The 57,462-nt window shown below is 53.2% G+C and carries 53 protein-coding genes, 1 tRNA gene and 2 pseudogenes (1 of these 56 only partly in view); 35 read left to right on the top strand and 21 right to left on the bottom strand.

Features of this window, described 5'->3' with window-relative positions; all coding sequences use genetic code 11:
• The 6 genes in view from ABDW13_RS12780 to ABDW13_RS12755 are tightly spaced (at most 30 nt apart) and all read left to right on the top strand, a layout consistent with a single transcriptional unit that may run on beyond the window.
• Window positions 1-579 carry the 3' portion of a chemotaxis response regulator protein-glutamate methylesterase gene (locus ABDW13_RS12780; protein WP_343552925.1) on the top strand. The gene continues 468 nt to the left of window position 1, outside the view, so the window shows 579 of its 1,047 coding nt (coding positions 469-1,047); its start codon lies off the left edge, out of view; it ends in the stop codon at window positions 577-579.
• A gap of 30 nt (window positions 580-609) precedes the next feature.
• Window positions 610-996, top strand: a complete 387-nt coding sequence (gene cheY, locus ABDW13_RS12775) for a chemotaxis response regulator CheY (protein ID WP_343552924.1) — start codon at window positions 610-612, stop codon at window positions 994-996.
• A 5-nt stretch (window positions 997-1,001) separates the two neighbouring features.
• Entirely contained in the window at window positions 1,002-1,640 is a 639-nt protein-coding gene (gene cheZ / locus ABDW13_RS12770) for a protein phosphatase CheZ (protein ID WP_343552923.1), read from the top strand.
• An 18-nt stretch (window positions 1,641-1,658) separates the two neighbouring features.
• Window positions 1,659-2,810, top strand: a complete 1,152-nt coding sequence (gene flhB, locus ABDW13_RS12765; protein ID WP_343552922.1) for a flagellar biosynthesis protein FlhB — start codon at window positions 1,659-1,661, stop codon at window positions 2,808-2,810.
• Window positions 2,803-4,896: a flagellar biosynthesis protein FlhA gene (flhA, locus tag ABDW13_RS12760; RefSeq protein ID WP_343552921.1), complete on the top strand. Its 2,094-nt coding sequence runs from the start codon at window positions 2,803-2,805 to the stop codon at window positions 4,894-4,896. The genes flhB and flhA overlap by 8 nt, the downstream gene beginning before the upstream one ends.
• Complete coding sequence (locus ABDW13_RS12755; protein ID WP_343552920.1) at window positions 4,893-5,303, top strand: flagellar protein FlhE; 411 nt, start codon at window positions 4,893-4,895, stop codon at window positions 5,301-5,303. The genes flhA and ABDW13_RS12755 overlap by 4 nt, the downstream gene beginning before the upstream one ends.
• 49 nt (window positions 5,304-5,352) lie before the next feature.
• On the opposite strand, the gene ABDW13_RS12750 is transcribed toward ABDW13_RS12755, so the two are convergent.
• Entirely contained in the window at window positions 5,353-5,730 is a 378-nt protein-coding gene (locus ABDW13_RS12750; RefSeq protein ID WP_343552919.1) for a DUF1090 domain-containing protein, read from the bottom strand.
• Between the two features lie 589 nt (window positions 5,731-6,319).
• On the opposite strand from ABDW13_RS12750, the gene ABDW13_RS12745 reads away from it, so the two are divergent.
• Window positions 6,320-8,332, top strand: coding sequence for a hypothetical protein (locus ABDW13_RS12745; RefSeq protein WP_343552918.1), 2,013 nt, complete (start codon window positions 6,320-6,322; stop codon window positions 8,330-8,332).
• 90 nt (window positions 8,333-8,422) lie between these two features.
• Here ABDW13_RS12745 and ABDW13_RS12740 read toward each other — a convergent pair whose 3' ends face one another.
• From ABDW13_RS12740 to ABDW13_RS12725, 4 genes are all read right to left on the bottom strand, one after another.
• On the bottom strand, window positions 8,423-8,851 hold the full coding sequence (locus tag ABDW13_RS12740) for a hypothetical protein (RefSeq protein ID WP_343552917.1): 429 nt from the start codon (window positions 8,849-8,851) through the stop codon (window positions 8,423-8,425).
• A complete protein-coding gene (locus tag ABDW13_RS12735; protein ID WP_343552916.1) occupies window positions 8,829-9,245 on the bottom strand; it encodes a polymorphic toxin type 44 domain-containing protein in 417 nt (138 codons plus the stop codon). The genes ABDW13_RS12740 and ABDW13_RS12735 overlap by 23 nt, the downstream gene beginning before the upstream one ends.
• A gap of 3 nt (window positions 9,246-9,248) precedes the next feature.
• Entirely contained in the window at window positions 9,249-9,734 is a 486-nt protein-coding gene (locus ABDW13_RS12730) for an Hcp family type VI secretion system effector (RefSeq protein ID WP_343552915.1), read from the bottom strand.
• A gap of 292 nt (window positions 9,735-10,026) precedes the next feature.
• A tRNA-Leu gene (locus tag ABDW13_RS12725) sits at window positions 10,027-10,111 on the bottom strand.
• A 272-nt stretch (window positions 10,112-10,383) separates the two neighbouring features.
• On the opposite strand from ABDW13_RS12725, the gene ABDW13_RS12720 reads away from it, so the two are divergent.
• Entirely contained in the window at window positions 10,384-10,899 is a 516-nt protein-coding gene (locus ABDW13_RS12720) for a DUF2501 domain-containing protein (protein ID WP_343552914.1), read from the top strand.
• Between the two features lie 48 nt (window positions 10,900-10,947).
• Here ABDW13_RS12720 and ABDW13_RS12715 read toward each other — a convergent pair whose 3' ends face one another.
• Window positions 10,948-12,324, bottom strand: a complete 1,377-nt coding sequence (locus tag ABDW13_RS12715) for a PLP-dependent aminotransferase family protein (protein ID WP_343552913.1) — start codon at window positions 12,322-12,324, stop codon at window positions 10,948-10,950.
• 102 nt (window positions 12,325-12,426) lie between these two features.
• Between ABDW13_RS12715 and ABDW13_RS12710 the strand changes: the two genes are divergently transcribed.
• From ABDW13_RS12710 to ABDW13_RS12695, 4 genes are all read left to right on the top strand, one after another.
• The gene (locus ABDW13_RS12710; protein ID WP_343552912.1) at window positions 12,427-13,032 is read left to right on the top strand and encodes an NAD(P)H-dependent oxidoreductase; all 606 of its coding nucleotides are present in this window, start codon (window positions 12,427-12,429) and stop codon (window positions 13,030-13,032) included.
• A gap of 14 nt (window positions 13,033-13,046) precedes the next feature.
• Entirely contained in the window at window positions 13,047-13,526 is a 480-nt protein-coding gene (locus ABDW13_RS12705) for a carboxymuconolactone decarboxylase family protein (protein ID WP_343552911.1), read from the top strand.
• A 95-nt stretch (window positions 13,527-13,621) separates the two neighbouring features.
• The gene (locus ABDW13_RS12700) at window positions 13,622-14,257 is read left to right on the top strand and encodes a hypothetical protein (RefSeq protein ID WP_343552910.1); all 636 of its coding nucleotides are present in this window, start codon (window positions 13,622-13,624) and stop codon (window positions 14,255-14,257) included.
• Between the two features lie 135 nt (window positions 14,258-14,392).
• Window positions 14,393-15,070, top strand: coding sequence for a MarC family NAAT transporter (locus tag ABDW13_RS12695; protein WP_343552909.1), 678 nt, complete (start codon window positions 14,393-14,395; stop codon window positions 15,068-15,070).
• 53 nt (window positions 15,071-15,123) lie between these two features.
• Here ABDW13_RS12695 and ABDW13_RS12690 read toward each other — a convergent pair whose 3' ends face one another.
• From ABDW13_RS12690 to ABDW13_RS12680, 3 genes are read right to left on the bottom strand one after another with little or no spacing between them, the layout of a single operon-like run.
• Window positions 15,124-16,374 (bottom strand): cytochrome c, encoded by a 1,251-nt coding sequence (locus ABDW13_RS12690; RefSeq protein ID WP_343552908.1) that lies wholly within the window; start codon window positions 16,372-16,374, stop codon window positions 15,124-15,126.
• Window positions 16,375-16,378: 4 nt separating this feature from the next.
• On the bottom strand, window positions 16,379-18,148 hold the full coding sequence (locus ABDW13_RS12685) for a GMC family oxidoreductase (RefSeq protein ID WP_343552907.1): 1,770 nt from the start codon (window positions 18,146-18,148) through the stop codon (window positions 16,379-16,381).
• Window positions 18,149-18,185: 37 nt separating this feature from the next.
• Window positions 18,186-18,917, bottom strand: a complete 732-nt coding sequence (locus ABDW13_RS12680) for a gluconate 2-dehydrogenase subunit 3 family protein (RefSeq protein ID WP_343552906.1) — start codon at window positions 18,915-18,917, stop codon at window positions 18,186-18,188.
• Between the two features lie 532 nt (window positions 18,918-19,449).
• Between ABDW13_RS12680 and ABDW13_RS12675 the strand changes: the two genes are divergently transcribed.
• The 8 genes from ABDW13_RS12675 to ABDW13_RS12640 all read left to right on the top strand — a co-directional run bounded on the left by ABDW13_RS12675 (window position 19,450) and on the right by ABDW13_RS12640 (window position 29,069).
• Complete coding sequence (locus ABDW13_RS12675; protein WP_343552905.1) at window positions 19,450-21,018, top strand: ABC transporter substrate-binding protein; 1,569 nt, start codon at window positions 19,450-19,452, stop codon at window positions 21,016-21,018.
• A 178-nt stretch (window positions 21,019-21,196) separates the two neighbouring features.
• Entirely contained in the window at window positions 21,197-22,699 is a 1,503-nt protein-coding gene (locus ABDW13_RS12670; protein ID WP_343552904.1) for a helicase HerA-like C-terminal domain-containing protein, read from the top strand.
• A 23-nt stretch (window positions 22,700-22,722) separates the two neighbouring features.
• Complete coding sequence (locus ABDW13_RS12665) at window positions 22,723-24,000, top strand: DUF445 domain-containing protein (RefSeq protein ID WP_343552903.1); 1,278 nt, start codon at window positions 22,723-22,725, stop codon at window positions 23,998-24,000.
• Window positions 24,001-24,236: 236 nt separating this feature from the next.
• Entirely contained in the window at window positions 24,237-24,950 is a 714-nt protein-coding gene (gene deoC, locus ABDW13_RS12660; protein WP_343552902.1) for a deoxyribose-phosphate aldolase, read from the top strand.
• 42 nt (window positions 24,951-24,992) lie between these two features.
• On the top strand, window positions 24,993-26,510 hold the full coding sequence (locus ABDW13_RS12655) for an FGGY family carbohydrate kinase (RefSeq protein ID WP_343552901.1): 1,518 nt from the start codon (window positions 24,993-24,995) through the stop codon (window positions 26,508-26,510).
• Window positions 26,507-27,838 (top strand): L-fucose:H+ symporter permease, encoded by a 1,332-nt coding sequence (gene fucP, locus ABDW13_RS12650; protein WP_343552900.1) that lies wholly within the window; start codon window positions 26,507-26,509, stop codon window positions 27,836-27,838. Before ABDW13_RS12655 ends, fucP begins: the two co-directional genes overlap by 4 nt.
• A gap of 2 nt (window positions 27,839-27,840) precedes the next feature.
• Window positions 27,841-28,230: a VOC family protein gene (locus ABDW13_RS12645; RefSeq protein WP_343552899.1), complete on the top strand. Its 390-nt coding sequence runs from the start codon at window positions 27,841-27,843 to the stop codon at window positions 28,228-28,230.
• A 77-nt stretch (window positions 28,231-28,307) separates the two neighbouring features.
• Entirely contained in the window at window positions 28,308-29,069 is a 762-nt protein-coding gene (locus ABDW13_RS12640; RefSeq protein WP_343552898.1) for a DeoR/GlpR family DNA-binding transcription regulator, read from the top strand.
• Window positions 29,070-29,121: 52 nt separating this feature from the next.
• On the opposite strand, the gene lptG is transcribed toward ABDW13_RS12640, so the two are convergent.
• Window positions 29,122-30,198, bottom strand: a complete 1,077-nt coding sequence (gene lptG, locus ABDW13_RS12635; protein WP_343552897.1) for an LPS export ABC transporter permease LptG — start codon at window positions 30,196-30,198, stop codon at window positions 29,122-29,124.
• Complete coding sequence (gene lptF, locus ABDW13_RS12630) at window positions 30,198-31,298, bottom strand: LPS export ABC transporter permease LptF (protein ID WP_343552896.1); 1,101 nt, start codon at window positions 31,296-31,298, stop codon at window positions 30,198-30,200. The genes lptG and lptF overlap by 1 nt, the downstream gene beginning before the upstream one ends.
• A 268-nt stretch (window positions 31,299-31,566) precedes the next feature.
• Between lptF and pepA the strand changes: the two genes are divergently transcribed.
• The 4 genes from pepA to ABDW13_RS12610 all read left to right on the top strand — a co-directional run bounded on the left by pepA (window position 31,567) and on the right by ABDW13_RS12610 (window position 37,043).
• A complete protein-coding gene (gene pepA / locus ABDW13_RS12625; RefSeq protein WP_343552895.1) occupies window positions 31,567-33,078 on the top strand; it encodes a leucyl aminopeptidase in 1,512 nt (503 codons plus the stop codon).
• Window positions 33,079-33,153: 75 nt separating this feature from the next.
• A complete protein-coding gene (locus ABDW13_RS12620; protein ID WP_343552894.1) occupies window positions 33,154-33,615 on the top strand; it encodes a DNA polymerase III subunit chi in 462 nt (153 codons plus the stop codon).
• Between the two features lie 2 nt (window positions 33,616-33,617).
• The gene (locus ABDW13_RS12615; RefSeq protein ID WP_343552893.1) at window positions 33,618-36,473 is read left to right on the top strand and encodes a valine--tRNA ligase; all 2,856 of its coding nucleotides are present in this window, start codon (window positions 33,618-33,620) and stop codon (window positions 36,471-36,473) included.
• A gap of 66 nt (window positions 36,474-36,539) precedes the next feature.
• The gene (locus ABDW13_RS12610; RefSeq protein WP_343552947.1) at window positions 36,540-37,043 is read left to right on the top strand and encodes a GNAT family N-acetyltransferase; all 504 of its coding nucleotides are present in this window, start codon (window positions 36,540-36,542) and stop codon (window positions 37,041-37,043) included.
• 147 nt (window positions 37,044-37,190) lie between these two features.
• Here ABDW13_RS12610 and miaE read toward each other — a convergent pair whose 3' ends face one another.
• Window positions 37,191-37,952, bottom strand: a complete 762-nt coding sequence (gene miaE, locus ABDW13_RS12605) for a tRNA isopentenyl-2-thiomethyl-A-37 hydroxylase MiaE (RefSeq protein WP_343552892.1) — start codon at window positions 37,950-37,952, stop codon at window positions 37,191-37,193.
• A gap of 60 nt (window positions 37,953-38,012) precedes the next feature.
• A complete protein-coding gene (gene rraB / locus ABDW13_RS12600) occupies window positions 38,013-38,435 on the bottom strand; it encodes a ribonuclease E inhibitor RraB (protein WP_034826466.1) in 423 nt (140 codons plus the stop codon).
• 162 nt (window positions 38,436-38,597) lie between these two features.
• On the opposite strand from rraB, the gene argF reads away from it, so the two are divergent.
• The 4 genes from argF (at window position 38,598) to ridA (ending at window position 41,725) form a co-directional block, all read left to right on the top strand.
• Entirely contained in the window at window positions 38,598-39,608 is a 1,011-nt protein-coding gene (gene argF, locus ABDW13_RS12595; RefSeq protein WP_343552891.1) for an ornithine carbamoyltransferase, read from the top strand.
• Window positions 39,609-39,848: 240 nt separating this feature from the next.
• Window positions 39,849-40,784, top strand: coding sequence for an aspartate carbamoyltransferase (pyrB, locus tag ABDW13_RS12590; protein WP_343552890.1), 936 nt, complete (start codon window positions 39,849-39,851; stop codon window positions 40,782-40,784).
• An 11-nt stretch (window positions 40,785-40,795) separates the two neighbouring features.
• Window positions 40,796-41,260, top strand: coding sequence for an aspartate carbamoyltransferase regulatory subunit (gene pyrI / locus ABDW13_RS12585; protein WP_343552889.1), 465 nt, complete (start codon window positions 40,796-40,798; stop codon window positions 41,258-41,260).
• A 78-nt stretch (window positions 41,261-41,338) separates the two neighbouring features.
• Window positions 41,339-41,725, top strand: a complete 387-nt coding sequence (gene ridA, locus ABDW13_RS12580) for a 2-iminobutanoate/2-iminopropanoate deaminase (RefSeq protein WP_061718232.1) — start codon at window positions 41,339-41,341, stop codon at window positions 41,723-41,725.
• A 155-nt stretch (window positions 41,726-41,880) separates the two neighbouring features.
• Here ridA and ABDW13_RS12575 read toward each other — a convergent pair whose 3' ends face one another.
• Entirely contained in the window at window positions 41,881-44,265 is a 2,385-nt protein-coding gene (locus tag ABDW13_RS12575; protein ID WP_343552888.1) for a family 20 glycosylhydrolase, read from the bottom strand.
• Window positions 44,266-44,534: 269 nt separating this feature from the next.
• On the opposite strand from ABDW13_RS12575, the gene nrdD reads away from it, so the two are divergent.
• Together nrdD and nrdG are read left to right on the top strand one after the other, a co-directional pair.
• A complete protein-coding gene (gene nrdD / locus ABDW13_RS12570; RefSeq protein WP_343552887.1) occupies window positions 44,535-46,673 on the top strand; it encodes an anaerobic ribonucleoside-triphosphate reductase in 2,139 nt (712 codons plus the stop codon).
• Window positions 46,673-47,134: pseudogene (nrdG, locus tag ABDW13_RS12565) on the top strand (anaerobic ribonucleoside-triphosphate reductase-activating protein); the annotation flags it as partial. The gene nrdD and the pseudogene nrdG, both read left to right, overlap by 1 nt.
• Here nrdG and ABDW13_RS12560 read toward each other — a convergent pair.
• Together ABDW13_RS12560 and ABDW13_RS12555 are read right to left on the bottom strand one after the other, a co-directional pair.
• Entirely contained in the window at window positions 47,129-48,166 is a 1,038-nt protein-coding gene (locus ABDW13_RS12560; protein ID WP_343552886.1) for a permease, read from the bottom strand. The pseudogene nrdG and the gene ABDW13_RS12560 overlap by 6 nt on opposite strands.
• 176 nt (window positions 48,167-48,342) lie before the next feature.
• Window positions 48,343-48,771 carry a YhbP family protein gene (locus ABDW13_RS12555; protein ID WP_343552885.1) on the bottom strand — a complete coding sequence of 143 codons (429 nt, stop codon included), beginning with the start codon at window positions 48,769-48,771 and terminating at the stop codon, window positions 48,343-48,345.
• Window positions 48,772-48,851: 80 nt separating this feature from the next.
• Between ABDW13_RS12555 and ABDW13_RS12550 the strand changes: the two genes are divergently transcribed.
• Complete coding sequence (locus tag ABDW13_RS12550; RefSeq protein ID WP_343552946.1) at window positions 48,852-49,139, top strand: GIY-YIG nuclease family protein; 288 nt, start codon at window positions 48,852-48,854, stop codon at window positions 49,137-49,139.
• Here the strand turns inward: ABDW13_RS12550 and ABDW13_RS12545 are convergent.
• Window positions 49,123-49,629 carry an N-acetyltransferase gene (locus ABDW13_RS12545; protein ID WP_343552884.1) on the bottom strand — a complete coding sequence of 169 codons (507 nt, stop codon included), beginning with the start codon at window positions 49,627-49,629 and terminating at the stop codon, window positions 49,123-49,125. The genes ABDW13_RS12550 and ABDW13_RS12545 overlap by 17 nt on opposite strands.
• Complete coding sequence (locus ABDW13_RS12540; protein WP_343552945.1) at window positions 49,623-50,147, bottom strand: SCP2 sterol-binding domain-containing protein; 525 nt, start codon at window positions 50,145-50,147, stop codon at window positions 49,623-49,625. Before ABDW13_RS12540 ends, ABDW13_RS12545 begins: the two co-directional genes overlap by 7 nt.
• A gap of 202 nt (window positions 50,148-50,349) precedes the next feature.
• Between ABDW13_RS12540 and ABDW13_RS12535 the strand changes: the two genes are divergently transcribed.
• From ABDW13_RS12535 to ABDW13_RS12525, 3 genes are all read left to right on the top strand, one after another.
• Window positions 50,350-51,345 carry a peptidase U32 family protein gene (locus tag ABDW13_RS12535; protein ID WP_343552883.1) on the top strand — a complete coding sequence of 332 codons (996 nt, stop codon included), beginning with the start codon at window positions 50,350-50,352 and terminating at the stop codon, window positions 51,343-51,345.
• Window positions 51,346-51,354: 9 nt separating this feature from the next.
• On the top strand, window positions 51,355-52,239 hold the full coding sequence (locus tag ABDW13_RS12530) for a U32 family peptidase (RefSeq protein ID WP_343552882.1): 885 nt from the start codon (window positions 51,355-51,357) through the stop codon (window positions 52,237-52,239).
• 117 nt (window positions 52,240-52,356) lie between these two features.
• Window positions 52,357-53,367, top strand: a complete 1,011-nt coding sequence (locus ABDW13_RS12525) for a luciferase-like monooxygenase (RefSeq protein WP_343552881.1) — start codon at window positions 52,357-52,359, stop codon at window positions 53,365-53,367.
• Between the two features lie 16 nt (window positions 53,368-53,383).
• On the opposite strand, the gene ABDW13_RS12520 is transcribed toward ABDW13_RS12525, so the two are convergent.
• Window positions 53,384-54,283: an AraC family transcriptional regulator gene (locus ABDW13_RS12520; RefSeq protein WP_343552880.1), complete on the bottom strand. Its 900-nt coding sequence runs from the start codon at window positions 54,281-54,283 to the stop codon at window positions 53,384-53,386.
• A 183-nt stretch (window positions 54,284-54,466) separates the two neighbouring features.
• Between ABDW13_RS12520 and ABDW13_RS12515 the strand changes: the two genes are divergently transcribed.
• The gene (locus ABDW13_RS12515) at window positions 54,467-55,213 is read left to right on the top strand and encodes a glucose 1-dehydrogenase (RefSeq protein WP_343552944.1); all 747 of its coding nucleotides are present in this window, start codon (window positions 54,467-54,469) and stop codon (window positions 55,211-55,213) included.
• A 68-nt stretch (window positions 55,214-55,281) separates the two neighbouring features.
• On the opposite strand, the gene ABDW13_RS12510 is transcribed toward ABDW13_RS12515, so the two are convergent.
• Window positions 55,282-57,177 (bottom strand): DEAD/DEAH family ATP-dependent RNA helicase, encoded by a 1,896-nt coding sequence (locus ABDW13_RS12510; protein WP_343552879.1) that lies wholly within the window; start codon window positions 57,175-57,177, stop codon window positions 55,282-55,284.
• A 177-nt stretch (window positions 57,178-57,354) separates the two neighbouring features.
• Window positions 57,355-57,462 (bottom strand): annotated as a pseudogene (locus ABDW13_RS12505) (lipoprotein NlpI); the annotation flags it as partial.

Here is a 57,462-nt window from a genome sequence, read left to right as displayed (position 1 = left end):
AATCTGATTGCGATTGGCTCATCGACCGGCGGCACCGAAGCGCTGCGCCGCATGCTGGAACCCATGCCAACCAACTGCCCTGGTATTGTCATCGCCCAACACATGCCTGCGGGCTTTACCCGTTCATTTGCCCAGCGCATGGATTCGCTGTGCCAGATTTCAGTGCGTGAAGCGCAAGATGGCGAACCGTTATTAGCAGGCAATGCCTTGATTGCACCGGGCGATCTGCACATGAGCGTGGTCCGCCGTGCTAAGGGCTATGAAGTTCAACTCAGCGATGCTGAACCGGTCAACCGCCATCGTCCTTCGGTGGACGTGCTGTTTGATTCGGTGGCGCAGCAGGCGGGGAAACATGCCAGTGCCGCGATTCTCACTGGAATGGGCAGCGATGGTGCGCGTGGACTACTGGCGCTACGCCAGGCCGGCGCTTATACGCTGGCACAAAGTGAAGCCAGCTGCGTGGTGTTCGGCATGCCGCGTGAAGCGATTGCGCTGGGCGCCGCCTGTGATGTGCTCGATCTCGATCACATCAGTCAGCGTCTGCTGGACAGTTTTAGCTGTACCAAATTACGTCATTAATCGATTAACAACGTTCAGGAGACACCTTAAATGTCAGATAAAAACTTGCGTTTCCTGGTGGTGGATGACTTTGCCACCATGCGACGCATTGTCCGTAACCTACTGCAAGACCTGGGCTACAAGAACATAGAAGAAGCTGAAGATGGTCAGGACGCCCTGAACAAACTGCGCGCTGATGTGTTCGATTTTGTGGTCAGCGACTGGAATATGCCGAACATCGACGGCCTCGAGCTGCTGAAAACCATTCGTGCCGACAGCGCCATGGCCAAACTGCCGGTGCTGATGGTGACCGCCGAAGCCAAACGCGAAAACATCATTGCGGCCGCACAAGCGGGTGCCAATGGTTACATCGTCAAGCCGTTTACTGCCGCCACGTTGGAAGAGAAGCTCGGCAAAATCTTTGAAAAACTTGGGTAATAGCCATGGATCCAGAATTAAATTTGCAGGCAGATGATCCCAAAGATCTGTTTCTGCGTATCGGCCAGCTGACGCGTTTGCTACGTGACAGCATGGCTAACCTCGGCCTTGAACAGGCAATTATGGAAGTGGCAGATGCCTTTCCTAACACCCGCGATCGCCTCAACTATGTAGTGGGTAAAACCTCGCAGGCCGCCGATCGCGCATTAACCAGCGTGGAAGTGGCGCGCCCCTTGCAGGACGCAATGAGTGAGAACGCCGGTGCACTCAGTGAACGCTGGGATGCGTGGTTTGCCAATCCCCAGCCGCTGGAAGATGCTCGTGAGCTGGTGAAAGAGACGCGCGCGTTCCTGCATCAGGTGCCAGAGATGACCCAGCAAACCAATCGCCAGCTGACTGAAATCATGATGGCGCAAGATTTCCAGGATCTCACTGGCCAGGTGCTGCAAAGCCTGATGGTGGTGATATCTAAAGTAGAAACTGAGCTGATTAGCGTGCTGGTGGAAAACATGGGTGAGCGTGAAGCGCGGGCCATTGAAGGTGAAGATCAGCTGAAAAACGGCCCACAAATCAACGCCACCGCGGAAGGTATTGCGGCTTCTCAGGAACAGGTTGATGACCTGCTGGAGTCCCTCGGCTTCTGATGATGCCAGGCGAACGCCATGTCTGAAGAGAGTGATAACGAAAAAACGGAAGACCCCACACCCCAGCGAAAACAGAAAGCGCGGGAAGAGGGGCAGGTTCCGCGATCGCGTGAGCTCACCACCCTCGCGATGTTGCTGGTTGGCTGCAGCTTGATGCTGGCGGGCGGTGATTTTCTGGTGGGGAAATTGATGCACCTGCTGCACAACGGCCTGACCTTTGATCGCCTGTTGGTACGCGATCCCCAACATATGCTGGATCAAGCCGGAGCGTTACTCGGTATCGCTTTTTTGGCGTTGTTACCGCTGGTGGGTGGTTTGTATATCACCGCCGTCAGCGCACCGTTGATCATTGGTGGCCTGAATCTGAGCGGCAAGGCAATCAAGCTCAACCTGAAAAAGCTCAACCCGATAAGCGGCATCAAACGTCTGTTCTCCGCGCAGATGCTTTCGGAAATGGTGAAAGCCATTCTCAAAGTGTCACTGGCGGGTATCGGCGGCGGCCTGTTTCTGCTGCACAACAAGAGCAAGTTTATCGGGTTGATGTTTGAACCGCTGGGTATGGCATTAAGTGATATCAGCAGCATCCTGATTGGTTGCATGCTGGTCATCATCCTGTCGCTGATTCCAATGGTGGCGTTTGATGTGATTTATCAGCTGTGGAGCAACTGGAAAAAGCTGCGCATGACGCGTCAGGAAGTGAAGGACGAGTTCAAGAAGCAGGAAGGTGATCCACAACTTAAAGGTCGTGTTCGCCAAATACAGCGTCAAATGGCGCAGCAACGCATGATGACCGATGTACCGACCGCCGACGTAGTGGTCAACAACCCGACACATTATTCGGTGGCGTTAAAATACCAGGAAGGCAGCATGGGCGCGCCGGTCGTCGTCGCGAAAGGCAGTGGTCTGATCGCCCTGCGCATCCGTGAACTGGCAGAAGAGAGCCGTATTCCGATGCTGGAAGCCCCGCCACTGGCGCGTGCGTTGTACCGCCATTGCGAACCCGGCGCGCCAGTACCCACTGAACTGTATAACGCCGTAGCTGAAGTTTTAGCTTGGGTTTATGGCCTGCGCCGCTGGCGTAAAGGCTATGGCATTCGCCCGCAGCAACCAAAAGATCTGCCGGTTCCGGCGGCGCTGGACTTTGCACAAGAGAGTGAGAGTGATGGCTAATATCGCCACAAAACTACGTTTACCTGGTCTGAAGGAGACCCAATGGCAAGTGCTGGCCGGTCCAGTGCTGATCATGACCATCCTTGCGATGATGATCTTGCCGCTGCCCACCTTCGTGCTGGATCTGTTTTTTACCTTCAACATTGTCCTGTCGATCATGATTCTGTTGGTGGCGATGTTCACCCAGAAGACGCTGGAGTTCTCGGCGTTCCCGACGGTGTTGCTGTTTTCGACGCTATTGCGTCTGGCACTGAACGTCGCATCCACCCGTGTGATCCTGATGCACGGCCACACCGGTTCTGCCGCTGCGGGTCAGGTGGTTGAAGCTTTCGGCCACTTCCTGGTCGGCGGCAATTTTGCCATCGGCATCATCGTCTTCATCATCCTGATTATCATCAACTTTATGGTGATCACCAAAGGGGCGGGACGTATTGCTGAAGTCGGCGCGCGCTTCACTCTTGATGGCATGCCCGGCAAACAGATGGCGATCGATGCCGATCTTAATGCCGGTTTGATTGGCGAAGAAGAAGCCAAACGCCGTCGTAAAGAGGTGACACAGGAAGCCGATTTCTACGGTTCGATGGATGGTGCCAGTAAATTTGTGCGTGGTGATGCGATCGCTGGCCTGATGATCATGGCGATCAATGTGATTGGCGGTTTGATTATTGGCGTAATGCAGCACGACATGTCGGTTGGCATGGCAGGTGAAACTTACACCTTGCTGACCATTGGTGATGGTCTGGTCGCGCAGATTCCCGGCCTGGTAATCTCTACCGCCGCGGGCGTGGTTGTGACACGCGTGGTTAACGATCAGGATGTCGGCGAGCAGATGATTGGTCAGCTGTTTAGCTCGCCACGCGTGCTGATGCTGGCGGCTGCGGTGATCGGCCTGCTGGGCATGATTCCAGGTATGCCGAACTTTGTTTTCCTGCTGTTCACTGCGGTGCTGCTGGGCGTGGCCTGGTGGATGCGCGGCCGTGAAGCGGAAAATAAAGCCAAAGGTTCGAACACCAGCGATATCTCGCTGCCGGAAGCGGAAACCGCGCAGGTCAACGAAGCCACCTGGTCTGATGTGCAGATGGAAGATGAGCTTGGCCTCGAAGTGGGCTATCGCCTCATTCCAATGGTTGATCAGGAGCAAAACGGTCAGTTGCTGACGCGTGTGCGCGGCATTCGTAAGAAATTCGCGCAGCAGATGGGCTTCTTGCCACCCGCGGTGCATATCCGTGACAACCTGGATCTGCCGCCAACACGCTATCGCATCTTGCTGAAAGGCGTGGAGATTGGTCACGGCGAGATCCAACCGGATCGCTGGATGGCGATCAATCCTGGCTGCGCGGAAGGCGATGTGCCGGGCACGGTGTGTACTGAGCCGACCTTTGGTCTGCCTGCGTTGTGGATTGATGAAGTGCATCGCGAACTGGCGCAAACACTCGGTTACACGGTAGTTGATCCGAGTTCGGTGGTGGCAACGCATCTGAATCATTTGATCTCAACGCATACCGAAGAACTGTTTGGCCGCCAGGAAGCACAACAGTTGCTGGATCAGCTCACCAAGCATGCGCCGAAGCTGGTTGAGGATTTGATTCCTGCGGTGATCAGCCTGACGACGCTGCATAAGGTGCTGCAAAATCTGTTGTCAGAACGTGTGCCAATCCGCGATATGCGCACCATCATTGATACGTTGGCGGAGTTTGCCACCAGCAACAGTGATGCTGATGAATTAACGGCGCGCGTGCGTGCACGCTTGTCACGCGCCATCACGCAGCAATGGTTCCCCGGTGAAGAGGATGTGCAGGTGATCGGTCTGGATCTGTCGCTGGAACAGTTGCTGGTGCAAGCGACCCAGAGCGGTAGCGCCATCGAACCCGGCATTGCTGAGAGTTTGATGAAGCAGACCGAACAAGCCTTGATGCATCAGGAAGGATTGGGTGCGCCGCCGGTGCTGCTGGTAAATCCATCACTGCGTCTGATGCTGTCGCGTTATTTGCGCCGCATCTTCCCGCAAATGGCGGTGCTCTCCAGTCAGGAAATCAACACCCAGCGCAACGTGCGCATGACGTGGGTGATTGGTGGCAAAGCATGATGCGTCGCCTGCTGCTGCTGAGTTTAGTGATTTCGCCACTGGCATTGGCAAGCGACGGTTCTTGGAGCAGCCAGAGCTTTGGCGGCATGATGACGCGCGGCCAGCAAGTGGTCAAAAGCCAGCCGGTGCACCCTACTTCGGCACTCCCGGCGGGCGCAATCGCCAAACAGTTGACGTGGAAGATCTCGCCAGATGGCCCCACGCCGATGGGTTTTATGATCAAAGTGTGCGGCGGCAATCGCTGCCTGCCATTATCAGGATTGAGCGGCGAAATGCCGTTGCCGGTGAGTTTCCCGGCGGGCGGACCGCTGCGTTTTGAATATTACTCATCGGTGCGAGGTAATTTATCGCCACCGCTGACGCTATTGAGTAATCAAGTCACCGTGGAATATCGGTTACGAAAATAACAAAAAACCGCGGCAATAACCGCGGTTTTTCTGTGCTGCATCGCAGATGTTACTGCGCTAACGCATCCTGCGCTTCTTTCAACTCTTCACGCGCTTCAGCCAATTTACGCTGCTGTTTTTCAATCTTTTTGCTGCTACCTTCAGCTTGCGCCTTGGCTAAATCCTGCTCGCGCTCCTGTACTTTCAACTGCTTCTCAGCCACTTTTTCCTGGCGCTGTTTCAGCAAGCTGCTCTCGGTGCAGTGCTCGTTGGTTTCACGCAGCGCTTTTTCCAAACCCGCAACACGTTCCGCATTGCCATGTTCACGCGCCATCGCCAGCTCTTGTTGGATATCTTGCTTCTTAGCTTCACATCCGGTTGCTGCTTGCACGGAAGTGATGGTTAACGCCGAGAAAAGAATCGACAGGGTAATCAGGGTGTTTTTCATGATGAACTCTTGGTTGAAATCGTTGGGCGCTATTATACGAAGAGTTCTTAACAGGATCTTAAAGGCGAGGTCTTGGTTAATGGGGAAATGCCGCCTGGATTGATGTGGATCAGCTTTGAACAATTAGTTCGTTTGCAGCCGCTAATTGCAAACACTAAATATACCGCGTAGCATTGTTAGCTCGGATGGTTACAGGGATTTTGGCAACGAAATCGCATCCCACTTCCTGATTACAGGTTCGTCCATGACGGTAAAGTGTCCTGACCCGCTGCAAAGCGGCTGAGACCCCCGCAAAATTTCCTCTTCTGCTAAAGAACATGTTTTCCTTGGTTTTGGCAGCAGAATGGAAAGTCATTGTTTAAAGCTGTTATTCGCTTCCTTCTACTACTCGCATTGCGCAGACTTCTGGAAATATCCATTGCGACTTTAAACACACGTAACGATTTATTGGCAACAGGCACGCTCAACGATCCCGGTTCGGTTCTGGTTAAGAAAGCGTAGAGGTTGTGCGTTTCTAGCTGTTAGCTATTAAATATGTAAATATATACCATCATTAAAAATCAACATAATAACTCAAGGATAGAGAAAGATGAAATTATATGATTCAGCATATATACTTAAGTTAGCAAAAGACCCTATCCTTTTTAAGAATAAATTCATCTCTTATCTAAAAAATGACAATGCAAATGTAAATGACGCACTAAATATCATTAGAATTTCAGGCATCTATTACAAAAGAAATTCATCACTCAGTGTTGAAAAACTTAATGAAAAAATGACACCATATTTTAGATTGTTAATGGAAAAATTCCCAAGTGATAATGAAATAATACTTAAAGAAAATAATCAATACAAAAAAATGTGTCATTTATATAACCAATTCTTTGAACATTTAAAGATAAATAATATATGGGGAAATGGAATATCAGAAAAAGAACTTTTTATAATATCTCTTTTTTCCGAAAACTTTATTTCAATTTATATTGCCATACTCGGCAGAACCCCTCATAAAAAATTAAAAAAAATATTACCTTTTGTTTTTTACCCATCAAATATCCCTCGAGGAGATGACTTTACACACCATGATATCAAAACGCTAAGCAGAGCGATCGATGAAATAGTTCATTACACTGGGAAAATTTTCTCATTAGCATTTTCAAAATCAGAGAAAAAAATGGATATTGACGAAAAAATTTCCATGCCTGATTTCGTTAAAATGTTAGATGTCTATGAAAGTTGGAATCGCTATGATTCATTATCTAGAACCACTGATTTTTTCAGGCTATGTAATGCAGAATTAGCGTTGATAAATGAAAATGAACTCAAAATAGAAGTTTGTGAAGATAATCTTTACCGCGACTATGAAGTTTCTAGGTCAAGAGTAATGATGAAAAGCATGGAAACTTATGAATATTTAAATAACTACATATCTAAAAAACCAAGCTTTATTAGTGAGATAAGGAAATGGGCTCCATCATATTTAACTAAAAATGATATTTACCATGCAATGCTATTGACCAGCTTTGAAAACATAAGCCCTGAAAATATGTTTGAAAGCTATGGTGGGATTAGTATATTCGATTGGGTGCATGCTTATGAAGCTTTGGTTTCACTTGCAATAAAAGAACATAAAAAAAGATTAAAAAGAAAAAATAAACTGTCGAATCAATCTAACTGGCTGATCAGAAAAAGTAGGGAAGATTGGATTTTGTTTTTCGAAAAAGAATCTCTATCTCACCAATGTTCAAAACTATTAGTAGATTATTTCACTTTCACTAAGGAATCATTGGATATTAATGACTGTCCATTAATCCCATGTAATGATGGTTTTTTTATAATGCCAGCTCTTCTTTCTACTAGCTCATCTAGTCGTTCATTACTATCATTATTCAATGCTAAGAAAATTAGCACATCAATAAAGGGAAGGTTTCATGAAGATGAATTCATTAGTCTTGTAAATTCATCTGGAATAACAGCTTTAAATTTATCGTCTCACAACGATTATGAATGTGATTGCGTAATAATCATAGATAATTACATAGTCTTCGTAGAGCTCAAATCTAATGGTCAACCAATTTTCTTCAATAAATATTATCAAAATGCTTACGATATTTTAGGTGATACTTTTCATATCAAAGAATTTAGCAGAAAAAAACGGTCTTTCACGGAACAAATCAACAGATATTCTGCTCATTACCTCACTCATCTTGTAGAAATAAGAAAAGCCTTTAACTTACCCTATACATGGAAGCATGAAGGAGTGATTAAAATAATAGTCACCACATCACCTTTAGGTGGGAAATATTTTGCAAATGGCTGCTATGTGGTAGATCAACTATCTTTAGATAGATTTTTTAAACGCATCAAAGGAGTAATTAATGACGAAAACTTACGCAAGGAAAATTCAGCTGAATTGGAAAAATATAAATTTTGCGAAGGAAAAATAACCATAAATAAATTGACAGGATATCTAGAGTCACTTCCATCTATAAGTATATTTAGGAAAAGTGTCAATAAATTAACATATGATTTTAATGTGGGTGAAGTTAAAGTTAGTTATCCATATTATGATGCTTGGCCAGACTTTTATTCAAAACAGTAAAGAATAATATATAACAGCTAAAAGAAGGAATTATAAAAACCCACTAGACACATCGCTTCAGACCATAAAAATAACAAGCTTGAAACTTCCTCAGTATGGTGCGGCAGTAATAACGGCAGGTATTTTATAAATAGAATCATTGTATCTATATGCAGGGTTGTTATTAAATGAATAAATACGCCCTTTAATATTTAAATAAATCACTCCGTTTTTTATTTTATCTAATGCTTTACTATCAGAAGTAATGAGAAATGGCGAAGCCGTATCCATCAAGCTTCGTTTAAAGTCCTCATCACTTTTACTTCCATCGTATAAATAAAATCTGTACGAAAAACCCGTTGTCGCACCAGCATTGGCTTCTGTAACATATAGATTAGCCAGATTATTCACTTTCTCCTTATAGACTATTGTCTGCTCGAGTGGAGATACTTTCAATAATAGATAAATACCATACGCGATCAATCCGAATAAAACGATACCAAAAAAATAAACTCTTTTAAAATCCAGCGCGCTTAGCATAATCAATCCCTGCCCTTATCCAATATTGGTCTTCAGGATCGTCACCATAAGGGCTGAAACCATACCAACTTCCAAACTCAATATTGCTTGTTCCAGCGCGACTTTGCGCCCACCCAGCAGCCCTCAATAGCACTGACTCGGTTATACCAGCCGCATGTCCAACAGCGCCATAATTAAAATTACCAAAATTAGCATACTGCCTGCCATTTTGATTTTTATAATCCCAGGGACCATGGCCTTTTACCTGACTGTAAAACCATGCATATGTCATGGCAGACGGTCCTTTGTGCAAACGAGCCAACATCATATTATTGACGATTGAAACACCAGGAGGAGTGAAAGAGATAATATCAAATGGAGGCTGCGGAGATGCAGCCATAGTAGGATAACGCATGAATTATGGTCTCTCATTCCAACTATCAGAGAACATAATATTGCCGTCACAATATTTCCACGTTATTTTTTCGTAGGCGAGTTCAACGCATTCCAGATGGTTGTGCTTCTCTTTTTCAGGATCTTTGGTATCGTGCATTACTGGTGAAACACCAATGATTTTCACGCTTTCTATTAAAATATTGAAATATTCTACTTCCTGTCCAGCATCATTAATATGATACCACTTGAATTCTGCTGAAGTTAAATTTTGCCCAGTAGAAACAGCCTTATAAAGATAAGGAGAAGATGCATCAAACTCTTTTTGAATAATTATCGGCGCATGCTTACGTGTGCCAGTCGGCTTACCGGTTTGTGGATCGGTTGGCAGCCTTACATTATGAGAAAAACCGGTGACTTCGATACTACCTTCGCGATTTTGCACATCAACGGAGCCACGAATATCGGCACCACCGTCATCTTTAAGCCAGAGATTTGCTGGAATTGGCATTTTACTCGTCCTTATGTTTTTCATCCCTTACGACAAAGGTATACACAAAAACAAATAACACACAGTTAATTTATGGTTTTGATCTGAGGTTTGCACTCTGCATCACATTTTATTTAATGAAATGTTTGACCTGCATTTCTAGTGAACATGTGCTTCACGTAGCTTTAAAAAGTGACATGAGGAGTAATCAGCGAAGATTTCTCAAACAGGTTAGTTTGAGGTGAAGGTTAGTGACGAAATTTAGGCAAAAAAAAAGCCGCTCGTAAGCGACTTGATTTTTTGCATCAATCGATGGTGCCGAAGGCCGGACTCGAACCGGCACGTATCTCTACGGTTGATTTTGAATCAACTGCGTCTACCGATTTCGCCACTTCGGCACTGAAGAGGATGCGGAAAACGTTGGGGATTATACCGTTACGAGCCGAGTGCGCAACAGGAATCGTGATGGATATGTGCTAAGCGTTGAAAAAAACGCCACTTTGCGCGCAAATGCTTGTTAATTCGTCAATATGGCTATTTTTAAGCCCGCCACAAAACCCAGAACAGTCCCAATCTTCCCTAAACCCGCCATTTATCTGGAACTTTCCTAATTCAAACCTCTCTTAACCAAAACTGACGCAGTCAGAACATAAAAGACAACGAGGTTGAGATGAAATTACAAGGCAAGATTTGGGGATTGGGCATCGCGGCAATCATGGTAGCGGGAAGTGCATCAGCGGCAAGCTGGCAGGATCAGCTGAGCAGCGCGGCATCCCAGCTGTCTCAGCAGAACAATAGCACCAGCAACACCGGCACCAATACAGCACCAAACAGCGGATTGTCACTCTCCTCACTGACGGGCTTGCTGAATGGCGGCGATAAAGCGGTGAGCTCGAATAGCATGACCAACGCCGCAGGCGTGATGTCCTACTGCGTGCAGCACAACGAGGTGGATAATAACGTGAGTTCGGTGAAAGACCAGGTGTTGAGCAAGCTCGGTCTAAGCAGTCCAACCGCGCAAGCGCAGAAAACCGATTATCAGCAAGGTTTGGCCGGTTTGCTGAATACCGGCAACGGCCAGCAGCTGAATCTGCAAAGCCTGAGCAGCTCGCCAATGGGTGAGAAGCTGAAAACCAAAGCCTGTGATGTGGTGCTGAAGCAAGGCAAAAAATATATCGGCATGTAAGGACGCGCCGGTATCAAGGCGCGAGCTGTCCCTCGCGCCTTTTCTTTTTTAAAGCAGCAATGCCCGCGTCTCTGCCTCCGCGCGCTGAAGAAGCGCACTGGCTTGCTCCACCGAGCGAATATTGGTGTAGCCAATCACTAAGCCATAACGTTTTTGCGTCTGCATATACCAGCCGGAAAGTGGCAATACCCGTAACTGATGTCGCTGCCAAATCTCCGCCAACTCTTTGTCCTGCGTGCCACGCTGCAAAAAAGCCACGATATGCATGCCGCCATCGGTAAGCTCAAATTCGAATACGTCCGGGAAGCACACTTGTAATGCTTCAAGCATCATGCGGCGGCGTTGCTGATAAAGTATGCGCATCTTTTTGATGTGACGATAGAAGTGCCCTTCGCTGAGGAACTGCGCCAGAATTTTTTGTGGCAACAGCGACATGCCGGTTTCAAGGATCTCGCCGAGTTCGCTAAAGCGCGCAATGGTCTCTTTTGGCATCACCAAATAGCCCACGCGCATCGCTGGCATCATGGTTTTGCTGAAGGTGCCGGTGTAAATCACCCGATCGTGCACATCAAGGCTTTTCAGCGCCGGAATCACCTTGCGCGTGTAGTGAAACTCGCCGTCGTAATCATCTTCGATAATCCAGCTGTTATTTTGCTGCGCCCACTCCAGCAGTTGATGTTTGCGCGGCAGCGATAAGGTCACCGCCAGCGGGCTGTGATGGGTTGGCGTAACCACCGCAAAGCGTGCATCAGGGTGATAGCGCAGCAGGTAATCAACATCCATTCCCTGACGATCGACCGGCACATAATGCAGATTGGGTGCGATGCGCTTCAGCAGTTTTTGTCCGAAGAAATAACCGGGATCTTCAAACATCACCTTGTCGCTGGGCTGCGCCAGCACAGCCAGAATCAGCCGCAGATTGGCGCGATAGCCGCTGGTGATAAAGATCTGTTCCGGCTGGCAGTTCAGCCCTCGCGAAATATTGAGATAGCTGGCGATGGCCTCGCGCAGCGGTTGATGCCCCATGATCGGCGGCAATACCATCTCATCGGGCCGCAAAGTGCGCGCTGCTTTTGCCGAGATCAGCAGCCATTTTTTATGCGGGAACGCATCCAGCGCAGGAATCCCCAGCCGCAATTCACCTTTGGTTTCACGCAAGCTGTGATCGCTGGTAGGTGGCGCTGTCGCAGTTTCGGGTTCAGCGGCCGACGCCAATACCAAATCGGGATTCACCCGCGTGCCCTTCGCACCCTGGCTGACGAAATACCCTTCACCGATCAGGATTTCATACGCCGTTTCCACCGTTTTGCGCGCCACCTGCAACTCACTCGCCAACGCACGAATCGCGGGCACGCGATCGCCCGGCTTCAAGCGGCCTGCAACAATGTGCTCACGATACAGCGCATAAATCTCTTTGTAGCCCACGCTATGTCCTATCTCTTTTCACGGTTTTTGGCCCTTTTCACTCAGACATAGAAGTTTAAGATGCACGCATTCACGATTCAATGCGGTTTGAGGAAGAGAGTAATGAAACTGCTGCACATCCAAGTCAGCCCCGATTTAGCCGGTTCGGCGTCACGCATCGCATCAGCGCGTTTGGTGGAAAAACTGCGTGCTCAGCATGCCGATCTCGAGGAGACGGTGCTGGATTTGGCGCAACATCCGCTGCCACACCTTGATGCCTTCACCATTGGCGCGTTCTTCACCCGTCCAGAGGAGCGCACTGATGCGCAACGTGCCGCCATTCAGACCTCAGAACAACTGGTGGATCAGCTGTTTGCCTGCGACACGCTGGTTATCTCATCGCCGATGTGGAACCTCGGTTTGCCTTCGGTGTTGAAAGCCTGGTTCGACCATATCACCCGCGCCGGACGCACCTTCGCCTTCACGCCGGATGGCTGCAAAGTCGGCCTGGTGAACGGCAAAAAAGTTTATAGCGTGGTCGCCAGCGGCAGCGTATTTGCTCACGGCCCATTTGTACAGGATGACCAATTTACGCCGTACATCCGCGTGGCGCTGGAATACATCGGCATCACCGATGTGGAATTTATCCGCGTTGATGGCACACACGATCCCATCAGCCGCGCCACTGCTCTCCCAAACGCTTTACAAATCATCGACCAATTATTCTGAATGAGGACAACATCATGACCGCACGTGTTAACCATTTTAAAAACATTCCGGCGCTGGTAAAAACCCTGGGCGACGCCACGGCGGCGCTGGGGAAATGTTCACTCGATGCCACCATCAAACATCTGGTGGATCTGCGTGCTTCACAGCTGAACCAGTGCGCGTTCTGCGTGGATATGCACGTCAAAGAGGCCAAAATTCACGGCGAGCGCGAGCTACGTTTACATCACGTGGCGATCTGGCGCGAATCGCCACTGTTTACCGCCAAAGAGAAAGCGGCGCTGGCGTTGACCGAAGCCCTGACGCGTCTGGGCGATCACGGCATTGATGACGTGTTGTACAACGAGGTACGTGAGCACTTTTCCGAGGTCGAGACCAGCGAACTGACGTTCTGCATCGCCGTGATTAATACGTGGAACCGCCTGATGGTGCTGTCGCAGATGAATCCGGGCGCGTTGGACAGCGCTTACGGTCTGGATCGTGCTGATTTGCGTTAATTTTTACCGCCAGTAGCCGATGCTGCTGGCGGCACCATGTTCATCTGCGCTGCCTGAGGCTATAGTGAGATTTTGCACCACACAGGACAGCGCACATGAAAGGCATCAACATTGCGATTTACTTCGATCCCGACCAGATTCACATCTGCGTTCACCAGCAAGATGATAGCTATCTCAGCCAAACCTTCATTTACGATGACAGCGTAATTGAAGAGATTTATCAGTGGCTGGAGCAGTTCACGCCTAATCGCACCCACATTTGCCTGATTGAGCACGATACCGCCGATATCCTCGCCGATGAATTAGTGGATAACGGTTATCACGTCCATCAGGTGACGCAGCACGATCTCCTGACCTGGTTTGCCAACGAACCGCCTGCCGAGCCGGACGGTTCGCCGGTGCGCGCGCTGCTGCGTTATCTGGAAAACGAAAGTCCTTCTGAATACCAATCTCGCACACCACAAATTGAAGCGTTGATGGATCTGCTGGACGAACTCGACGATCTGGAAGGTGTGGATGAAGTCGAAGACGAAGACAATCTGCCGGACGATGTGTTGCGCTTAATGAAGCAGAAGAAAATCAGCGCCGCCGATGCGGCACAGCGCCTGCTGCCGGATGTGAATGAGCGTATTCGCGAGCATTTAATCAATTTCCCCGAACTGATGACGCCAGAGCTGCTGGAAGATTTCTTCCCCGAGCTGCTGGAAGCGCTGGAAACGCCGAAGCATTAGTCAAAGCGCGCATTGACCGTAGCGGCGCGATTTATCGCGTTGTTTTGACTTGTTGCCCATCCAGGCATTGCGCAATAAATTGCGCCGCTACGCATCGTGCGATTATCTACTCGTTTTTCATCTGGGGATGTTTGCATGTTAGAGCTGTTTAAAGCCATCGGGCTGGGATTGGTGGTGATTCTGCCGCTCGCCAATCCGCTTACCACCGTGGCGCTGTTTCTCGGCCTCGCGGGTGATATGAATTTCCAGGAACGTAATCGCCAGGCAATGCAGGCCTCGATCTACGTGTTCCTGATCATGATGGTGGCGTGGTACGCCGGCAACGCGGTGCTGCACACCTTCGGCATTTCAATTCCCGGCCTGCGCATGGCGGGCGGATTGATTGTGGCATTCATCGGTTTCCGCATGCTGTTTCCCGCTAAACCCATCGGGCATTCGGTTGAGGCTGAGCATAAGCAGGACGAAATGGATGCCAGCGAAAGCCCGCGTGAAAGCGTGAATATCGCCTTTGTGCCGCTGGCGATGCCAAGCACCGCAGGTCCCGGCACCATCGCGATGATCATCAGTTCGGCCTCGACGGTGAAAGCTGGTGTCGATTTCCCCAATTGGGTGGTGGCAGTCGCGCCAACGCTGACGTTTTTAGCCGTGGCGGTGATTTTGTGGATTTCGCTGCGCAGTTCCGGCGCCATCATGAAATTGGTCGGCAAAGGCGGGATTGAAGCGATTTCGCGTTTGATGGGCTTTTTGCTGGTGTGTATGGGCGTGCAGTTTGTGATTAACGGCGTGTTAGAAGTGATTCATACCTTTCATTAAGTTTTCGAAAAAAAACCAGGTCGCCTTGAATGGCAACCTGGTTTTTTATCTCATTACTTCAACGTTTTACGCACATCGGCAACCTGCTCTTTGGTCACCGCTGGCGCATTGTTGCTCCAACCTTGACGCACGAAAGTTGCCAGCTTGGCGACTTCATCATCCGTTAAGCGATAAGCAAACGGTGGCATCGCCAACGTTGACGGCGCTTTCTCGGTTGATGGCTGCTGCGCACCGGCCAGAATGGTGTGGATCAAACCGCTTGGATCTTTGGCATTCACAATTGTCGCCTGATCCAATTCCGGGAAGATGCCAGGCGCGCCTTTACCGGTGACAAAGTGGCACGCGCCACAGTTGTCGATGTAGAGACGCTCACCTTCGGTCAGATTCTTCGCTGCCGTCAGTTTCGCTTCGGTTGCCTGTTGCTTGGTGACGTCATACGCCTGCAACGCCGGATTACCGCCGATGAACTTCAGATACGACGCAATCGCTTTGAGGTCAGCATCGGTCATGTGCGAGCTGGAGTGCTCAATCACCGACTTCATCTCACCGCCAACGGCGGCTTTGTCGTTACGACCGGTTTGCAGGTAATCCACGATCTCCTGCTCGCTCCAGCGCGGCAAGCCACGCAGCGACGGCACATCCCAGTTATTCAGGCTGCCACCGGCAAGGAACTGATCGTCGCCGCTATCCAGCGCTTTCTCGTTCATGCCAAGGCCGCGAGGTGTATGGCAACTGCCGCAGTGGCCAAGGCTTTCGACGATGTAGGCACCGCGATTTACCTCTTCCGATGCACCACCAATCGGCTGGAATGGCTTATCAGAGGTGAACGCCCAGTTCCAGAAACGCATGCCCCAGCGCTGGCTGAACGGGAAGCTGAGATCGGTTTTCGGCGGCTGCTCGCTGCTCGGCTTCACACCTTTCATGAAGTAAACGTACAGCGCATGAATATCAGCATCGCTGATCTTGGCGTAATCCGGATACGGCATCGCTGGATACAGGCGCGAACCGTCCGGCAGTACGCCTTTGCGCACCGCGTCGGAGAACTGCTGCTCGCTGTAATTGCCGATGCCGTGCTCTTTGTCCGGCGTGATGTTGGTGGAGTAAATGGTGCCGAGATTCGACTCAATCGCCAGGCCGCCCGCGTAATCCCCTTTGCCAGAAACGGTATGGCATGCCATACAGTCGCCGAGACGCGACAGGTATTCACCCTGCTTGATCAATTGAGCTTCATCTTCCGCGTGCGCCTGGAGAGCAAAGCTGCCCAGCAGCACGGCGTTGGCGATTAACAATGATTTTAATTTCATGCGCTTATGCCTGTACCAGTGGACCGGGATTTTTCAGATAATGTTCTTTGATTGCTTGTGCCGCCATCAAGGTGATCGCGCCGATGGTATCGGTCGGGTTCGCCTGGAAGTTTTGCGGGAAGGCGTTGCCGCCTGGCACAAACACGTTATGAACATCCCAGCTCTGCAGGTACTTGTTCAGTGCAGAGGTTTTCGGGTTATCGCCCATCACCGCGCCGCCGACGTTGTGCGTCGAAACGTATTTGGTGAGGTCGAAATCCGCGCCCATCGGCAGGAAGCTCATGCTCATGCTATCTGGGTTCAGCTCTTTCGCGATGTTGCCGACGATGCCTTTCAAGTGCTGTTGCAGCTTGAGTTCGTTCTCTTTCCAGTTGAAGGTCATACGCAGCAGCGGCAGACCGCGATGGTCGGTGTAGTGTGGATCGAGATCCAGATAGATATCGCGGTACGACTGGCACGTAGTGGTGATGCTGATCTTCATCGAGTGGTTGTACCACTGCTCCAGACCCTCTTTGTAGCCCATGCCCCAGCTTGGCGTGCCTTTCGGCAGTGAAGTGGCGATTGGCGTACCGGTGGCTTGCGAACTGTGGATTTTCGCGCCGCCAAGGAAGCCCAGGCCTGGACCGTCGAAGTTGCCTGGTGAGATGTCGTTGAACATCTGGCCGGTGGCGCCTGCGGTAGCGTAAGAGTTGAAGTTTTTATCTTTGAAGAACAAGGTCGCGCCGCCGTTCGACAGGAACGCGTAGTTACGTCCTACCACACCTTCTTCGGTGATCGGGTTATACGGCTTGCCGATGCCAGACAGCAACATCAGGCGCACGTTGTACAGCTGGAAGCTGGACAGCACCACGATTTTCGCCGGCTGGAACACTTCGTTGCCATCAACGTCGAAGTAAATTACGCCTTTGGCGGTTTTCTGATCATCGTGCAGTACCACTTTCACCACTTCGGCGTGCACTTCGTAAGAGAAGTTCGGCATGCGCTTCAGTGAATCCATCACCGCCGTTTGCGGCGAGGCTTTCGAGTAGTTCAGGCACGGATATTTCGAGCAGTAGCCGCAGTAGTTACACGGTGCGATCTGGTTGCCGTACGGGTTTTTCCACGCGCGGGATACGCACGCAGACGGGTTCGGGAACGGGTGATAACCGAGTTTGGTGGCGGCTTCTTTGAACATCACGTTGTTCAGCGTGTCTTCCAGCGCTGGCAACGGATAAGGTTCAGAACGCGGGCCTTCAAACGGATCACCGCCTGGCAGAATCTGACCGCGCAGGTTGCCGGTGTTACCGGATTGACCGCAGATCAGCTCAAACTTGTAGTAATACGGCTCGATCTCTTCCCAGGTGAACGGGAAGTCCATCACGCGCATATCTTCCTGCAAGATGCCCGGCTTATAAGCTTCATCGACGTACGTTTTCAGCTTGATGTCGGTTGGCGTTGGACGAATCAGTACCGCCGTCCAGTGCATGCCTGCGCCGCCGACGCCGGTGCCTGGCGCAAACGCGCCCCACTTACGGGTTGGCAACGCGGTTTGGTTGCTGTTGTAACGCACGGTGACCGCCACTTCTTTCGGTGTCGCGAACACTTTGTTACGCACGTTATAAGCGTATTCATCGGCCGGTTTCGGATAAGCGAAGTCGGGATAATCGCGCTCGCCGCCGCGCTCTAACGCGCGCACTTCCAGCCCGGCCATCGCCAGCTCGATGCTCATCAGCGAGCCTGCCCAGCCGAGGCCGCATACGACGACGTCGACTTCTTTCTTGGTAATCTGTGCCATGTTAATCCTGTCTCATAAACCAAAAACGGGGGTGTGCTTACGCGCGTTCACCCAAGAGGCTGACCGGTCCCAGCGGGTACGGCACGTTGTGCTGCTTCACCCATTCGGTGAAACTGGCGCGTGCACCCGGGAAGCCGATGGCGATCCAGGCTTTCATGCCTTTGTTGCCGCCGTACATTGGGTCGGCGAGGTAACCGTGTTTGGTATCCGAGAGCAGTTGGCTAAAGAACTGCGAGGCTTTCAGGTTCGGTTCGCCCAGTGCGGCGAAGTCGATACCGTCGTTTTTGTTCACTTTGGTCAGGACCGCATCTTTCTCTTCCAGCGACAGTTCATGGAACGGTTTCTGGTAGGTTGCTTGCGTCCACTGATCCACCAGCTTGATGCCGGTGTGATAGATCTCTTGCGGCGTGAACGGAATTTGATAACCCATAGTGGCTGGCGCATGCACGTCGAACGGACCTTGCATGTAGATTTCCCCGCCAAATTCCGGGCTGTGCAGTTGCTGATCGATAAAGATCGGCACGTTGGTTTCCAGTGCACCCGGCGCTTTACCCTTGCCGCCCGCTGGAATTAAACGATCCGCCGCGGCGAGAATGAATTGCCACTCATCAGCGCTGAAAAAGATCGGTTTATAGTCGGCGAGTTCCGGTGCTGCCATTTCTGCTGCTTGCGCCGCAGTTAATCCCTTAAATACCAGGTCACTTAATGGCAAAGCCAACAGCGAACCCAGCAAAAACTTACGTCTGGTGGTCGGTTTATTTAGAAGCATGGCGTGACAGCTCTCACTTGCTAAGAAAGATAATTATTTTTGTTAATGGCTTTATTCATCGGTAAAGAACCTGGCAATATTAGGGATACAGATATTTCTGAATGTAAAAATTCAATTAAGGATGTGTTTTGATGAAAATCAATCATCATGTTGAATTTAGGTTAAGGCTTGGTGAAAGGCTTTCGATGCGGGATTTGCGGGTTTAACCGTACAAATGTTGGGATTTAGCTATTAATTAGTGGGCAATTGACCAGGAATTATCGCGCCAGGTAATAATCGCTGAAATGAATCAATGAAAAAAAATCATACTTCCATACCAGAGAACTGTTCTCATTTATAACATCTTATTTACTTAATTGACTACGCCATGAACGATCTATTTCCGGGAAATGACAAGTGGCGCACAAAATTAAGCCAATAATACCCGAATGTAATCAATTGTTATTTCCGGCATAGCTCAGAACAAAGCGGCATTTTTTCCTGAGTATCAGCAGCGATACAGTCTGGATATCAATCATTCAGGATAAAAATAATGCGTTTACTCATTTTGTTAGCCGCCTTGTGGAGCAGCAGTTTCGTGGTGCACGCGGCGACGCCGAAAGATACTTTAGTCGTCGCCGTGCCGCTGGATGGCATTATCAGCTTCGATCCTGCCGAGAGTTTTGAAACCGTCAGCAACAGCGTACAGCGCAATATCTATCAGACGTTGGTAGAAGCGGATCGCAATTCGCCGCAGAAACTGGCGCCGCTGCTCGCCACCTCATGGCAAGCAGGCAGCACGCCACACAGTTTAGTCTTCACTCTCCAGCCCAACGCGCACTTCGCCAGCGGCAATCCGGTCACCGCGCAGGATGTAATTTTCTCGCTCACCCGTGCGGTGCAGCTCAACAAAGCGCCCTCTTTCATCCTCGCCGAATTTGGCTGGACCAAAGAGAACATTGCCAGCCAATTCAAGGTGCTAAATGACCATCAACTGGAGATTCAATGGCCAGCGCAGATTGGTCAAAATCTGGCGCTGCGCTTGCTGACTGCGCCAGTGGCTTCGGTAGTGGATAGCAAAACCGTGCAGCAGCATGTCGCGAATAACGATCTGGGCAACGGCTGGCTGCACACAAACTCAGCCGGTAGCGGCGCGTTCGTTATTCAGCAATATGTGCCGCAGCAGGCGCTGGTGTTGAGCGCCAATAAACAGGCTAGTCCGCAGCCCAAACTTCAGCGCATTCTGCTGAAAGGCGTGGCGGATGCTGGGGCACGTCGTTTGTTGATTCAGCAAGGCGATGTGGATGTGGCGTATCAGCTTGGCCCGGACCAGATTGATGCGTTGAAGAGCGACAAAAATCTGCGCATCGAAGCCTTCCCGTCCAGCCTGGTGTATTACCTTGGCTTCAATACCCAAGATAAAGCGCAACCGGCGTTGGGCAATCCAGCGCTGTGGCAAGCGGCACGCTGGTTGGTGGATTACCAAACCGTATCGCACGATTTGCTGAAAGGCCAATACCGCATTCATCAAAGCTTCCTGCCGCAAGGCTTTGACGGCGCGCTGGACGATCAGCCGTTCCACTATGATGTGGCCAAAGCCAAACAAATTCTCGCGCAAGGTGGCATTAAGCCAGGCACCAAATTTTCGCTGACGGTGATTAATCAGCCGCCCTACATTGATGTGGCGCAGGCGCTGCAAGCCAGTTTCGCCAAGGCGGATGTACAGATCGAGTTGCAACCAGTGGCGGAATCGGAGTTGTGGAGCAAAATGCGCGGCCGCGATTTCCAGTCGATCTTCATTTATTGGGGTGCGGATTATGTCGATCCCAATACCAACGCCAGCGCCTTTGCCTATAACGTGCCGGGCGGATCGAAAACGTTGGCGTGGCGCGTCGGCTGGGATATACCTGAATTAAGCGCCAAAACCCGCGCCGCCGCTGGTGAAAGCGATGCCGTGAAACGTCGCGCGCTGTATACCGAGTTGCAAAAGACGGTGCAGCAGAATTCGCCGTTTGTGGTCACGCTGCAAGGTGCGCAGCAGGTTGCAGTGCGCAATAACGTCAATCATGTGCAGCAAGGGATTGGTGTGAGTTTGCTGTTTTTTGATACGGTGCAAAAGTGATTTAGAGGGTGCGGGCTGCCCCTCATCCCAACCTTCTCCCACAAGTGGGAGAAGGGGCCGTCCGAGCGATAAATGTGAGATTCGCGCCACCTCACCCTTTTCGGCACAATCTTCATCCCACCTCGCGCGTCGCTTGCTATCCTTTCTGGCATAACCTATTGCCGGAGAGTGAAAAATCATGAGCACCCCGTTACTGATTGCCCAAACGCCCGACGTTCAATTGCACCTGCTCTCCAACATGGCCAACCGCCACGGTTTGATCACCGGCGCGACCGGCACCGGTAAAACCGTGACGCTGCAAAAGTTGGCGGAATCCTTCTCGGATATCGGCGTACCGGTGTTTATGGCGGATGTGAAAGGCGATCTCACCGGCGTTTCCGCCGCTGGCGAAGGTTCCGAAAAGCTGTTGGCGCGGCTGGCTAAAATCGGCGTCACCGATTGGCAGGCGCAAAAAAATCCGGTGATGGTGTGGGATATTTTTGGTCAGCAAGGCCATCCGGTGCGTGCCACGGTGTCCGATCTCGGTCCGCTGCTGCTAGCGCGCCTGCTCAACCTCAATGAAGTGCAATCCGGCGTGCTGCAAATCATCTTCCGCATCGCCGATGACCAAGGTTTGTTGCTGCTGGATTTCAAAGATCTGCGCGCCATGACGCAATACATCGGCGACAACGCTAAAGGTTTCCAGACGCAGTACGGCAATATCAACAGCGCGTCGGTTGGTGCGATTCAACGCGGTTTACTGGCGCTGGAGCAGCAAGGTGCCGAGCACTTCTTTGGCGAACCGATGCTGGATATTCGCGATTGGATGCGCTGCGACAGCAATGGTAAAGGTTTCATTAATATCCTGTCGGCGGAAAAGCTCTACCAAATGCCGAAACTCTACGCCACTAGCCTGCTGTGGCTGCTGGCTGAGCTGTATGAACACTTACCGGAAGCTGGCGATCTGGATAAGCCGAAGATGGTGTTCTTCTTCGATGAAGCGCATCTGCTGTTTACCGATGCGCCGCCGGTGTTGCTGGAAAAGGTGGAACAGGTGATTCGCCTGATTCGCTCCAAAGGCGTCGGCGTCTACTTTGTTACGCAGAATCCGTCCGATATTCCTGAAAACGTGCTCGGCCAGCTCGGTAATCGCGTGCAACACGCGCTGCGCGCTTTCACGCCGAAAGATCAAAAAGCGGTAAAAAGCGCGGCAGAAACTATGCGCGCTAATCCGGCGTTTGATACCGTCGAGGCGATTCAGGCGCTCGGAACTGGCGAAGCGCTGATATCGTTCCTTGATGAAAAAGGCAGTCCTTCAATGGTGCAACGGGCGATAGTGATCGCGCCCGGCTCGCGCATGGGACCGGTGACGCAAGATGAGCGCAATGGCCTAATCAACAACTCGCCGCTGTACGGTAAATACGACACCGAAGTGGATCGCGAATCGGCGTTTGAGATGCTGCAAAAAGGTGTGCAGGCCACCACGCAGCAAGCCAACGCGCCGGAAGCCAAAGGCAACAATGTCGAAGTCGATGACGGCATTCTTGGCGGGCTGAAGGATATTCTGTTTGGCACCACCGGCCCGCGCGGCGGCAAGCGCGACGGCGTGGTGCAGAGCGTGGCAAAAAGCGCGGCACGTCAGGTGACTAATCAAATTATTCGCGGTGTTTTAGGCAGTTTACTCGGCGGTCGTCGTCGTTAAATCCCATGGATTGATAGGGAGTTATGGATAAATTTCAACAACTCAAACGCAGTAAGCGTTTAGCGCTGTCGCTGCTGCTGATTGCGGCAGCGATTTTTGTCATCACTCTGTTTCTGCCACCCAACTTCTGGGTGCTCGGCGTCAAGGCAATTGCCGAAGCGGCGATGGTCGGAGCGCTCGCTGATTGGTTCGCGGTGGTAGCGCTGTTTCGCCGTGTGCCGGTGCCGTTTATCTCGCGTCACACCGCCATTATCCCGCGCAATAAAGATCGCATCGGCGAGAATTTGGGCCGCTTCGTGCAGGAGAAATTCCTCGATACCGATTCGCTGCTGGCGCTGATTCGCCGCCACGATCCGTCGCAAATGCTGGCGCAGTGGCTGAACACGCCGGGCAACGCCGATCGCATTGGCCGCCATTTGTTGCAGGTGATGCGCGGCTTTCTCGATCTCACCGACGATCAACGTATCCAGCGTTTCCTGCGCCGCGCGGTGCATCGCGCGCTGGATAAAGTCGATCTCACCCAATCCAGCGCGTTGTTGCTGGACAGCTTAACCAAAAACAATCGCCATCAGGAGTTGCTGGATGCGGCGGTGCAACAGTTGCTGCGTCTGCTGCACAAACCCGGCACGCGCGAGTTTATCGCCACGCAGATTGTGCGCTGGCTGAAGCGTGAACATCCGATCAAAGCCAAAATGCTGCCGACCGAATGGCTGGGCGAGCACAGCGCCGATTTAGTGGCAAACGCCGTAGATTCGATTCTCGATCAGGTGGCGCTGGATCAGGGACATGAGCTGCGTTTGGGCTTTGATCGCGCAGTGCATCGGCTGATTGATCGTCTGAAAAGCGATCCCGAAATGGCTGAACGTGCCGAAGTCATCAAGAACTGGCTTAAAGAAGATGAGTCGTTCAATCGCTATATTGGCGAACTGTGGCAGGACATGCGCAGTTGGTTGAAAGAGGATTTGAACAGCGAAGATTCACGCGTGCAGGAGCGCGTGCGGTTGGCGGCATTGTGGTTGGGTGAGACGCTGGCCGCCGATGAAGCGCTGCGTGCCTCAATGAATCAGCATCTGGAAGATGCCGCACGCAGCGTGGCGCCGGAGTTTGCAGCGTTCCTGACGCGTCATATCAGCGATACAGTGAAGAGCTGGGATGCGCGCGATATGTCGCAACAGATTGAATTGAATATTGGCCGCGATTTGCAGTTTATCCGCATCAACGGCACCTTGGTCGGCGGGACAATTGGGCTGATTTTGTATTTGCTTTCACAATTGCCAGGATTGATTCAACAATTGCATTAATTCACCACATTCTGCGATTTGTAGCGGCGCGATTTATCGCGCGACCTGATGTGGCACTTTGCCCATCCAGGCATTGCGCGATAAATCGCGCCGCTACGGAATTGTGCGATCTTTCTTTCCTGTACTTACTTTCATCTATTTTCACTTCACAGATCACAAAATCCACCACTCGCGATTACTTTCACATTTACTTTCATTTACTGTCACTTCGTCATTTAAATTGAAAGGAAGAGAAAATGAATCGCATCACCCAACAAATGGCGCGCATGATCGATCTCAGCGCCGTGCAGGCCACCAACACCGAAGCTGACATCCGTCAATGTGCTGAACTGGCGATCCGCTACAACATCATCGCCATCCACGTTTTGCCGTGCTGGACGCGCTTCCTCAGCACGCTGCTGCCAGAACAAGGTCGCGGTGAGATCATGATTGGTGGCCCGGTTGGCTTCCCAAGCGGCGGTCACGCCACCGACACCAAAGTGCAGGAAGTGCGTCAGCTGATTTGCGACGGCGCGCGTGAAGTCGACATGGTGGTGAACATCGGCAATGTGTTATCCGGCCGTTTTGATGAAGTGAAGCAGGATCTGCAACGCGTGGTAGAAGCCGCAGCGCCCATCGAAGCCAAAGTGATCCTCGAAACCCATTACCTCAATGAAGAGCAGATCCGCCGCGTATGCGACATCGCGGTTGAAGCGGGCATGAAGTGGATCAAAACCTCCACCGGCTGGGCACCGACCGGCGCGACCGAAGAGAAAGTGGCGATCATCGCCGATCAACTTAAAGGCCGCTTGCGCATTAAAGGATCGGGCGGCATCCGCGACCTCGACACCATCCGTACCTTGTATCGCCTGGGCGTGCGCCGCTTTGGCATGAGCGCCAGCGCTACCGAAAAAGTGCTGGCGCAACTGGAACAAGATCCGTCGCTGTTCCCGGAACTGGCACAGAACTAAGTAAAAAACGCTGCAACTCTCCGGCGTGATATGGAGTGAATAATGAAAAAATACCTTCTTACCCTCGACATTGGCACGGGCAGCACGCGTGCTGCTCTTGTTACTACCGACGGCGATATCGTCGGTTTTGCCCAACGTGAATATTCACAGACGAGCCCGCAGCCTGGCTGGGTGGAACAAGCCCCGTCGCTGTGGTGGAACTCTGTTTGCGACGGCATCCGGGAATTAACCACGCGCTTTGCCGCTGAGATGACACAAGTTGCCGCCGTTGCGGCCTGTGGACAGATGCACGGCACGGTGCTGCTGGACAGCGCAGGCAACCTGGTCGAAGACCGTGCCCTGCTGTGGAACGACAAGCGTGCCTGGTCGCAGGTTGCTGCCTTCCGCGAACAGGAAGATGCGCTATTCTGGCTTGAGCATCTCAATAATCCGCCCACGCCAGCGTGGCCCGCGTTCAAGCTGCAATGGATTCGTGAGCATCATCCTGACATCTGGACGCGTGTTGCTAGCGTGCTGATGCCGAAAGATTTCATCAATTTCCAACTCACCGGCGTGCGCGCCACCGATTACAGCGAAGCGTCCTGCTATTACCTGATGGACAGCGCCACGCGCCAATGGTCCAGCGCCGCACTTGATCGCTTCCAACTACGCGCCGATCTTTTACCTGCGATTCATGCCGCCAGCGACGTGATTGGCAGCATCAGCCCGCAAGCGGCGCGCGCAACCGGCCTGCAAATGGGCATTCCGGTTGTTGCAGGCACCGCCGATATGGCCGCCAGCCTGCTGGGTTCAGGCGTATACAAGCCAGGCCAGGCGTCCGACAGCACTGGCACCTCGACCTTAATTACCGTGGTGAGTGATGCGCCGTTGCTGCACACCCAGGTCAACAACCTGCATCTGAGCAATGACGCATGGGGCGGCTTTACTTTGCTCGATGCCGGTGGCGATGCGATGCGCTGGGCGCGTGAAGCCTTTGGTGGCGGACAACATTCGCATCCAGAGATGTTGCGCCTCGCCGCAGAGAAGAAACCGGGCGCAGAAGGTTTGCTGTTTTTGCCTTACCTCACCGGTGAGCGTTTGGCAGAGAAATGCAACTCGCGCGGTCAGCTGTTTGGCTTGCAGCGCCGTCACGAAGCCGGGCACCTGTATCGTGCGGTGCTGGAAGGTGTGGCGTTCGCCTCATGGCGCAATCTGCGTCAGCTCAGCGAGTGCTGCACCATGCCGGACACCATCATCGCTTCGGGCGGCGGCTCGCGCAGTGAACTGTGGCTGAGCATCAAAGCCTCGGTTTATAACCGACCGATGCTGCAAACCGCCAATCAGGAAAACGGCACGCTGGGCAGCGCCATTCTCGCCGCGACTGGCATCGGTCACTTCAGCGATCTCGGCCAGGGCGTAAAGCGCATGGTGCAGATTGCCAGCGAAATCCAGCCCGATGCGCGTCTGCACGATGCCTATCAACGTCAGTTCGAAATCTTCGACCAACTTTATCTACAGGCACAGCCGCTTTGGGATCGTCTCGATGCAGCATCCGCCTGTTTTGAGGAGCAGGGATCATGAGCGAAATAACCATTAAAAAGCAGGATGAAGTCGCCGGTGCACACGGCGAAACACTGGATCGCAGTGCTTATTTACCCGCCACGCCGTGGCTGCAACTGCTGATGGTGTGCTGCCTGTTTGCCCTGTGGGGCATGGCGGGCAACCTGAATGACATCCTGATCGCCCAGTTCAAAAAGGGCTTTAACCTCAGCGATACGCAAACCGCGCTGGTGCAGTCGATCTTTTTCCTCGGCTACTTCCTCGTTGCCTTGCCTGCTGCTGCGGTGATCAAACGTTATTCATACAAAGTGGCGATTATCATCGGCCTGTGTTTATACGCTGCGGGCTGCTTCCTGTTTATCCCGGCCGCGCACGTGATGACTTACGCGGCGTTTCTCGGTTGCTTAGGCGTGATCGCCAGCGGATTATCGTTCCTCGAAACTTCGGCGAACACCTATTCGAGCCTGCTTGGCACCGCGGAAACCTCAACCCAACGCATCAACTTCTCGCAGATTTTCAACTCGGTCGGCGTGATCATGGGTGTGGTGATTGGTCAGCAGCTGATCTTCAACAAAGACGATTTGACGCATGACCAACTGGCGGCGTTGCCAGTGGAAGTGGCGGATGGCATTCGCCAGCAAATGGTGTCGCAAGTGGTGACGCCGTACTTGATTATCGGTTCGATTCTGGTGGTGCTGGCGCTGGTGTTTGTCGCGGTGAAATTCCCGGCCTGTAAACCGGCGGCCAAAGACGACGCGCCAAAAGTGCCGTTGGGCCAATCGCTGAAAAAACTGTGGGCGATACCGCGTTTCCGCATGGGCGTGCTGTCGCAGTTCCTCTACGTTGGCGCACAAGTCGGTCTGTGGAGCTTCACTATTCGCTTTGTGCAGCTGATTGAACACGGCACCAGCGAGCACTCCGCCACATGGTGGTTGATCGCCACGCTGCTGTGCTATTCAGCCGGTAAAGTGGTGACCACCGCGCTGATGAAACGCTATAGCCCTGCGCTGCTGCTCGGTATTTTCTGCTCTATCTGTGTCGCGCTGTTGTTGTTTGCGGTGAGCGAGAAAAGTATGGCGGCGGTAGTCGCGATTATGGCGGTGAACTTCTGCATGGCGCTGTGCTGGCCAACCAACTTTGGTTTAACCATCAAAGGCATGGGCGCTGAAACCCAGTTGGCGGGTTCTATCGTGGTGATGTCAATTATCGGCGGCGCGGTGATTCCGTTGGTGATGGGCATTATGTCGGATATGAACGGCGGCGATATGCAGTTCGCCTTTGTTATCCCGCTGGTGTGCTTCATCTATGTCGCCTTCTTCGGTTTCTGGTGCCAGCGCAAAGGAGTGTAATGATGATTAAATCGTTAGCACACATCGGCTTACGCACGCAAAACATCGCCGCGTCACGCGACTTTTATCAGTCTTTGGGATTTGAGCCGCAGCGCCATCTGGAGATTGAAGAACCACGCGGAACTATTCTGGTGCAGTTTTTACAGCAGCAAGGCATCGTGCTGGAGCTGTATCAACTGCCGTGGCAAACCGATGCGCGCCTCGCTGAAGACAGCGGCATTGATCATCTGGCGTGGCAAGTGGACAATCTGGTTGCCTGCGAAAGTTGGGTGAACGCGCTGGGTTATCCGCTGGTTGAAGGCCCGTGCGATCATCCTGCGGGTAGCCGCTACTTTATGATTGCCGGTCCCGATGGCGAGCGCGTCGAGTTTCTGCAACCCCTTCCCCGCTAAGTGAATTATCCGGGCGGAGTTCACGCCGCCCGGAAGCTGCGCTAGAGTGTGGCAGTTTCCCCCCGTTCGAGGCCGATATGTATCTAGAGGAAAGACAAGAAAAAATCCTCGCCATCCTGAAAGAGAAACGCAAAATCTCGGTTGGCGAAATGAGTGAGCACTTCAACGTTTCGGGGGCCACCATTCGCACCGATCTGCGTTTGATGGAGGAGTCCGGCCAGCTCACGCGCACCCACGGCGGCGCGATTTTACGTACCCGCGCCAGCTTTGAGATCGGTTCTGAGCTGCGCCAAAGCCTCAATATTGATGCCAAAGCGCGTGTCGGCGAACGTGCCGCGCAGTTGGTGGAAGACGGCGACATCATCGTTTTAGATACCGGCACCACCACGCTGCACATCGCGCATCATCTGCGTGAACGTAAAAATCTCACCGTGATTACCAACGATTTCGCCATTGCGCGCGTATTGGAAGAAGCCAGCGGCATCCAGCTGGTGCTGCTTGGCGGCATGGTGAAAAAGGGCTATCACTGCGTGATTCCCGCTGCGGGCGGGCAAATGATGGATCATCTCAATGTCGATAAAGCCTTTATGGCGGTCAACGGCATTTCGCTTAAGCAAGGTGCCTGCGTCGCTGACATCATGCTGGCGGAAAGTAAACGCACGATTATCGAACACGCTAGCCAGGTGATTGTGGTGTGCGACAGCAGCAAGTTAGGCAACACCTCGCTGGCACAATTCGCACGTAGCGATCAGGTGGATATGTTGGTGATGGATGCGTTGCCGGAAGACGCAGAAGCCTGGCAGCAGGCGGGCATTGCGTTGGTGACGGTAGAAGATTGAATAATGGAGTGCGGAAATTGAAAAGGTCGCCATGAATGGCGACCATCAGAGATTAACGGCGTTTCAGCAGCAAGAACAAACTGATAGCGAAAAACGCGCCGCTTGGCAGAATCGCGCCCAGCACCGGCGGAATGCCGTAAACCAAACTCAGCGGGCCAAAGATCTGATCCAGCACGTAGAACAAGAAGCCAAAACTAATCCCCGTCACCACGCGCACGCCCATTGATACGCTACGCAGCGGACCAAAGATAAACGACAGCGCCATCAGCATCATCACCGCCACCGACAGCGGCTGGAAGATTTTGCTCCACATATTCAGCTGATAACGCCCGGAAACCTGGCCGCTCTGCTTGAGATATTTGCTGTAGTTATACAGACCGCTGATCGACAACGCATCCGGGTCCAGTGCCACCACGCCGAGCTTGTCTGGCGTGAGATTGGTTTTCCATTCTCCGCTCAGGCTCTGCGAACCGGTAATTTGCTTCGCGTCTTGCAGGTCAGACTCATCCACCTGCGACAGCGCCCACGACTTCTTATCCGCATTCCACGTGGCTGTCGCGGCGTAACGCACGCTCAACAAACGTCGCTGATCATTGAAGTTGTAGATGCTAACGCCATCAATTTCGTTGTCGCCTTTGATGCGCTCGATGTAGATGAAGCTGTTGCCGTCCTTCGCCCACAAACCGTTTTGCGTCGAGACCAGCGATCCGCCGTACAGCTGCTGCGCACGGTAGTTACGCGCCATTTGCTCACCTTGCGGCGCAACAAACTCGCCCACCGCCATGGTCAGCAGCACCAAAGGGATCGCGGTTTTCATCACCGCAAACGCCACCTGCATGCGGGTGAAACCCGAGGCTTGCATCACCACCAATTCACTGCGTTGCGCCAGCGTACCCAAACCGAGCAGCGCGCCCAACAATGCCGCCATCGGGAAGAAGATTTCGATATCTTTCGGCACGCTGAGCAGCGTGTAGTAACCCGCATCCAGTGCGGTATACGCACCCTGCCCGGTTTTACGTAGCTGATCGACGAATTTGATAATCCCCGATAGCGACACCAACATGAACAGCGTTAGCATGATGGTGTTGAAGATGGTTTTGCCGATATAGCGGTCAAGAACCTTAAACATCAGACCGATCCTCCACGGGTGAAACGCGCGCGAATGCGACGCATCGGCACCGTATCCCACAGGTTCAGCAGTACAGCCAGCGCCAGATAGGCGAAGTTCACCACCCACATCCAGATGGCGGGATCAAAGCGGCCTTTCGCTGCGTTGGAACGCAACGAACTCTGTAGTAAGAAGAAGATCAGATACAGCAACATCGCCGGCAACATCGATAGTACGCGACCCTGACGCGGATTCACCACGCTGAGCGGCACCACCATCAACGCCATCACCAACACCGCAAACACCAGCGTTAAGCGCCAATGCAACTCCGCCTGGAACTGCGGCGTTTTGTTTTGAATCAAGGTGCTGATATCGGCCTGATCGGCATCGTTTGGATCGAGCGTGGCTTCTTTGTAGCCCACCAGCGCCTGATAGTTAACGAAGTCGGTGATGCGGAAGTCACGCAGCATCGCGGTGCCTTCAAAGCGTGTGCCTTTATCCAGCGTCACCACTTGTGAGCCATCTTTGCGCTGCTCCATGTGACCGCTGTCGGCCAGCACCACCGAAGGACGTGCGTTGCCTTTCGGACGCAACTGCGCCAGGAACACGTGCCCGAAGGTGTTGCCTTTGACATTCTCAACAAACAACACGGCATTGCCGTCGCTGGAGGTTTGGAATTGGCCCGCCGCCAACGCGGCTGCGCCAGGGTTGGCTTTGGCATTTTGCGTTACTTCGTCTTGATAACGCGATGACCATGGCCCTAACCAAATGACGTTGATGGCTGCGACGGCTGAAGTCAGCAACATCAGGATCATCGCGGCTTTAATCAGCACGCTTTTACCCAAGCCGCAGGCATGCATCACCGTGATTTCACTTTCGGTGTACAGCCGCCCAAGGGTCATTAAAATCGCCAGAAACAGGCTTAGGGGCAGGATAAGTTGTGCCATTTCAGGCACGCCAAGTCCTAACAATGTCAGAACTAAGTTTGTTGGGATCTCGCCATCCACCGCAGCTCCCAATATCCGCACTAACTTCTGACAAAAGAAGATCAGTAGCAGGATGAAGAGGATAGCCAGCTGGCTTTTGAGCGTTTCCCGAACCAGATATCTAATGATGATCACGCTTAGTACGCCTGTGATAACTTGTCTTTTTGCAGGAAAATCGCTAGTTTCAACGCTTATCAGCCATTTTTCTTCATCAATGGCCGTCATCGTAGCTAAAATAGTATGACGAACGCGTTAGCGTGGTGAAAAAACAACATATTGTCACCACAACTCATTATGACTACCGGCGTTGAATTGTCATGGCGTCGCAACGAATTAATGGGTTACGAACGCGCTACATTCTAACGACAGCCAAGGCCGTTGTCTTTAAGATTCAGGAGAGTGCATGGAGTTCAGTGTAAAAAGCGGTAGCCCGGAAAAACAGCGTAGCGCCTGCATTGTTGTTGGCGTTTTCGAACCGCGCCGTTTGTCACCCATTGCTGAGCAGTTGGATAAGATCAGCGATGGCTACATCAGCGCCCTGCTGCGCCGCGGTGAACTGGAAGGCAAAGTAGGCCAAACGCTGCTGCTGCACCATGTGCCGAATATCCTCTCTGAGCGCATCCTGTTGATCGGCTGCGGAAAAGAGCGCGAGCTGGATGAGCGCCAATACAAGCAGGTAATTCAGAAAACCATCAATACGCTAAATGATACTGGCTCGATGGAAGCGGTGTGTTTTCTTACCGAACTGCACGTAAAAGGCCGCAATACCTACTGGAAAGTGCGTCAGGCAGTCGAAACCTCAAAAGAAGCGCTTTATAACTTCGATCAGCTGAAAAGCAACAAAGTCGAACCGCGTCGTCCGCTGCGTAAGCTGGTATTTAATGTGCCAACCCGCCGTGAATTGACCAGCGGCGAGCGCGCCATTCAGCACGGTTTAGCGGTTGCAGCTGGTGTGAAAGCCGCCAAAGATCTCAGCAACATGCCGCCAAATATTTGTAACGCCGCGTATCTGGCGTCGCAGGCGCGTCAGCTGGCAGATGCGTACAGCAAAAATGTAACAACTCGCGTCATCGGCGAGCAGCAGATGAAAGAATTGGGGATGAACGCCTATTTGGCGGTCGGAGCCGGTTCGCACAATGAATCGCTGATGTCGGTGATTGAGTACAAAGGCGACAGCGATCCGGAAGCGCGCCCAATTGTGCTGGTTGGTAAAGGGTTGACCTTCGATTCTGGCGGCATTTCCATTAAGCCCGCTGATTCAATGGACGAGATGAAGTACGACATGTGCGGCGCGGCCTCAGTGTACGGCGTGATGCGCATGGTGGCCGAACTGAATCTGCCGCTGAATGTAGTTGGCGTGCTGGTTGGCTGTGAAAACATGCCCGATGGCAAATCAATGCGTCCGGGCGACGTGTTGACCACCATGTCCGGCCAAACCGTTGAAGTGCTGAATACCGATGCGGAAGGCCGTTTGGTGCTGTGTGACGCGTTGACCTACGTTGAGCGTTTTGAGCCAGAAGTGGTGATCGACGTTGCCACGCTGACCGGTGCCTGCGTGATTGCGTTGGGCCATCACGTTAGCGGTTTGATGTCGAATCACAATCCGCTGGCGCACGAGCTGATCAGCGCCTCTGAACAAGCTGGCGACCGCGCGTGGCGCCTGCCGATGGCAGATGAATATCAGGAGCAGCTGGAATCCAATTTTGCCGATATGGCAAACATTGGCGGCCGTCCTGGCGGTGCAATTACTGCCGCCTGCTTCCTCGCACGCTTTGCCCGAAAGTTTAATTGGGCGCACCTGGATATCGCCGGTACTGCATGGCGTTCCGGCAAAGCCAAAGGCGCAACTGGCCGTCCGGTTCCGCTGCTGTCGCAGTTCCTGTTGAACCGCGCAGGTTTGAACGGCGACGATTAATCCTGAGTTTGCTGTCCCCCATCCCGGCCTTCCCCCGCTCGCGGGGGAAGGAGACGCTGCCATATGTAGGTTTCTATGAAAAACGCCACTTTCTATGTGATGGAGTCAGAAAGCGCCAGCGACGGCTTATCCGCTGTTGAAGCGTTGGTGTGCGATCTGGCAGAAACACGCTGGCGTGATGGCAAACGCATCCTGATTGCCTGTGAAAACGAAGAACAAGCCAATCGGCTGGATGAAGCGCTGTGGCAACGTCCAGCAAATGCTTTTGTGCCGCATAATCTGGCAGGCGAAGGCCCACGCTACGGCGCACCGGTTGAATTGGCCTGGCCGCAGCGGCGCGGCAGTTCACCGCGTGATTTGCTGATCAGCCTGCTGCCACAGTTCGCAGATTTTGCTACTGGTTTCCATGAAGTGATAGACTTCGTACCTTACGAAGAATCCCTAAAACAACTGGCGCGCGATCGCTATAAAGCCTATCGCAGCGTTGGTTTCCAATTGAATACGGCGCCGCCACCTCCGCCGCAAACGACAGTGTAGAAATGGAAAAGACATATAACCCGCAAGATATCGAGCAGCCGCTCTACGAGCACTGGGAACAGCAGGGCTACTTTAAACCGAATGGCGACACCAGCCAGGAAAGCTTTTGCATCATGATCCCGCCGCCGAACGTCACCGGCAGCTTGCATATGGGTCACGCTTTCCAGCAGACCATCATGGACACCATGGTGCGCTACCAGCGCATGCAGGGTAAAAACACCTTGTGGCAGGCGGGTACCGATCACGCCGGTATCGCCACGCAAATGGTTGTTGAGCGCAAAATCGCTGCTGAAGAAGGCAAAACGCGTCAGGATTACGGCCGCGATGCCTTCATCGACAAAATCTGGCAGTGGAAAGCCGAATCTGGCGGCACCATTACCCGCCAGATGCGTCGTCTCGGCAACTCGGTTGACTGGGAGCGCGAGCGCTTCACCATGGACGATGGCCTGTCGAACGCGGTGCGCGAAGTGTTCGTGCGTCTGTACAAAGAGAACCTGATTTACCGTGGCAAACGCCTGGTGAACTGGGATCCAAAACTGCGTACTGCTATCTCTGATTTGGAAGTGGAAAACCGCGAGAGCAAAGGCTCAATGTGGCACATCCGCTATCCGCTGGCCGACGGCGTGAAAACCGCTGAAGGCAAAGATTATCTGGTGGTCGCTACCACGCGTCCGGAAACCCTGCTCGGTGATACCGGCGTTGCGGTCAATCCAGAAGATCCGCGTTACAAAGATTTGATCGGCAAAGAGCTGATTCTGCCGCTGGTAAATCGTCGTATTCCGATCGTCGGCGATGAACACGCCGATATGGAAAAAGGCACCGGCTGCGTGAAGATCACCCCCGCGCATGACTTCAACGACTACGAAGTTGGTCGACGTCACAAGCTGCCGATGATCAACATCCTGACCTTCGATGGTGATATCCGCGAGCGCGCCGAAGTGTTCGATACCAATGGCGAAGTCAGCGACGAATGTGCCGATGACATCCCAGCTCAGTTCCAGAAAATGGAGCGTTTCGCGGCGCGTAAAGCCATCGTGGCAGCGGTTGACGAACTTGGCCTGCTGGAAGAGATCAAACCTCACGATCTGACCGTGCCTTACGGTGATCGTGGCGGCGTGGTGATCGAGCCAATGCTGACCGATCAATGGTATGTGCGCACCGCTCCGCTGGCGAAAGTTGCGGTTGAAGCGGTAGAAAACGGCGACATCCAGTTCGTGCCAAAACAGTACGAAAACATGTATTTCTCTTGGATGCGTGACATTCAGGATTGGTGTATTTCACGTCAGCTGTGGTGGGGACACCGCATTCCGGCGTGGTACGACAATGACGGCAACGTCTATGTTGGCCGCACCGAAGACGAAGTGCGCCAGGAAAACAATCTGGCTGCTGACGTTGCATTGCGCCAGGACGATGACGTGCTGGACACCTGGTTCTCGTCAGGTCTGTGGACCTTCTCGACGCTGGGCTGGCCAGAGAACACCGAAGCACTGCGTACCTTCCATCCAACCAGCGTGTTGGTGAGTGGCTTCGACATCATCTTCTTCTGGATTGCGCGCATGATCATGCTGACCATGCACTTCATCAAAGATGAAAACGGCAAGCCGCAAGTGCCGTTCAAAACCGTCTACATGACCGGTTTGATTCGCGATGAAGAAGGCCAGAAGATGTCCAAATCGAAAGGCAACGTCATCGATCCGCTGGATATGATTGACGGCATTTCGCTGGAAGATCTGCTGGAGAAGCGTACCGGCAACATGATGCAGCCGCAGTTGGCAGAGAAAATCCGCAAACGTACCGAGAAGCAATTCCCGGACGGCATCGTGCCATCGGGTACCGATGCGCTGCGCTTTACGCTGGCCGCGCTGGCTTCCACCGGTCGTGACATCAACTGGGATATGAAGCGCCTCGAAGGTTATCGCAACTTCTGTAACAAGCTGTGGAACGCCAGCCGCTTTGTGCTGATGAACACCGAAGAGCAGGATTGCGGCCAGAACGGCGGCGAGATGAAGCTGTCGCTGGCAGATCGCTGGATTCTGTCTGAATTCAACCGCAGTGTGAAAGCCTATCGTGAAGCGCTGGATAGCTATCGCTTTGATATCGCAGCCAACATTCTGTACGACTTCACCTGGAACCAGTTCTGCGACTGGTATCTGGAGCTGACCAAGCCGGTAATGAACAGCGGCAGCGAAGCGGAACTGCGCGGTACGCGTAATACGCTGGTCACCGTGCTGGAAGCATTGCTGCGTTTGGCGCATCCGATCATTCCTTACATCACTGAAACCATCTGGCAGCGTGTGAAAGGACTGAAAAACATCGATCACGATACCATCATGTTGCAACCGTTCCCGCAGTATGAAGCGGCGAAAGAAGATGCCGAGGCGCAAGCTGATATCGAGTGGATGAAGCAGGCGATCGTCGCGGTGCGTAACATTCGTGCCGAAATGAATATCGCGCCAAGCAAGCCGCTCGACGTGCTGCTGCGTGATTGCTCTGCGGCCGCGCAACGTCGTGTGGAAGAGAACCGTACCTTCCTGTCACGTCTGGCGCGTCTGGAAAGCCTGACCATTCTGCCTGCGGGCGAGAAAGGCCCGGTTTCGGTCACCAAGATTGTTGAAGGCGCGGAGTTGCTGATCCCGATGGCGGATCTGGTCAACAAAGAAGCCGAGCTTGAGCGTCTGGCGAAAGAGCTGGTGAAACTCGATGTCGAAATCGAAAAGATCCAGAGCAAGCTGGCGAATGAAGGCTTTGTTTCTCGTGCGCCGGAAGCCGTGGTCGCGAAAGAGCGCGAGCGCGTGGCTGAACTTGAGCAATCAAAAGCAAAACTGTTTGAACAGCAGGGCGTGATTGCGGCATTGTAAGCGCTTCAGTCCAACTGCTTAATCGAAGCCGGGCACTGCCCGGCTTTTTTATACCGGAAGATAATGATGAGCACCGTCACGCCACTTAATCTGCAAGTTCGCCCGATTGTAGCCGCTGATAATCCCTTGATTGCCAAAGTGATCCGCGATGTATCAGCCGAATTTGGTCTGACGGCGGATAAAGGCTATACCGTTTCCGATCCCAATCTGGATCGCCTGTTCGAACTGTACAGCGAAACCAACAGCGCCTATTGGATTGTTGAACATGACGGCGTGGTAGTTGGCGGCGGCGGCGTTGCGCCACTGGCCTGTAGCGCAGCGGATATTTGCGAGTTGCAGAAGATGTATTTCCTGCCGCAAGTGCGCGGCTTAGGTCTGGCACGCGATCTGGCGCTGCGCGCGATGGATTATGCGCGTCAGCAAGGCTTTCGCCGCTGCTATTTGGAAACCACCGGCAGCCTGACGCGCGCGATTAAGTTGTATGAGTCGTTGGGATTTGAACATATCGAAGGCGCGATGGGTTGTACTGGACACGTGGATTGCGAAGTGCGGATGCTGAAGATGTTGTGATGATTGAGGTCGCTTCCCCTCACCCTAGCCCTCTCCCACGCGTGGGCGAAGGGACAGATCGAGCATAGATGTAAAACTGAACGCCACCTATTCATCCCTTCTCCCGCTTGCGGGAGAAGGTTAGGATGAGGGACAGCGCGCACCAATCTAAATAACCGGCACGCCGCTGTGAAAACGCAATTCACCATCCGCTTCGCTAATCAACCGCGCTTCGGCTTCGCCAAAGGCTCGCACACGTGGCGCAATATCCGTTGGTGAAATCTGTGCTGCCAGCTTCAGGTAATCCTGATAATGCCGGGCTTCCGAACGCAGCAGCGAAATGTAGAATTTCTCCAACTGCTCATCCAGATACGGCGCCAGGCTAGCAAAACGTTCACAGGATCGCGCTTCGATGTAAGCACCGCAGATCAACTTATCCACCAGCGCTTCCGGTTCGTAAGTGCGAATTTCACGAATCAAGCCTTTGGCGTAGCGGCTGGCGGTGATTTTGCGGTACGGCAAACCGCGCGACTGCATGATTTCCCAAACCTGATAGAAATGATGCAGCTCTTCTTTAATCAGCAGCACCATCATCTCAACCAAATCATCCGCCCACGGCAATTCGTTGCGCACAATGATGCTTTTGGTCAGATTCTTATGCGCGTTGATGAAGTTATTATCCGGCTCATCGCGATAAATAAAGTCTTCGTACGGCTTGAGCCACGCCAGAATGGCATCGCCACTCGGTTTATCCGCCACATATTTGCGGATGATGAACACGGCAGTTTGCGCGGCTTTTAACTCGCACACCATGTGATCGGTTAGCAACAGCGTGAGGTTTTCTGGCTTGCGCGCTTCATCGATCCACGCTTGCGGCGTGCGGCAATGCAGGAACGCGTAAATGGGTTCTAATAGCGGAGCGTAATTCATCGGCAATCTTTTTGTCTTGCGGGGAAACGTTTCAGGGCGACGAGCGTCGCCCATTAATGCTTAGTGACGCACACCATCGTCTTCTTCGTCGTCGATGAAATCACCGTCGTCATCTTCATCTTCAGCGTCTGGATCTTCGAAGTAGGTGCCCCAACCGTCGTAATCGACGTTGAATTTACCCGCCAGATTCACCAGTTGCTCGACTTGCGCATCAATCAGCTCAGGCTTCAATGCGCCTTCACTCAGGATATCTACGCACATCACGGTGCCGCCCTCTTCCAGCTCCAGCTCTTCTGGCTCGCTCACTTCGAAGCCCAGTTTGAAGGCTTCAACCGCGACCTTCTCCAGTGAATCGAAGTTATTGCAGGAGAGATGATGCTCAATAGTGTAAAGCGCATCGGGATCGCTGCCGTCTTCCAGCAGCTCTTCAATGATCAGGCGTGTCTCTTCGCGCTGTTCTTCCAGCAATGCTTCATATGCCATGGGTGTGTCCTCAAATTTTCGGCTGAATACAATTATTTTCCCACACTGCCTCGCGCGCCACTACACAAAACAACAAGTTTCTTAACGACGGGGTTGAAAATGCATATTCATACGGTTAGATTGAATTTTAATTCATTTTAATGTGAGCATCTGGAGCGCTGTATGAGTCAGCTGTATCAAAGACATTTCCTGAGATTACTGGATTTCACCCCCGCAGAAATCGATTCACTGCTGAGTTTGGCCGGTGAATTAAAACACGCTAAGAAAAATGCCGCCGAGACGCAGTACCTGAAAGGCAAAAACATCGCGCTCATCTTCGAAAAAGACTCGACTCGTACTCGATGCTCTTTCGAAGTTGCCGCTTACGATCAGGGCGCTAACGTTACCTATCTCGGCCCAAGCGGTAGCCAAATCGGCCATAAAGAGTCGATGAAAGACACCGCGCGCGTGTTGGGACGTATGTATGACGGCATTCAATATCGCGGTTATGGCCAGGAATTAGTGGAAACCTTAGCGGAATTCGCTGGCGTGCCGGTGTGGAACGGCTTAACCACCGAGTTTCATCCCACTCAGCTGTTAGCCGATCTGCTGACGATGCAGGAACATCTGCCAGGCAAAACCTTGAATCAAATGACGTTGGTGTATGTTGGCGATGCGCGTAACAACATGGGCAACAGCATGCTGGAAGCCGCCGCATTGGTCGGATTGGACCTGCGTTTAGTGGCGCCAAAAGGCTGCTGGCCGGAAGGTGATTTAGTCGAACAGTGCCGCCTCGCAGCCCAGCAAACCGGCGGCAAAATTACCTTGACCGAAGATATCGCTGAAGGCGTGCAAGGTGCCGACTTCATCTACACTGATGTGTGGGTTTCGATGGGTGAAGCCAAATCGGTATGGGAAGAGCGCATCGCCCTGCTGCGTCCGTATCAGGTGAACAGCGCGATGCTGGCCTTGACCGGCAATCCGCAGGTGAAATTCCTGCACTGTTTACCGGCCTTCCATGATGACCAAACCACCTTAGGCCGCCAAATGGCCGAACAGTACGGTTTGCAGGATGGCATGGAAGTGAGCAATGAGGTGTTTGAATCGGCTCACAGTATTGTGTTTGACCAGGCAGAAAACCGTATGCACACCATTAAAGCCGTGATGGTGGCGACGCTGGGCAACAAGCAATAACAGCACAAGCAAACGTTTACCTCGTGCGCGATATTTGCTTGATGCAAATCAGTGAATGCGTATAATGCGGCCCAATTTGCCGGAGGAAACATGCAACAGCGCAGCGCACAATTTGACGCTCAACGACGCCTGACAGCGGGCGGCGCACGTGTTTCTTTCCGTCATCAATCGATCGTAAAAAAAGCCCCTTAAGCAGGGGCTTTTTTTTGTCCGCAATCCGGCAGCGCAGAGGAGAACGCTATGGCCAACCCGCTATATCGCAAGCACATCATTTCCATTAACGATCTCAGCCGCGATGAGCTGGAGCTGGTGCTGCACACCGCCGCCCAGTTGAAAGCGCATCCTCAGCCAGAACTGCTGAAGCATAATGTGATAGCCAGTTGCTTCTTTGAAGCCTCAACACGCACACGTTTGTCGTTTGAAACCGCGATGCATCGCCTCGGCGCATCAGTGGTGGGTTTTGCTGACGGCAGCAACACTTCGCTCGGCAAGAAGGGCGAAACGCTGGCCGATACCATTTCGGTGATTGGTACTTACGTTGATGCCATTGTGATGCGTCACCCGCAAGAAGGCGCGGCGCGTCTGGCCACGGAATTCTCCGGCGGCATTCCGATTCTGAATGCCGGCGACGGTGCCAACCAGCATCCAACGCAAACGCTGCTCGATCTGTTCACCATCCGCGAAACGCAAAGCCGCCTCGATAACCTCAATGTGGCGATGGTCGGCGACCTGAAATATGGCCGCACCGTGCACTCGTTGACGCAGGCGCTGGCGAAATTCAGCGGCAATCGCTTCTTCTTCATTGCACCGGATGCACTGGCGATGCCTGCTTACATCACCGATATGCTGGATGAGCAGAACATTGCCTGGTCACGCCACGACACTATCGAAGAAGTGATGCCTGAACTCGATATTCTCTACATGACGCGCGTGCAGAAAGAGCGTCTCGATCCGTCTGAATACGCCAACGTCAAAGCGCAGTTTATTCTACGTGCTGCGGATTTAGCCGGTGCGCGCGACAACATGAAAGTGCTGCATCCCCTGCCACGCATTGATGAAATCACTACCGACGTTGATAGCACGCCGCACGCCTGGTATTTCCAGCAGGCTGGTAACGGCATCTTCGCGCGCCAGGCATTGCTGGCGCTGGTATTGAATCGCGATCTGGCACTGTAAGGAGCAAACCGATGACTCACGATAATAAATTGCAGGTTGAAGCGATCAAACGCGGCACGGTGATTGACCATATCCCGGCGCAGATTGGCTTTAAAATCCTCTCGCTGTTTCGTCTAACCGAAACCGATCAACGCATCACCATTGGCCTGAACTTGCCGTCGGGCGAAATGGGCCGCAAGGATCTGATCAAGATCGAGAACACGTTCCTGACCGACGATCAGATCAATCAGCTGGCGGTGTACGCGCCGCTCGCCACGGTGAACCGCATTGATGACTACGAAGTGGTGGCGAAGATCGCCCCAACCTTGCCGGATCGTATCGAACGCGTGTTGACCTGCCCGAACACCAACTGCATCAGCCGTAATGAACCGGTTTCGACCAGCTTTGCGGTAAAAAAACGCGAAGATGATGTACATCTGAAGTGTAAATATTGCGAGAAAGAGTTCGCGCGCCACGTGGTGCTCGGTCACTGGTAATCGCCGGTCGCGTCCCTATAATGGGGCGATTCATATCGCGGCGGACATCGGTCGGCCGCGCACTTCTAAGGAGAAACAATGTCTCGCGAAATCAGTACCTCTAACGCACCTGCCGCAATTGGCCCTTACGTGCAGGGCGTGGATCTCGGCAGCATGATCATCACTTCAGGCCAGATTCCAGTTGATCCTGCCACTGGCGCAGTGGCAGATGATGTGTCTGCTCAAGCGCGTCAATCTTTGGAAAATGTGAAGGCGATTGTTGAAGCCGCCGGCCTGAAAGTGGGCGACATTGTAAAAACCACCGTATTTGTGAAGGATTTGAATGACTTCGCAACGGTGAATGCCACTTATGAAGCGTTTTTCACCGAGCACAACGCCAGCTTCCCAGCACGTTCATGCGTGGAAGTGGCGCGTCTGCCGAAAGATGTGAAGATTGAGATTGAAGCGATCGCGGTACGTCGCTGATTTAGTCGGTGCTGGCTGTCCCCCTCCTCGGTCCTCCCCCACAAGTGGGGGAGGAAGATGATGCAAAATGCGAGTTCTAAGACTGCATGTGGCAACGTCTCCTTCCCCCGCGAGCGGGGGAAGGCCGGGATGGGGGACAGCGAGCACAATCCCAACTATTTAAACGAACGCAGTAACTTCTCTAACGGCCTCACCAGCGCCAGCACCGTTTCATCCTGCACCTGCGCCGCCGCATCCAACTGCGCATGCATCTGCGCCACTTCGCCTGCGCCATACGCCTGATTGCGCTCCAGCGCCGCCACCAAATCCAGCCCCATGCGGCTCAACTGCGCCACCTGCTGCGCTTGTTGCTGCAACGGCTTGAGCTGATAATTGGCCAAAATCAGCGGCATCACCGCGTCGCTGTTGCTCTGCCAGCTTTGTAATTGCTGACGAATCGCATTGGCTGCCGCGTGATCGGTACGATTGGCAATCAGCCGGTCAACCTGCTTATCCAGCAAGCGCACCGCGTTGCTTTCCGCCGGTAACACATCCGCCAAACGATTGAGCGGCTCGAAATAGTCGTAATGGCCTGCCTGGAATTTCAGGTGTTGCCGCGTGTAATACTGCGCTGGCTCCAGCACTTCGGCCAATACGCGCAGCGGCGTGATGTCGGTGCTATTCGCCAGCCGCATCATTTGCACTTCGGCTTGCTGGTGCTGCTGCAAACCGACCGAAATGGTGCCCCAACGATCCACCGCGCTGAGGCGTTGATACATGTTGTCGCTGTCGGTGACATCTTTCGCCGACCACAAACGTTCCGCCACCACAAAAGCGCGCGGCCACAAACGTGTATCGATAACGCGGCTATTAACGTTTTCCGCCCACAACGCGGCTTCCCCACCAATCAGATTATTTTGCATCTGCTCCGGCGTCGGCACTGACGGCGCAATACCTTTCGGCACCTGCGCTAGCTTGCTGCCTTCGGTGGGATAACGCACGTTGCCCACCAGCATATAACCGGTCAACTTATCTTGCGTCAGCGTCACCACCGGCTGGAACGGCCCCATCCACGTATCAACGTTGAACGTCAGTTGCGTTGGCGATAACCAGCGAATATCGCTGACCATGCGGCGCGCTTTGCCGCTGAAATCGATAAAGCCGCGCCAACCCTCTTTGCCATCAATCAAGGTAAAACTGCCTTTCAATGCGCTGCCTTTCAGGCGCGGCATGGTGAATTGCCAGCTTTGCGTTTGCTCACCCGCTTGCACTTGATCCGCGCCATTCAAGCCTTGCGGCCAAGGTTCGTTGCGGTAGTGATAGGCAGCGGTTTGCGGTTGATCGAGATAGAAACCGGTGGAGAGAATGCCGCGGAAATCATTTTTTGCCGCATCGCCCAGCGCATCCTGACCTTGCCATGACTGAATCAAGATGCTTTTCGGCAGATCTGGATGATAAACCTCGTCCCAGCCGATCATGCGGCGCTGGTGCGCTTCAAGAATTTTTTCCACGCGCTGATTAAACCAGGCTTGCAGCGCGTGCGTGTCTTTTAAGCCGTGATCGCGCATAAATTGCTGAATGCGCGGCGATTCGTTCCATTGCGTCGGATCGACCTCGTCGCCGCCAATATGCACGTAAGGATCCGGGAAGATCGCCGTCACTTCACCCATCAAAGTGTCGATAAAGCGAAATACCGCTTCGTTGCTGGGATCAAGCAGCGGCTTAAACACGCCCCAACCGCGCTCCATCTGATACGGACCCGGCGCGCTAAGCAGTTCCGGCATCGCCACAGCGATCGCCGAAGCATGGCCCGGCACGTCAATTTCCGGCACGACGCGCACGCCGCGCTGGGTAGCATAACGCACCACATCACGCATCTGCTGCTGCGTATAATACAGGCCGTCGCTGGCCTTTTCCTGCAACTGCGGATAATGGTTGGAGGCAAATCGCCAGCCCTGATCATCAGTTAAATGCCAATGGAACACGTTCATACGGGCGGCGGCGATGCCGTCAATTTGGCGCTTCACCGTTTCAATCGGCAAGAAGTGACGCGCCGAATCAATCAGCACGCCGCGCCACGGAAAACGCGGTTTGTCGTCAATGGTGACGTAAGGGATCTCGGTGCCATTCTGCGTATTTTCAATCAGCTGCAACACCGTTTCCATGCCACGCATCGCGCCAAAACGGGTGTTGGCTTTCAGCAGCACACCATCGCTGTTGACCAGCAAATGATAGCTTTCATCGCTATCCGGTTGCGGCACCGGATCGACCGCCTGAGCAATTTGTACCTGAATGCGTGGCCCGTTGCCGGTTGGGCTAGCTGGCAGCAGCGGCCAGCCGGTTTGGCGCGAAATACGCGCCCGCCAGCGCGCTTCGGCACCTTCCAGATGATCACCGCTGATATGCAGCGTAAATTGCGGATTCAGTGTGTAAGAACCGCCAGCGCTGGGCTGTTCCACTTTTTGTGGCCAGGGCATTAAGGGCAGATCACCGGCGGGTGCGGCAAAAGAGGAAAAAGTGACGGATAAACAACAGGCAAGCAACGTTCTTTGCAACGACATGTGGGCATCCTTTTCGACAAAAATGACGGACCAAAATGGGCAAAAGGCTCATTAAACCTGTTTCGCTTTGCAAAGCAAGTAGCGAGGGGCTGAAATCAAGGCGGGTTAAAACTTTTACATTCTAGCCAAGTTAACCATTGCGCGGCTTTCAATCTTGCTTGTGGCTTCTTTGCTGTAGGTCAATTCCAACGCGATTAATTCTCAGCTAAGCACCACATATAGCGATTACACTCCTTAAAAATATCTACATGTAGTTTCATGGAGGGGAAATGGCGACGGTGGTGATTAAGCGTGACGGTTGCAGAGTGCCGTTTGATGCGCAGCGAATTGAAGTTGCAGTATTGGCGGCGGCGCGTGCCGCGCAGATTGACGATGCACTTTGGTGCCAACAGGTGGCGGCGCAGGTTAGCCAGCAACTCGCCGAACGCAGTGAAGTGGATATCCGCGAAATTCAGTGCGCGGTGGAAGAGACGTTGATGAGCGGGCGCTGGCCGCAGCTAGCGCGCGCCTACATCGAATATCGCCACGATCGCGATCTGGCACGTGAGCAACGCGGCAAACTGCATCACGCCATTCGTGGTTTGGTGGAGCAAACCAATGCTGCGCTGCTCAACGAAAACGCCAATAAAGACAGCAAGGTGATTCCCACTCAGCGCGATTTACTGGCGGGCATTGTCGCTAAGCATTATGCGCAGCAACAACTGCTGCCGCGCGACGTGGTGCTGGCGCACGAACGCGGCGAGATCCACTATCACGATCTTGATTATTCACCGTTTTTCCCGATGTTTAACTGCATGTTGATCGATCTGCAAGGCATGCTCAACAACGGTTTCAAAATGGGTAACGCCGAGATCGAACCGCCTAAATCGATCGCCACCGCTACCGCCGTCACGGCGCAGATCATTGCTCAGGTCGCCAGCCACATTTATGGCGGCACCACCATCAATCGTATTGATGAAGTGCTGGCTCCCTTCGTGAATCTCAGTCTGGAAAAACATCGTGCAGTGGCAAATGAATGGCAGATTGCCGATGCCGAAGCCTATGCCCGCGTGCGCACCGAGAAAGAGTGCTATGACGCGTTCCAATCGCTGGAATATGAAGTCAACACGCTGCATACCGCCAACGGCCAAACGCCGTTTGTGACCTTTGGTTTTGGCCTCGGCACCGATTGGGCGGCGCGGCTGATTCAGCAATCAATCCTGCGCAATCGTATTGCCGGCTTGGGCAAAAATCATAAAACCGCGGTATTCCCGAAACTGGTATTTGCCATTCGTGAAGGTGTGAATCGTCGACCCGGTGATTTTAATTACGATATCAAGCAGCTGGCGCTGGAGTGCGCCAGCAAACGCATGTATCCCGATATCCTTAACTACGAAAAAGTGGTGGAAATCACCGGCTCATTCAAAACGCCAATGGGTTGCCGCAGCTTCCTCGGCGTTTATGAAGAGAACGGCGAGCAGATTCACGAAGGGCGCAACAACATTGGCGTGATCAGCCTGAACTTGCCGCGCATCGCGCTGGAAGCCAAAGGTGATGAAGAGCTGTTCTGGCAATTGCTGGATCAGCGTTTGGAATTGGCGAAACGCGCATTGATGACGCGTATCGCGCGGCTGGAAAAAACCAAAGCGCGTGTGGCGCCGATTTTGTATATGGAAGGGGCCTGCGGCGTGCGGCTGAAAGCCGATGATGAAATCGGCGCGATTTTCCGTAATGGGCGCGCCTCAATTTCCCTTGGCTATATCGGTCTGCATGAAACCCTGAATGCGCTGAGCGGCAATGAAGTTCATCCGTATGATGCCGCGCATTTGCGCGAAAAAGGCGTGGCGATTGTTCACCATCTGCGTCAGGCGGTGGACGCCTGGAAAGCCGAAACCGGCTACGGCTTTAGCTTGTACAGCACGCCGAGCGAGAATTTGTGTGATCGCTTCTGTCGCCTCGATGCCGCCGAATTTGGCGTGGTTGCGGGCGTCACCGACAAAGGCTATTACACCAACAGCTTCCATCTCGACGTGGAGAAAAAGGTCAATCCGTACGACAAGATCGACTTCGAAGCGCCCTATCCGGCCATCGCCAACGGCGGGTTCATCTGCTACGGCGAATACCCCAACATCCAGCACAACCTGAAAGCACTGGAAGATGTCTGGGATTACAGCTATCACCGCGTGCCGTATTACGGCACCAACACGCCGATTGATGAATGCTATGAATGCGGTTTCAGCGGCGAATTTAGCTGCACCAGCAAAGGCTTTACCTGTCCAAGCTGCGGCAATCACGATCCGGCTCGCGTTTCGGTAACGCGCCGCGTGTGCGGTTATCTCGGCAGCCCGGATGCGCGCCCGTTCAACGCCGGTAAGCAAGAAGAAGTGCAGCGTCGGGTGAAACATCTGGAGACAGGACAACTGGGATGATGCACATCCACCAATATTATTCTGTCGATATCGTTAACGGCCCCGGCACGCGCTGTACGCTGTTTGTCGCGGGTTGCGAACACCAATGCCGTGGCTGCTATAACCAGAGTACGTGGCGGCTGGATTCTGGCGTGCCGTTTACGCTGGAGATGGAAGAACAGCTGATTGCCGATCTTAAGGATCGGCGCATTCCACGCCAGGGATTATCGTTAAGCGGTGGCGATCCGCTGCATCCGCACAACGTGCCGCACATACGTCGTTTGGTGAAACGCGTGCGGCGCGAATGTCCCGATAAGGATATCTGGCTATGGACCGGCTATGAAATGGCGGAACTGAGCGCAGCGCAGCGCGAGGTGATTGATGAAATTGATGTGCTGATTGACGGACGTTTTATCGAAGCGGAGAAAGATGCGCGGCTGCTGTGGCGCGGCAGCCGCAATCAGAAAATTTGGCGCTTACGTGAACCACAAAGCGATAGCGCCGAGCAACATGCCGCTGAATGCTACGCCGAACAGCGCGCGCCACAATGCCCGCGCGGGAAAGGCGCGATGCAGCATCAATAACGACGGCACACTGACAGCGGGAAGCGTTACCAACAGCGCCAGCGCAGGCGCAACGCCCATGCCCGCTAGCATCATGGTTTGCACAATCGGGATTTCTGCTGCGGTCGGAATCACAAACAGGCAGCCGGCAATCGCCATCAATATCACCCAAAACAGCGTATTACCAACCACGCCATCCGCATGCGGGAACAGCCAAACGCGCGCGGCTCCCAGCAGTAACACCGCCACGATATACAGCGGAATGGTGTTGCAGAACAATCGCCACATCACGCGCAGCCAGCGGGTTAAAAACGGTTGTTGATCAGTGCTGGCTGTCAGCGTTGGCGCGTTAACCGCGGGTTCAGGCACGCTGCGTTGCACCAGCCAGGCGATGCCCAAAACCATGAATAAACCCGCCAGCAAGCGAATCGCGGCAAAATTCCAGCCCAACACAAAGCCCATGAAAATCAACGTGGCCGGATTGAGCAGTGGATTTGCCAGCCAGAACGCCATCGCCGCGCCGCTGGAAACCTGCGATTGACGCAATCCGGCGGTTACTGGTGCGGCACAACAGCTGCACATCATGCCCGGCAAACCCAGGCCGGTGCCGATTAAGGTTGAACCAAAGCGCGTGCTGCCCATCAGGCGTAGCAACCAGTTGCGTGGAATCAGCACTTGCACCAGCGATCCCAGAATCACGCCGAGCACCGCCGCTTTCCACACCGCCAGGAAGTAAACCATGGCGTAATCCAGCGCCGCGCGCCACGGCGAATCAGCCGCATTTGCCAGAATCGATTTGCCAATGGAATGGGTTTCAGCCGCGGTGAAGGCTTTGCCGTAGTAAGGCTGCCATTTGACGTACCACAAACCGATGAGTACCACCGCGAGGAACAACAGCGGTTTCCACCAGGCGAAGCGCGTCGCTGGGGCGTGAGAAGCAAGTTGGGTCATGACGAATTCCGTATTCAACTGAATAACGATGCCGCAAGGGGATTTGCGACGGATAGACCTTAGTGTTATTCAGGGCTTTGCAAAGTGCCACATGGAATGCGCTCAAACTTGATCCGCCGCCAAAAATTACCGCCTTTGCCGGCTCGTCTGGCTTTAGGTCACCATGAATGGCGACCCTACAGAGGTTTTGTCCAGACGATCTTTTTGCCAAAACCCAGCGCGTTGTCGGTCATCTTCACTTCGTCGAGCTGGATTTCCCACAGCGGCGCGCTGACTTTCTTCGCCACCGGAAACCGTTTTTGATAGGCAAGGCGCGCCGCTGTTTCCCGTTCACCGCTGAGTAACTGGATGCGGCCAGCGTATTGCACGCCTTTGATTAGCAGCACGGTTTTTGGCTGTCCATTCACCGTTCCGGCAACGCGCGGATTCGCCAGCATCAATTGCCCATGCCGCGTGTCCGGTTCGGTCATCAGCCAGAACGCCATGCTTTCCTGGTCAAAGAGGTAAAAGCAGTTAGCGCTCCACATATCTTTGCCGTCGGTAGCGCACAACGACAGCACATGTTGCTTTTTCAGGTAACGAATCAGATGAGAATGGTCGGACAAAATGCGGCTCCGTTTGGCGCATAGCGATGCGGCATGAAGCACGCTACACTTGCTGCCAGCAATTTTTCGAGATGAGTATTATGGAACAGCGCTGGCAACTTTACTTGCTACAAACCGCCGCAGGCATGCTCTACACCGGCATCACAACCGATGTTAACCGCCGTTTGCAGCAGCATCAGCAAGGACGCGGCGCGCGCTCATTGCGCGGCAAAGGTCCACTGACGTTGGTGTTTCACTGCGAGGCGGGCGACCGTGCAGCGGCTTCGCGCCTTGAGTATCAAGTGAAGCAACTCAGCCGCACACAAAAGCGGCTGCTGGTTGCACAGCAGCCGCCCTGCTTATTAGCCTGGTTTAGTCGAAACGATTAAACGGTTCAGAGAATTCAATCAGCCCTTCTGCGCCGACGAAAGCGTCATCTGCCAATTTGTAGACCTGAAAAGCCGCTTCGCTGCCTAACCAACGGCAATGCAGACCATGACGCGCCGCCGGTTCGAAACCGAGCGGATTATAGAATTCAGGATCGCCCAGCACCACCACGGCGCTGTAACTGAACTCGTTGAGGGAATCTAATCCTTCATACACCAACTTCTTCGCAATGCCTTGTTTGCGCACCGATTCATCCACGGCGAGCGGCGCTAAAGCAACCCAATTGCGATCTTCACCTTGTAGCGTTACCGGGCTAAATGCGGCATATCCTAACACCTGGCCTTCATCATCCGTGGCAACCACACCGAGAGTCAGCAAGCCATCTTCACGCAGTTGCTGGACTAATTCCGCTTCTGCGGCACTAGCAAAACTGCGCTTTAACAGGCTATCGATGCCGGCTGCATCAACGCCAATTTCAGTACGAATCAACATGAGATCCCCGCGCGCGCCTCAGCGGCCTTCGCGTCCTGTTTCATTCCTGCCTCAACAAAAGCAGCCAGCTGCTGCAACCCCGTGCGTAATGGCGTGGGCATGGCATCCAGTTCAATGGCATCCATTAGGTTTTTCACCTCAAGTCCCAGCTCCGTGTCACCTTCAATCACCAAACGGCGTTGAAAGAACAACATATCGGGATCCGCTTTGCGTGCTGCCACCAGCAACAGATCGTTGGCTTCACCACGAAACCAGACATCAGCCTCGGTGTCGCGCGAAACGGTCAGGCGCCCTGCTTGCAGGGTAGTAATCCAACGCAGATTGACATCGGCAATCTCGATGCCGAGAAAGCGCCCTTCCAGAAAGTCTAACTCACCTTCCGACAAAGCATGGCGAAATTGCCAGTTTAAGAGTTGTTGCAGAAGCGCTTTTTTCAGCGGGAACGGTGTGATAGAAACCGGTAAGGCTAGGAATTCTGGGCCTTTTTCAACAATCAGGCCACGTAAGCGCGCAAACATCATCGACATTCCCTTCAGAAAATTTCATCTATTCTGCCACATTCGCCAGGCTTCGCCTCCACTGAGATCAAGGAAATAACCGCCCGGCTGGTCGAAAATTCTGCACTTCTCATCATCAATGGCGCTTTCACTGCCTTAAATCAACATTGCGGCAGGGCCAGTTATTTACACTCTTCGCCTTCAGAATTCGGGGAGGAAATGTATGGAACTGCTGTGTCCGGCGGGGAATTTGCCTGCGCTGAAATCGGCGGTGGAGCATGGTGCTGACGCGGTTTATGTCGGCTTAAAAGATGATACCAATGCCCGCCACTTTGCTGGCCTTAACTTTACCGATAAGAAATTGGCCGAAGCGGCGCGCTATCTACACCAGCATCGGCGTAAATTACACGTCGCCATCAACACCTTTGCACATCCTGATGGCATCAATCGTTGGCAATCCGCCATCGATGTCGCCGCGCAAAACGGCGCTGATGCGCTGATTTTGGCCGATATCGCCACGCTGGAATACGCAGCGAAACGCTATCCGCAGGTAGAACGCCATCTTTCGGTACAAGCCTCAGCGACCAATCTGCAAGCCATCCATTTCTACCATCGTCACTTCCAGCTCAGCCGCGTGGTGCTGCCGCGCGTGCTCTCAATGCATCAGGTCAAGCAACTGGCGCGCGAAACGCCGGTGCCGCTTGAAGTCTTCGCCTTTGGCAGTTTGTGCATTATGGCTGAAGGTCGCTGCTATCTCTCTTCCTGGCTGACCGGCGAATCACCTAACAGTGCAGGTGCCTGTTCACCGGCGAAATTTGTACGCTGGCAGCAAACGCCTAAAGGCATGGAATCACGCCTCAATGAAGTGCTGATTGATCGCTATGCGCCCAACGAAAGCGCCGGTTATCCCACCTTGTGCAAAGGTCGCTATGAAGTGGATAACCAGCTGTATCACGTGCTGGAAGAACCCACCAGTTTGAATACCTTGTCGCTGCTACCTGAATTGCTGCGTGCCAATATCGCCTCGGTGAAGATTGAAGGCCGCCAACGCAGCCCGGCTTACGTGGCGCAAGTAGCTAAAGTGTGGCGCCAGGCGATTGATCGTTGCATGGCCGCACCTGAGCAATTTGCGGTGCAAGAGCCGTGGATGCAGGCGCTGGGCGAACTTTCTGAAGGCAGCCAAACCACCTTGGGTGCATATCACCGCGACTGGCAATAAGGAGACCGCATGAAATACGCTATCGGGCCGGTACTGTGGTACTGGCCAACCGACACTCTGGAAACCTTTTATCAGCAGGCGGCGACAAGCAGCGCGGAGATCGTCTATCTCGGCGAAGCGGTATGCAGCAAACGTCGCGCCACTTCCTTCAATCAATGGATGGAGATGGCGCGCATGCTGGCGAACAATGGCAAGCAAGTGGTGCTGAGCACGCTAGCGCTGCTGCAATCGCCATCGGAAGTGAAAGAACTCAGTCGCTATGTGGAAAACGGCGAGTTCCTGCTGGAAGCCAACGATATGGGGACGGTGAACATGGCAGCAGAACGCCGATTGCCGTTTGTCGCTGGCCCAACCCTCAACGTTTATAACGCGCAAACTTTGCAGCTGTTGCTGAAAGACGGCATGACGCGCTGGTGCATTCCGGTTGAGATGTCGCGCGACTGGCTGATTCAGTTGCTACAACAATGCGATTCAGCAGGTATTCGCGATAAGTTTGAAGTGGAAGTGCTCGGTTATGGCCATCTGCCGCTGGCGCTGTCGGCACGCTGCTTTACTGCACGCGCCGAAAATCGCGGCAAAGATGATTGCCAAACCTGCTGTATCAATTATCCCAGCGGCCGCCGCGTTTTGTCGCAGGAAGGTCAGCAAGTGTTTGTGCTGAATGGCATCCAAACCATGAGCGGTTATTGCTACAACCTCGGTAATGATTTAGCCGGTATGCATAACTGGGTCGATATCGTTCGCCTGTCGCCACAAGGCGAAAGCACGCTGAGCGAAATCGAACGTTTTCGTGCCAACGAAGCCGGCCAGTCACCATTAATGATGGCACGCGGCAGTGACTGCAACGGTTATTGGCGTCGGCTGGCTGGCATGGCGCTGCAAGGCGAACGCTAAAGGCACATTCCGGCTATATTCGTGTGCTTATTAGCAGTTTTAATATGGGTAACGATGAGTAATACTCTCAGGCGCAGGTCTGATTAAACACCTGCGCCATCCTTATTTGGAGTGCCCATGTCTGAGAAAAAAACTGTTCGCCTATCCGTATTGGATTTGGCTCCTATTCCGCAAGGTTCCGCTGCACGCGATGCGTTCCATAATTCGCTCGCGCTGGCTCGTCAGTCTGAAGCACTCGGCTTTCACCGTTATTGGCTGGCTGAACACCACAACATGACCGGCATCGCCAGCGCCGCCACTTCGGTGCTGATTGGCTATTTAGCGGCCAATACGGAAACGCTGCGTTTGGGCTCCGGCGGCATCATGTTGCCAAACCACGCGCCATTAGTGATTGCCGAACAGTTTGGTACGCTCGAATCACTGTATCCTGGCCGTATCGATCTGGGATTGGGCCGCGCACCAGGTTCAGACCAACGCACCATGTTGGCACTGCGTCGTCATCTCTCCAGCGCTCAAGCCGATAGCTTCCCGGAAGATGTCTCTGAACTGATCCGTTGGTTCGACGCCGAAGAAGGTGAGCATCCGCCGGTACAACCGGTTCCGGGTTTGGGATTGAAAATTCCGGTTTGGCTGCTAGGTTCGAGCTTGTACAGCGCACAATTGGCCGCACAACTCGGTCTGCCGTTTGCCTTCGCCTCACACTTTGCGCCGGATCTGCTGTTTCAGGCACTGCATCTGTATCGCGAGAAATTCAAACCTTCTGCGCGTCTGGCGAAGCCGTATGCGATGGTTTGCGTCAATGTGGTGGCGGCGGATAGCGAGCGTGATGCGCGCTTCCTGTTTACCTCGATGCAGCAACAGTTCATCAACCTGCGCCGCGGCAAACCGGGCCCACTGCCGGCACCGGTCGAGAACATGGATAATCTGTGGTCGCCGTCTGAACAATATGGCGTGCAGCAGGCATTGAGCATGTCGATTGTCGGCGACAGCGATAAAGTGCGTAACGGCCTTGCCGCGTTGATGCGTGAAACTCAGGCCGATGAGATCATGGTTAACGGCCAGATTTACGATTCACAGGCGCGTCTGCGTTCATTCGCGCTGGCGATGGAAGCGGCACGTTCACTGTAACATCATTGCGGTGGCGCTATTCTGGCCCCACCGCGATCATTCTGACATCGCGCGCCGGTGATTGGCCGTGAAAGCGGCTGTATTCGCGACTGAACTGCGACGCACTTTGATATCCCACGCGATAACCCGCGGTCCCCGCATCCAACTTCTCGATGATCATCAATCGCCGCGCTTCATTAAGTCGTAGCTTCTTTTGATATTGCATCGGCGTCATCGCCGTCACCGCTTTAAAGTGATGATGCAATGAAGAAATGCTCATCCCCACGCTGCTTGCCAGTTGATCCATCTTTAACGGCTGATGAAAGTTTTCCCGCAGCCAACGTGCGGCACGCGCCACTTTGTTGCCCGGTCTTTCGGCCAACGCCATATTGAGAATGCGCGGTCCTTCTGGCCCAGTCAGCAAACGATAAAAAATTTCCTGCTCGATTAACGGTGCCAACGCGGCTATATCCTGCGGGTGATCGAGCAATTCCACCAAGCGCATTACCGCATCAACCAGCGGTGGCGCGACTTTGTGTACCGCGATACCACGTTCGCTGCTCGCATTATTAGCGAGTTGATGCTGTGGGAAATGCTCCAGATAACGCATCAAACGAGTTTCGTTGATGGTGATGCCAACACCCAGATTGGGCTTATCGGGCGTTGCGGATACCACGCAGGATTGCACCGGCATATCAAGCGTCACCAGCAGCAAATCGCCCGGACCGTAATGCATCACATCATCGCCAATGCGCAACGCTTTCTGCCCTTGCGCCACCAAGGCAAAACTGGCCCATGTGGCAACGTGCGACAAACTTGTGGGCCGTGAACTGCGGCCAAAAGAGAGAAAATCAATCGGACTATAGTGGCGACCATCGACCGGCGCGTGACGGGCAATGATCGCCACTAATTGCTGCCATTGTTCTTGATGAATCATGCAATGCGCGCTCCACGATGAGAAATGACTAAGTAGTTATTCTCGCTTGCCACCGGAATGGCGGCTAGTCCTTGCACAGCAGATTTGCAGGATTGTGCAAAAAGCTTGCAGGATTGCGCTACCACCAAAATCTATCGACAGCGCATGCTTTATCTTCCCCGAAATCTCAGGTGGAGAGACATGATGAAAACACTTGAAGGCAAAATTGCGCTGGTGACGGGCGCTTCGAAAGGCATTGGTGCAGCTATCGCCATGACTTTCGCGGCGGCCGGTGCTCGGGTGGTGGTGAATTATTTACAGGATGAAGTTGGCGCGGCGGATGTGGTAACCGATATCCGTGCGTTAGGAAGCGATGCCATCGCCGTACAAGCTGATATCTCACGCGAAGCCGATGTGCTGCGCTTGTTCGCTAGCAGCATTGAGCAGTTTGGCGCCCCCGATATTGTGGTCAATAACGCCGGCATTTTTCACCACGGTGAGTTTGCCTATCTCAGCGTGAGTGAGATGCAGCGACAACTTAGCGTTAACTTACTCGGCACTTTACTGGTGTGTCAGCAGGCGGCAAAACACTTCCCCTCACGCGGCGGTTCAATCATCAACCTCAGTGCGCTGAATAGCCAACGCAGCACGCCGGGATCGGTGCTTTGGGCAGCGACCAAAGGCGCGATTGATACGTTGACGCAAGGACTTGCCCGCGAATTGGGACCGCGCAATATTCGCGTGAATGCGCTAGCGCCAGGCATCATTTTGACCGAAGGTTTGCTGGCAGCGAAGAAGATGCACCCTGAGTTGAAAGCGCAACTTATTGCCGCAACGCCGCTTGGACGCTTTGGCTTGCCGGAAGATGTTGCGCAGGTTGCGCTGTTTTTGGCCTCGGAAGAAGCCGCTTATGTCAGTGGCGAAAGAGTGCTGATTGCTGGCGGAGTGTAAACTTTAATTTCCACAGGCATAAAAAAAGGGACGCATCAGCGTCCCTTTTTATTTTAAGCGTTTATCGCTTATGCATCACGACGACGCGGTGCGGCTGCGCCTTCCGGGCGTGGACCACGACCGCCTTCACGGCTGAAGCGTCCGCCTTCACGGCCACCTTCACGACGCTCAGAGAAACGACGTGGAGCGCCTTCGCCACCACGCGGTGCGCCATTGCCACGGCGTTCGCCGCCAGCAGATGGACGACGTTCGCTACGCTCGTGCACCGGTGCATCACCCATCAACTGCATATTCATCGGCTTGTTCAGAATACGGGTACGAGTGAAGTGCTGCAGCACTTCGCCCGGCATGCCTTTCGGCAGCTCGATGGTTGAGTGAGTACCAAACAGCTTGATGTTACCGATGTAACGGCTGCTGATGTCGCCTTCGTTAGCGATCGCGCCAACGATATGACGAACTTCAACACCATCATCACGGCCTACTTCAATGCGATACAGCTGCATTTCGCCAACGTCACGACGTTCACGACGTGGACGATCGCCATCGCGGCTGTCACGGCTTTCGCGTGGCCCACGAGAATCGCGTGAATCACGACGATCACCACGGTCTGGACGATCGCTGAACTCACGACGCGCTGGACGTGGAGCTTCTGGTGGCAGAATCAGTGGACGTTCGCCCTGAGCCATTTTCAGCAATGCTGCGGCCAAGGTTTCGATGTCCAGATCTTCACCCGGCTGCATTTTGCTCAGCAGCGCGCGGTATTGATCCAGATCGCTGCTTTCCAGCTGCTGCTGTACTTTAGCAGCGAACTTAGCCAGACGACGTTCACCCAGCAGTTCTGCGTTTGGCAGTTCAACTTCTGGAATAGTCAGCTTCATGGTGCGTTCGATGTTACGCAGCAGACGACGCTCGCGGTTCTCAACGAACAGCAATGCGCGACCTGCACGACCTGCACGACCGGTACGGCCGATACGGTGAACGTAAGATTCAGCATCCATTGGGATATCGAAGTTCACCACCAGGCTGATACGCTCAACGTCCAGACCACGTGCGGCAACGTCGGTAGCGATCAGGATGTCGAGACGACCATCTTTCAAACGCTCCAGCGTCTGCTCACGCAGAGCCTGGTTCATGTCACCGTTCAGTGCTGCGCTGTTATAACCGCTGCGCTCCAGCGCTTCGGCCACTTCCAACGTAGCGTTTTTGGTACGCACGAAGATGATGGCTGCATCGAAATCTTCTGCTTCCAGGAAGCGAACCAGCGCGTCAGTTTTACGGCCGTAAGCGGTCCAGTAAGACTGAGAAATGTCTGGGCGCGTAGTCAGGCTTGACTGGATGCGCACTTCCTGCGGATCTTTCATGAAACGCTTGGTGATACGACGAATCGCTTCTGGCATGGTTGCTGAGAACAGCGCGGTCTGATGACCGTCTGGAATCTGCGCCATGATGGTTTCAACGTCTTCGATGAAGCCCATACGCAGCATTTCATCAGCTTCGTCCAGCACCAGACCGCGTAGGTTAGACAGATCTAACGTGCCACGTTTCAGGTGATCCAGCAGACGACCAGGCGTACCCACAACAACTTGTGGTCCCTGACGCAGTGCGCGCAGCTGTACGTCATAACGTTGGCCACCGTAAAGGGCTACAACGTTAATGCCACGCATGTGTTTAGAGAATTCAGTGACGGCTTCAGCAACCTGTACCGCCAATTCGCGGGTCGGTGCCAGCACCAAAATTTGCGGTGCTTTAACAGTAGGATCAATGTTGTTCAGCAGCGGCAAGGAGAATGCCGCGGTTTTACCACTACCGGTCTGCGCCATACCCAACACATCACGGCCAGCCAGCAGGTGAGGAATACACTCAGCCTGGATTGGAGAAGGCTTAACGTAGCCCATACCGTTCAGTGATTCGAGGATGTCGGCGTTCAGGCCAAGGTCAGCAAAAGTGGTTTGAATATCAGTCATGTAGTACACGTGCCTCTTAGATTGCGGCGGCCAGTCTACATAACTCGTCGTGAAAATTTTCAGTCATTTTCATCAAAAAGTGTGAACCGGCTCAAATTAGAAGTTTTGACGAACAGAAAAGCCCTCATCTCTGAAGATGATGACTTTACAGGTATTCAGGCAATAAAAGTTCGTCAGCTATTGCTGGTCAGATTCTGATAAATCGTCTTGTGTCTGGCCGAGTTGCGCCAGTTCCAACAATGCGTATCGGTGTTCAACAAAGTTGTTTACGTTGTTGGCCACCGC

The sequence above is a fragment of the Pantoea sp. genome, from assembly GCF_039594315.1.
GTDB lineage: Bacteria > Pseudomonadota > Gammaproteobacteria > Enterobacterales > Enterobacteriaceae > Pantoea.
The sequence above is the reverse complement of the archived record's forward strand: the minus strand, read 5'-3'. Positions and strand labels throughout refer to the sequence as shown.

Coding starts and splice junctions, on each gene's coding strand:
- cheY (WP_343552924.1), top strand. CDS start 610: ATGTCAGATAAAAACTTGCGTTTCCTGGTGGTGGATGACTTTGCCACC.
- cheZ (WP_343552923.1), top strand. CDS start 1,002: ATGGATCCAGAATTAAATTTGCAGGCAGATGATCCCAAAGATCTGTTT.
- flhB (WP_343552922.1), top strand. CDS start 1,659: ATGTCTGAAGAGAGTGATAACGAAAAAACGGAAGACCCCACACCCCAG.
- flhA (WP_343552921.1), top strand. CDS start 2,803: ATGGCTAATATCGCCACAAAACTACGTTTACCTGGTCTGAAGGAGACC.
- ABDW13_RS12755 (WP_343552920.1), top strand. CDS start 4,893: ATGATGCGTCGCCTGCTGCTGCTGAGTTTAGTGATTTCGCCACTGGCA.
- ABDW13_RS12750 (WP_343552919.1), bottom strand. CDS start 5,730: ATGAAAAACACCCTGATTACCCTGTCGATTCTTTTCTCGGCGTTAACC.
- ABDW13_RS12745 (WP_343552918.1), top strand. CDS start 6,320: ATGAAATTATATGATTCAGCATATATACTTAAGTTAGCAAAAGACCCT.
- ABDW13_RS12740 (WP_343552917.1), bottom strand. CDS start 8,851: ATGCTAAGCGCGCTGGATTTTAAAAGAGTTTATTTTTTTGGTATCGTT.
- ABDW13_RS12735 (WP_343552916.1), bottom strand. CDS start 9,245: ATGCGTTATCCTACTATGGCTGCATCTCCGCAGCCTCCATTTGATATT.
- ABDW13_RS12730 (WP_343552915.1), bottom strand. CDS start 9,734: ATGCCAATTCCAGCAAATCTCTGGCTTAAAGATGACGGTGGTGCCGAT.
- ABDW13_RS12720 (WP_343552914.1), top strand. CDS start 10,384: ATGAAATTACAAGGCAAGATTTGGGGATTGGGCATCGCGGCAATCATG.
- ABDW13_RS12710 (WP_343552912.1), top strand. CDS start 12,427: ATGAAACTGCTGCACATCCAAGTCAGCCCCGATTTAGCCGGTTCGGCG.
- ABDW13_RS12705 (WP_343552911.1), top strand. CDS start 13,047: ATGACCGCACGTGTTAACCATTTTAAAAACATTCCGGCGCTGGTAAAA.
- ABDW13_RS12700 (WP_343552910.1), top strand. CDS start 13,622: ATGAAAGGCATCAACATTGCGATTTACTTCGATCCCGACCAGATTCAC.
- ABDW13_RS12695 (WP_343552909.1), top strand. CDS start 14,393: ATGTTAGAGCTGTTTAAAGCCATCGGGCTGGGATTGGTGGTGATTCTG.
- ABDW13_RS12690 (WP_343552908.1), bottom strand. CDS start 16,374: ATGAAATTAAAATCATTGTTAATCGCCAACGCCGTGCTGCTGGGCAGC.
- ABDW13_RS12685 (WP_343552907.1), bottom strand. CDS start 18,148: ATGGCACAGATTACCAAGAAAGAAGTCGACGTCGTCGTATGCGGCCTC.
- ABDW13_RS12680 (WP_343552906.1), bottom strand. CDS start 18,917: ATGCTTCTAAATAAACCGACCACCAGACGTAAGTTTTTGCTGGGTTCG.
- ABDW13_RS12675 (WP_343552905.1), top strand. CDS start 19,450: ATGCGTTTACTCATTTTGTTAGCCGCCTTGTGGAGCAGCAGTTTCGTG.
- ABDW13_RS12670 (WP_343552904.1), top strand. CDS start 21,197: ATGAGCACCCCGTTACTGATTGCCCAAACGCCCGACGTTCAATTGCAC.
- ABDW13_RS12665 (WP_343552903.1), top strand. CDS start 22,723: ATGGATAAATTTCAACAACTCAAACGCAGTAAGCGTTTAGCGCTGTCG.
- deoC (WP_343552902.1), top strand. CDS start 24,237: ATGAATCGCATCACCCAACAAATGGCGCGCATGATCGATCTCAGCGCC.
- ABDW13_RS12655 (WP_343552901.1), top strand. CDS start 24,993: ATGAAAAAATACCTTCTTACCCTCGACATTGGCACGGGCAGCACGCGT.
- fucP (WP_343552900.1), top strand. CDS start 26,507: ATGAGCGAAATAACCATTAAAAAGCAGGATGAAGTCGCCGGTGCACAC.
- ABDW13_RS12645 (WP_343552899.1), top strand. CDS start 27,841: ATGATTAAATCGTTAGCACACATCGGCTTACGCACGCAAAACATCGCC.
- ABDW13_RS12640 (WP_343552898.1), top strand. CDS start 28,308: ATGTATCTAGAGGAAAGACAAGAAAAAATCCTCGCCATCCTGAAAGAG.
- lptG (WP_343552897.1), bottom strand. CDS start 30,198: ATGTTTAAGGTTCTTGACCGCTATATCGGCAAAACCATCTTCAACACC.
- pepA (WP_343552895.1), top strand. CDS start 31,567: ATGGAGTTCAGTGTAAAAAGCGGTAGCCCGGAAAAACAGCGTAGCGCC.
- ABDW13_RS12620 (WP_343552894.1), top strand. CDS start 33,154: ATGAAAAACGCCACTTTCTATGTGATGGAGTCAGAAAGCGCCAGCGAC.
- ABDW13_RS12615 (WP_343552893.1), top strand. CDS start 33,618: ATGGAAAAGACATATAACCCGCAAGATATCGAGCAGCCGCTCTACGAG.
- ABDW13_RS12610 (WP_343552947.1), top strand. CDS start 36,540: ATGAGCACCGTCACGCCACTTAATCTGCAAGTTCGCCCGATTGTAGCC.
- miaE (WP_343552892.1), bottom strand. CDS start 37,952: ATGAATTACGCTCCGCTATTAGAACCCATTTACGCGTTCCTGCATTGC.
- rraB (WP_034826466.1), bottom strand. CDS start 38,435: ATGGCATATGAAGCATTGCTGGAAGAACAGCGCGAAGAGACACGCCTG.
- argF (WP_343552891.1), top strand. CDS start 38,598: ATGAGTCAGCTGTATCAAAGACATTTCCTGAGATTACTGGATTTCACC.
- pyrB (WP_343552890.1), top strand. CDS start 39,849: ATGGCCAACCCGCTATATCGCAAGCACATCATTTCCATTAACGATCTC.
- pyrI (WP_343552889.1), top strand. CDS start 40,796: ATGACTCACGATAATAAATTGCAGGTTGAAGCGATCAAACGCGGCACG.
- ridA (WP_061718232.1), top strand. CDS start 41,339: ATGTCTCGCGAAATCAGTACCTCTAACGCACCTGCCGCAATTGGCCCT.
- ABDW13_RS12575 (WP_343552888.1), bottom strand. CDS start 44,265: ATGTCGTTGCAAAGAACGTTGCTTGCCTGTTGTTTATCCGTCACTTTT.
- nrdD (WP_343552887.1), top strand. CDS start 44,535: ATGGCGACGGTGGTGATTAAGCGTGACGGTTGCAGAGTGCCGTTTGAT.
- ABDW13_RS12560 (WP_343552886.1), bottom strand. CDS start 48,166: ATGACCCAACTTGCTTCTCACGCCCCAGCGACGCGCTTCGCCTGGTGG.
- ABDW13_RS12550 (WP_343552946.1), top strand. CDS start 48,852: ATGGAACAGCGCTGGCAACTTTACTTGCTACAAACCGCCGCAGGCATG.
- ABDW13_RS12545 (WP_343552884.1), bottom strand. CDS start 49,629: ATGTTGATTCGTACTGAAATTGGCGTTGATGCAGCCGGCATCGATAGC.
- ABDW13_RS12540 (WP_343552945.1), bottom strand. CDS start 50,147: ATGTTTGCGCGCTTACGTGGCCTGATTGTTGAAAAAGGCCCAGAATTC.
- ABDW13_RS12535 (WP_343552883.1), top strand. CDS start 50,350: ATGGAACTGCTGTGTCCGGCGGGGAATTTGCCTGCGCTGAAATCGGCG.
- ABDW13_RS12530 (WP_343552882.1), top strand. CDS start 51,355: ATGAAATACGCTATCGGGCCGGTACTGTGGTACTGGCCAACCGACACT.
- ABDW13_RS12525 (WP_343552881.1), top strand. CDS start 52,357: ATGTCTGAGAAAAAAACTGTTCGCCTATCCGTATTGGATTTGGCTCCT.
- ABDW13_RS12520 (WP_343552880.1), bottom strand. CDS start 54,283: ATGATTCATCAAGAACAATGGCAGCAATTAGTGGCGATCATTGCCCGT.
- ABDW13_RS12515 (WP_343552944.1), top strand. CDS start 54,467: ATGAAAACACTTGAAGGCAAAATTGCGCTGGTGACGGGCGCTTCGAAA.
- ABDW13_RS12510 (WP_343552879.1), bottom strand. CDS start 57,177: ATGACTGATATTCAAACCACTTTTGCTGACCTTGGCCTGAACGCCGAC.